General features: G+C 60.6%; 49 protein-coding genes, 8 pseudogenes and 1 riboswitch (1 of these 58 running past the window's edge). Of the genes and pseudogenes, 19 read left to right on the top strand and 38 right to left on the bottom strand.

Annotated features, from left to right (window positions below; genetic code table 11):
- On the bottom strand, positions 1–138 hold the start of the coding sequence (locus tag NKJ81_RS26085; RefSeq protein ID WP_352542150.1) for a B3/B4 domain-containing protein. It extends 570 nt beyond the left edge of the window; 138 of the gene's 708 nt are visible here — the first part of the coding sequence; its start codon is at positions 136–138; the stop codon falls past the left edge of the window.
- Between the two features lie 459 nt (positions 139–597).
- Positions 598–2,094, bottom strand: a complete 1,497-nt coding sequence (pdxR, locus tag NKJ81_RS26080) for a MocR-like pyridoxine biosynthesis transcription factor PdxR (protein WP_502904329.1) — start codon at positions 2,092–2,094, stop codon at positions 598–600.
- Positions 2,095–2,177: 83 nt separating this feature from the next.
- On the opposite strand from pdxR, the gene NKJ81_RS26075 reads away from it, so the two are divergent.
- From NKJ81_RS26075 to NKJ81_RS26065, 3 genes are read left to right on the top strand one after another with little or no spacing between them, the layout of a single operon-like run.
- A complete protein-coding gene (locus tag NKJ81_RS26075) occupies positions 2,178–3,410 on the top strand; it encodes a trans-sulfuration enzyme family protein (protein ID WP_352542149.1) in 1,233 nt (410 codons plus the stop codon).
- Between the two features lie 52 nt (positions 3,411–3,462).
- On the top strand, positions 3,463–4,365 hold the full coding sequence (locus NKJ81_RS26070; RefSeq protein ID WP_352542148.1) for a dihydrodipicolinate synthase family protein: 903 nt from the start codon (positions 3,463–3,465) through the stop codon (positions 4,363–4,365).
- A gap of 34 nt (positions 4,366–4,399) precedes the next feature.
- A complete protein-coding gene (locus NKJ81_RS26065) occupies positions 4,400–4,618 on the top strand; it encodes an FMN-binding negative transcriptional regulator (protein WP_352542147.1) in 219 nt (72 codons plus the stop codon).
- Between the two features lie 106 nt (positions 4,619–4,724).
- Here NKJ81_RS26065 and metE read toward each other — a convergent pair whose 3' ends face one another.
- The 4 genes from metE to NKJ81_RS32720 all read right to left on the bottom strand — a co-directional run bounded on the left by metE (position 4,725) and on the right by NKJ81_RS32720 (position 9,670).
- On the bottom strand, positions 4,725–7,061 hold the full coding sequence (gene metE, locus NKJ81_RS26060) for a 5-methyltetrahydropteroyltriglutamate--homocysteine S-methyltransferase (protein WP_352542146.1): 2,337 nt from the start codon (positions 7,059–7,061) through the stop codon (positions 4,725–4,727).
- A gap of 95 nt (positions 7,062–7,156) precedes the next feature.
- Positions 7,157–7,357: riboswitch (cobalamin riboswitch) on the bottom strand.
- 218 nt (positions 7,358–7,575) lie between these two features.
- Positions 7,576–7,854: a hypothetical protein gene (locus NKJ81_RS26055; RefSeq protein ID WP_352542145.1), complete on the bottom strand. Its 279-nt coding sequence runs from the start codon at positions 7,852–7,854 to the stop codon at positions 7,576–7,578.
- Between the two features lie 620 nt (positions 7,855–8,474).
- A complete protein-coding gene (locus tag NKJ81_RS26050) occupies positions 8,475–9,308 on the bottom strand; it encodes a helix-turn-helix transcriptional regulator (protein ID WP_352542144.1) in 834 nt (277 codons plus the stop codon).
- A gap of 62 nt (positions 9,309–9,370) precedes the next feature.
- Entirely contained in the window at positions 9,371–9,670 is a 300-nt protein-coding gene (locus NKJ81_RS32720) for an MFS transporter (protein WP_502904328.1), read from the bottom strand.
- A gap of 236 nt (positions 9,671–9,906) precedes the next feature.
- Between NKJ81_RS32720 and NKJ81_RS26040 the strand changes: the two genes are divergently transcribed.
- Positions 9,907–10,569, top strand: a complete 663-nt coding sequence (locus tag NKJ81_RS26040) for a transposase (protein WP_352542143.1) — start codon at positions 9,907–9,909, stop codon at positions 10,567–10,569.
- A gap of 32 nt (positions 10,570–10,601) precedes the next feature.
- On the opposite strand, the gene NKJ81_RS26035 is transcribed toward NKJ81_RS26040, so the two are convergent.
- From NKJ81_RS26035 to NKJ81_RS26000, 8 genes and pseudogenes are all read right to left on the bottom strand, one after another.
- On the bottom strand, positions 10,602–11,594 hold the full coding sequence (locus NKJ81_RS26035; protein WP_352542142.1) for an adenosine kinase: 993 nt from the start codon (positions 11,592–11,594) through the stop codon (positions 10,602–10,604).
- 109 nt (positions 11,595–11,703) lie between these two features.
- A complete protein-coding gene (metK, locus tag NKJ81_RS26030) occupies positions 11,704–12,879 on the bottom strand; it encodes a methionine adenosyltransferase (protein WP_352542141.1) in 1,176 nt (391 codons plus the stop codon).
- Positions 12,880–12,933: 54 nt separating this feature from the next.
- A pseudogene (gene glyA, locus NKJ81_RS26025) lies at positions 12,934–14,272 on the bottom strand (serine hydroxymethyltransferase).
- 917 nt (positions 14,273–15,189) lie between these two features.
- A complete protein-coding gene (locus NKJ81_RS26020; protein ID WP_352542140.1) occupies positions 15,190–16,014 on the bottom strand; it encodes a hypothetical protein in 825 nt (274 codons plus the stop codon).
- A 229-nt stretch (positions 16,015–16,243) separates the two neighbouring features.
- On the bottom strand, positions 16,244–16,600 hold the full coding sequence (locus NKJ81_RS26015) for a hypothetical protein (RefSeq protein ID WP_352542139.1): 357 nt from the start codon (positions 16,598–16,600) through the stop codon (positions 16,244–16,246).
- 560 nt (positions 16,601–17,160) lie between these two features.
- The gene (locus NKJ81_RS26010; RefSeq protein ID WP_352542138.1) at positions 17,161–18,693 is read right to left on the bottom strand and encodes a Fic family protein; all 1,533 of its coding nucleotides are present in this window, start codon (positions 18,691–18,693) and stop codon (positions 17,161–17,163) included.
- A gap of 402 nt (positions 18,694–19,095) precedes the next feature.
- Positions 19,096–19,305, bottom strand: a pseudogene (locus NKJ81_RS26005) (bifunctional hydroxymethylpyrimidine kinase/phosphomethylpyrimidine kinase); the annotation flags it as partial.
- Between the two features lie 14 nt (positions 19,306–19,319).
- Positions 19,320–20,477, bottom strand: a complete 1,158-nt coding sequence (locus tag NKJ81_RS26000; RefSeq protein WP_352542137.1) for a porin — start codon at positions 20,475–20,477, stop codon at positions 19,320–19,322.
- A 1,045-nt stretch (positions 20,478–21,522) separates the two neighbouring features.
- Here NKJ81_RS26000 and hemN point away from each other — a divergent pair.
- Positions 21,523–22,863 carry an oxygen-independent coproporphyrinogen III oxidase gene (gene hemN / locus NKJ81_RS25995; protein ID WP_352542136.1) on the top strand — a complete coding sequence of 447 codons (1,341 nt, stop codon included), beginning with the start codon at positions 21,523–21,525 and terminating at the stop codon, positions 22,861–22,863.
- A 227-nt stretch (positions 22,864–23,090) separates the two neighbouring features.
- On the opposite strand, the pseudogene NKJ81_RS25990 reads toward hemN, so the two are convergent.
- Positions 23,091–23,430 (bottom strand): annotated as a pseudogene (locus tag NKJ81_RS25990) (PIN domain-containing protein); the annotation flags it as partial.
- Positions 23,431–23,899: 469 nt separating this feature from the next.
- On the opposite strand from NKJ81_RS25990, the gene NKJ81_RS25985 reads away from it, so the two are divergent.
- Positions 23,900–24,412, top strand: coding sequence for an isopentenyl transferase family protein (locus tag NKJ81_RS25985; protein WP_352542190.1), 513 nt, complete (start codon positions 23,900–23,902; stop codon positions 24,410–24,412).
- 166 nt (positions 24,413–24,578) lie between these two features.
- Here the strand turns inward: NKJ81_RS25985 and NKJ81_RS25980 are convergent, their stop codons facing one another.
- Together NKJ81_RS25980 and NKJ81_RS25975 are read right to left on the bottom strand one after the other, a co-directional pair.
- Positions 24,579–24,863 carry a hypothetical protein gene (locus NKJ81_RS25980; protein ID WP_352452632.1) on the bottom strand — a complete coding sequence of 95 codons (285 nt, stop codon included), beginning with the start codon at positions 24,861–24,863 and terminating at the stop codon, positions 24,579–24,581.
- Between the two features lie 491 nt (positions 24,864–25,354).
- A complete protein-coding gene (locus NKJ81_RS25975) occupies positions 25,355–26,317 on the bottom strand; it encodes an NUDIX hydrolase (protein ID WP_352452634.1) in 963 nt (320 codons plus the stop codon).
- Positions 26,318–26,464: 147 nt separating this feature from the next.
- Between NKJ81_RS25975 and NKJ81_RS25970 the strand changes: the two are divergent.
- Together NKJ81_RS25970 and NKJ81_RS25965 are read left to right on the top strand one after the other, a co-directional pair.
- A pseudogene (locus NKJ81_RS25970) lies at positions 26,465–26,681 on the top strand (3-methyl-2-oxobutanoate hydroxymethyltransferase); the annotation flags it as partial.
- Positions 26,682–26,960: 279 nt separating this feature from the next.
- The gene (locus NKJ81_RS25965; RefSeq protein WP_352542135.1) at positions 26,961–27,560 is read left to right on the top strand and encodes a cold-shock protein; all 600 of its coding nucleotides are present in this window, start codon (positions 26,961–26,963) and stop codon (positions 27,558–27,560) included.
- A 26-nt stretch (positions 27,561–27,586) separates the two neighbouring features.
- On the opposite strand, the pseudogene NKJ81_RS25960 reads toward NKJ81_RS25965, so the two are convergent.
- Both NKJ81_RS25960 and NKJ81_RS25955 read right to left on the bottom strand, forming a co-directional pair.
- Positions 27,587–28,082 (bottom strand): annotated as a pseudogene (locus NKJ81_RS25960) (ABC transporter transmembrane domain-containing protein); the annotation flags it as partial.
- Positions 28,083–28,114: 32 nt separating this feature from the next.
- A complete protein-coding gene (locus NKJ81_RS25955) occupies positions 28,115–29,770 on the bottom strand; it encodes an MFS transporter (RefSeq protein WP_352542134.1) in 1,656 nt (551 codons plus the stop codon).
- 854 nt (positions 29,771–30,624) lie between these two features.
- Here NKJ81_RS25955 and NKJ81_RS25950 point away from each other — a divergent pair.
- Positions 30,625–30,909 carry a hypothetical protein gene (locus tag NKJ81_RS25950; protein ID WP_352542133.1) on the top strand — a complete coding sequence of 95 codons (285 nt, stop codon included), beginning with the start codon at positions 30,625–30,627 and terminating at the stop codon, positions 30,907–30,909.
- Positions 30,910–31,358: 449 nt separating this feature from the next.
- Here NKJ81_RS25950 and NKJ81_RS25945 read toward each other — a convergent pair whose 3' ends face one another.
- The 6 genes and pseudogenes from NKJ81_RS25945 to NKJ81_RS25920 form a co-directional block, all read right to left on the bottom strand.
- A complete protein-coding gene (locus tag NKJ81_RS25945; protein ID WP_352542132.1) occupies positions 31,359–32,441 on the bottom strand; it encodes an HPP family protein in 1,083 nt (360 codons plus the stop codon).
- A 677-nt stretch (positions 32,442–33,118) separates the two neighbouring features.
- A complete protein-coding gene (locus NKJ81_RS25940; protein ID WP_352542131.1) occupies positions 33,119–33,412 on the bottom strand; it encodes an ABC transporter permease family protein in 294 nt (97 codons plus the stop codon).
- 6 nt (positions 33,413–33,418) lie between these two features.
- A pseudogene (locus tag NKJ81_RS25935) lies at positions 33,419–33,715 on the bottom strand (ABC transporter permease); the annotation flags it as partial.
- A 164-nt stretch (positions 33,716–33,879) separates the two neighbouring features.
- Positions 33,880–35,535 carry a chaperonin GroEL gene (gene groL / locus NKJ81_RS25930; RefSeq protein ID WP_352542130.1) on the bottom strand — a complete coding sequence of 552 codons (1,656 nt, stop codon included), beginning with the start codon at positions 35,533–35,535 and terminating at the stop codon, positions 33,880–33,882.
- 62 nt (positions 35,536–35,597) lie between these two features.
- Positions 35,598–35,894 (bottom strand): co-chaperone GroES, encoded by a 297-nt coding sequence (gene groES, locus NKJ81_RS25925; protein ID WP_352453535.1) that lies wholly within the window; start codon positions 35,892–35,894, stop codon positions 35,598–35,600.
- A 236-nt stretch (positions 35,895–36,130) separates the two neighbouring features.
- Positions 36,131–36,331 carry a hypothetical protein gene (locus NKJ81_RS25920; protein WP_352542129.1) on the bottom strand — a complete coding sequence of 67 codons (201 nt, stop codon included), beginning with the start codon at positions 36,329–36,331 and terminating at the stop codon, positions 36,131–36,133.
- Between NKJ81_RS25920 and NKJ81_RS25915 the strand changes: the two genes are divergently transcribed.
- Complete coding sequence (locus tag NKJ81_RS25915) at positions 36,241–36,516, top strand: S46 family peptidase (RefSeq protein ID WP_352542189.1); 276 nt, start codon at positions 36,241–36,243, stop codon at positions 36,514–36,516. The two genes, NKJ81_RS25920 and NKJ81_RS25915, sit on opposite strands and share 91 nt — an antisense overlap.
- A 34-nt stretch (positions 36,517–36,550) precedes the next feature.
- On the top strand, positions 36,551–37,210 hold the full coding sequence (locus NKJ81_RS25910) for a S46 family peptidase (protein WP_352542128.1): 660 nt from the start codon (positions 36,551–36,553) through the stop codon (positions 37,208–37,210).
- Between the two features lie 726 nt (positions 37,211–37,936).
- On the opposite strand, the pseudogene NKJ81_RS32715 reads toward NKJ81_RS25910, so the two are convergent.
- The 11 genes and pseudogenes from NKJ81_RS32715 to NKJ81_RS25855 all read right to left on the bottom strand — a co-directional run.
- A pseudogene (locus NKJ81_RS32715) lies at positions 37,937–38,101 on the bottom strand (NrtR DNA-binding winged helix domain-containing protein); the annotation flags it as partial.
- 103 nt (positions 38,102–38,204) lie between these two features.
- Positions 38,205–38,447, bottom strand: a complete 243-nt coding sequence (locus NKJ81_RS25900) for an aspartate 1-decarboxylase (protein WP_352496597.1) — start codon at positions 38,445–38,447, stop codon at positions 38,205–38,207.
- A 92-nt stretch (positions 38,448–38,539) separates the two neighbouring features.
- Positions 38,540–39,523 (bottom strand): 3-oxopimeloyl-[acyl-carrier-protein] synthase BioZ, encoded by a 984-nt coding sequence (gene bioZ, locus NKJ81_RS25895; protein ID WP_352542127.1) that lies wholly within the window; start codon positions 39,521–39,523, stop codon positions 38,540–38,542.
- Positions 39,520–40,785, bottom strand: a complete 1,266-nt coding sequence (locus NKJ81_RS25890) for an adenosylmethionine--8-amino-7-oxononanoate transaminase (protein ID WP_352542126.1) — start codon at positions 40,783–40,785, stop codon at positions 39,520–39,522. The genes bioZ and NKJ81_RS25890 overlap by 4 nt, the downstream gene beginning before the upstream one ends.
- Entirely contained in the window at positions 40,785–41,435 is a 651-nt protein-coding gene (gene bioD, locus NKJ81_RS25885; RefSeq protein ID WP_352542125.1) for a dethiobiotin synthase, read from the bottom strand. Before bioD ends, NKJ81_RS25890 begins: the two co-directional genes overlap by 1 nt.
- On the bottom strand, positions 41,432–42,571 hold the full coding sequence (locus NKJ81_RS25880; protein ID WP_352542124.1) for an 8-amino-7-oxononanoate synthase: 1,140 nt from the start codon (positions 42,569–42,571) through the stop codon (positions 41,432–41,434). Before NKJ81_RS25880 ends, bioD begins: the two co-directional genes overlap by 4 nt.
- On the bottom strand, positions 42,568–43,566 hold the full coding sequence (gene bioB / locus NKJ81_RS25875; protein ID WP_352542188.1) for a biotin synthase BioB: 999 nt from the start codon (positions 43,564–43,566) through the stop codon (positions 42,568–42,570). Before bioB ends, NKJ81_RS25880 begins: the two co-directional genes overlap by 4 nt.
- 95 nt (positions 43,567–43,661) lie before the next feature.
- The gene (gene nadC / locus NKJ81_RS25870) at positions 43,662–44,516 is read right to left on the bottom strand and encodes a carboxylating nicotinate-nucleotide diphosphorylase (protein WP_352542123.1); all 855 of its coding nucleotides are present in this window, start codon (positions 44,514–44,516) and stop codon (positions 43,662–43,664) included.
- On the bottom strand, positions 44,516–46,057 hold the full coding sequence (locus NKJ81_RS25865) for an L-aspartate oxidase (RefSeq protein WP_352542122.1): 1,542 nt from the start codon (positions 46,055–46,057) through the stop codon (positions 44,516–44,518). The genes nadC and NKJ81_RS25865 overlap by 1 nt, the downstream gene beginning before the upstream one ends.
- On the bottom strand, positions 46,054–47,028 hold the full coding sequence (gene nadA, locus NKJ81_RS25860; RefSeq protein WP_352508058.1) for a quinolinate synthase NadA: 975 nt from the start codon (positions 47,026–47,028) through the stop codon (positions 46,054–46,056). The genes NKJ81_RS25865 and nadA overlap by 4 nt, the downstream gene beginning before the upstream one ends.
- 67 nt (positions 47,029–47,095) lie before the next feature.
- On the bottom strand, positions 47,096–48,064 hold the full coding sequence (locus NKJ81_RS25855) for an NUDIX hydrolase (protein ID WP_352542187.1): 969 nt from the start codon (positions 48,062–48,064) through the stop codon (positions 47,096–47,098).
- 173 nt (positions 48,065–48,237) lie between these two features.
- Between NKJ81_RS25855 and panB the strand changes: the two genes are divergently transcribed.
- From panB to NKJ81_RS25825, 6 genes are all read left to right on the top strand, one after another.
- Positions 48,238–49,098, top strand: coding sequence for a 3-methyl-2-oxobutanoate hydroxymethyltransferase (gene panB / locus NKJ81_RS25850; protein WP_352542121.1), 861 nt, complete (start codon positions 48,238–48,240; stop codon positions 49,096–49,098).
- Positions 49,095–49,955 carry a pantoate--beta-alanine ligase gene (gene panC / locus NKJ81_RS25845; RefSeq protein WP_352542120.1) on the top strand — a complete coding sequence of 287 codons (861 nt, stop codon included), beginning with the start codon at positions 49,095–49,097 and terminating at the stop codon, positions 49,953–49,955. Before panB ends, panC begins: the two co-directional genes overlap by 4 nt.
- A 94-nt stretch (positions 49,956–50,049) precedes the next feature.
- On the top strand, positions 50,050–50,775 hold the full coding sequence (locus NKJ81_RS25840) for a LuxR family transcriptional regulator (RefSeq protein ID WP_352474702.1): 726 nt from the start codon (positions 50,050–50,052) through the stop codon (positions 50,773–50,775).
- 94 nt (positions 50,776–50,869) lie between these two features.
- Positions 50,870–51,520 (top strand): acyl-homoserine-lactone synthase, encoded by a 651-nt coding sequence (locus NKJ81_RS25835; RefSeq protein WP_352542119.1) that lies wholly within the window; start codon positions 50,870–50,872, stop codon positions 51,518–51,520.
- A complete protein-coding gene (locus NKJ81_RS25830) occupies positions 51,517–51,891 on the top strand; it encodes a transcriptional regulator domain-containing protein (protein WP_352484151.1) in 375 nt (124 codons plus the stop codon). Before NKJ81_RS25835 ends, NKJ81_RS25830 begins: the two co-directional genes overlap by 4 nt.
- Before the next feature lie 58 nt (positions 51,892–51,949).
- The gene (locus tag NKJ81_RS25825; RefSeq protein WP_084643024.1) at positions 51,950–52,360 is read left to right on the top strand and encodes a DNA -binding domain-containing protein; all 411 of its coding nucleotides are present in this window, start codon (positions 51,950–51,952) and stop codon (positions 52,358–52,360) included.
- 46 nt (positions 52,361–52,406) lie between these two features.
- Here the strand turns inward: NKJ81_RS25825 and NKJ81_RS25820 are convergent, their stop codons facing one another.
- Positions 52,407–52,826 (bottom strand): hypothetical protein, encoded by a 420-nt coding sequence (locus NKJ81_RS25820; protein ID WP_352474704.1) that lies wholly within the window; start codon positions 52,824–52,826, stop codon positions 52,407–52,409.
- A 320-nt stretch (positions 52,827–53,146) separates the two neighbouring features.
- Between NKJ81_RS25820 and glmS the strand changes: the two genes are divergently transcribed.
- Both glmS and NKJ81_RS25810 read left to right on the top strand, forming a co-directional pair.
- Positions 53,147–54,970 (top strand): glutamine--fructose-6-phosphate transaminase (isomerizing), encoded by a 1,824-nt coding sequence (gene glmS, locus NKJ81_RS25815; protein ID WP_352503068.1) that lies wholly within the window; start codon positions 53,147–53,149, stop codon positions 54,968–54,970.
- A gap of 415 nt (positions 54,971–55,385) precedes the next feature.
- A complete protein-coding gene (locus NKJ81_RS25810) occupies positions 55,386–55,646 on the top strand; it encodes a helix-turn-helix domain-containing protein (RefSeq protein WP_352496595.1) in 261 nt (86 codons plus the stop codon).
- 694 nt (positions 55,647–56,340) lie between these two features.
- Here the strand turns inward: NKJ81_RS25810 and NKJ81_RS25805 are convergent.
- A pseudogene (locus NKJ81_RS25805) lies at positions 56,341–57,236 on the bottom strand (IS1380 family transposase); the annotation flags it as partial.

Below are 57,236 nucleotides of genomic sequence, written 5' to 3'. Positions count from 1 at the left end.
TTCCGCCGCCGCAATCGTGTCGTTCAACGCCTGTGCATCCGGCACGTCGATTTCAGCGTTCCGCACCACAATGCTGATCAGATGAAAATCCGGGTAGCGGGCCTTGATCTCGGGGGCAACCAATGGCGTGAAAGACATGGGATGCTCTTTTCTCATGGGGAGGCTTTGCGCTGGGGGTCGTTCGGGAAATGTTTGAAGAAAGGTGCTTGTCGATCGTCCAGATCTTCTGGCATCGGCATGGTGCATGCCGCACCATGCGCCGCATAATTCCATCATTCGGCCGTGGACAAGGCCTGGTAGAGATCGTCGATTATCTCTTGCGGGTGCTCGAGCCCGCCTCGGCCGGCAACAAGCTGCGCCTCCGCCAGTTCCTCCATTTCATTAGGAGGCAGCGGGCGCGATATGGATGTGAAGCAGCTTTCCTTGCCGGGTCATGCATCGCTCTCGGAAATTCGTCTCGCACGAAAATCTGAGCCAAACTGGCCTGATCAACAGCACCAGTTGCATGGCGTTTTCCCAGTCCAGTTGGCTTGCAAACGAAATACGGTTCAGCCCAAGGGTCGGTTTCCTCGCCAGCACGCCACGTCCCCGCCGTTTTTAGCCACCATGTCCCGGCAACGCATCTTGCACCTGCTTGACAACCGCTCGCAGGATCTCAACGCCCTTCTCGATCTGCCGAATGCTCAAGGCGGCATAGCCCATGACAAGCCCCATGCGATCGATGTGGCCTTCGTCCGACTGCCGCTCGTAAAGGGGCGAGATCAGGTGTAGGCCCAGGCCCGCGCCTCGGGCGGCTTCGACCAGGGTCGCTTCCCGCGATCGCGGCAGTTCGTCGAACCAAACGACGACGTGCAGACCGGCCTCTGCTCCCTGGACAGCGATGCGATCTCCGAAGCTGCGCCGCAAGGCGCCCAGCAACGTCCCCCGACGCTCGCCGTTCAGCCTGCGCACGCGCCGCACATGGCTTTCGTAGCCGCCACTCTCGATCAAAGAGGCCAGAGCCTCCTGTTCAGCCACCGGCGAATGCCGGTCCGCGAATTGTTTGGCGGTTGCGAAGACCTCCTGCAATTCCGTCGGGACGACGAGATAGCCGATACGCAGCATCGGCGAGAGCGTTTTGGAGATCGTGCCGAGGTAGATGACAGCCCCGTGGTCCTCAAGACTGTGCAGCGGAGGGACCGGATTGATATCGTAGCGATATTCGCTGTCGTAGTCGTCCTCGATCACATAGGCGTTGTTGTGCCGCGCCCATTCCAGAAGCTGATGGCGGCGCGCGATCGGCATGACGCCGCCCAGCGGAAACTGATGCGATGGCGTGACATAGGCCAGTCGCGCCCCGATCCCCGCCAGCAACTCCGTCTTCATCCCGTCCTCGTCGACGGTGACCGGGATGGGCGAGGCACCCGTACTGGCAAAGACCTGACGCGCCATCCTATAGCACGGGTCCTCGATGACAAAGCGGTCGGGGGGATCGAGAAGCAGGCGCGCGCATAGGTCGAGGCCCTGCTGCGAACCGTTGACGATGATGATCTGCTCGAGGTCGCAGCTCAGGGTTCGGGCGCGCCAGAGATAGCCCTGGAGCGCCTGGCGCAGCCGGCGCGAGCCGCGCGGATCCTCATAGGCAAGACGCAACGGGCGCTGCCCCATCGCCTCGTTCATCGCACGTTTCCAGACCAATGCGGGGAAGTCTGACGGCGCCAGGTCGCCATAGCGGAAATCGACCTTCAGCCCAGTCGGCAGATAATCCGGCCAGGGCGGCGTAACGCGCAGTCGGCCCCCATAGGCGGACAGAAGAACCGGGCCGACCCGTTTCGCAGGCGTGCGGCTTGTCCCAGGACCGATCAACGAAGATGCAACGCGGGGTCGTGCGCCTTGACGGACGTCGATGAAACCTTCCGCAGCCAGTTGCTCATAGGCGACCGTCACCGTCGTTCGCGAAACCCCAAGGTCATTTGCGAGGCCTCGGGAGGACGGCAGCTGACTGCCGGTTTCGTAGACACTTCCGAGGATCTGCTCGCGAAGAGCCTCGTAGATCTGGCGTGCACCCATCGCGTGCGTGCGACCTGCAGAACCGGCACTTGAAGACTGGACCATTTCATTCATCGCCAACTGGATATTTCACATTGGCCAGTTTGCCGTCAATCTTTCGGAAACCCAAGAAAGATCTTAGAGGCCGAATGACCCGTTCCTATCAATCCGAAACCGATGCTCTCACGCGGTCGCTCAACGACACCGGTCCCGGATTCGCCACTCGGGCGATCCATCATGGCTACGATCCGGCCGGCTTTTCCAATGCCGTTCAGCCGCCAGTCTTCTTGACCTCGACCTATGGATTCGAAAGCGTGGCAGCGAACGAGGCCGCCGCCGCGCTTGGCGGAAGGCTCTATGCGCGCGAATACAATCCCACGACGGAGATCCTCGAGCAACGGCTCGCCAATCTGGAAGGAGCCGAGGCAGGTTTGGTCGTTGCCTCGGGGATGGCGGCTTTCGGCACACTGATCTTGTCGCTCCTGTCCCAAGGCGATGAACTCATCGTCCACAAGACGCTTTATGCCAACACGCTTGCCATGGTCGAACAGGCGGTCCCACGCTTCGGCATCAAGGTCGTCGCGGTCGACCTGTCCGATCCTCACAATCTCGATGCCGCGATCACCGAGCGGACCCGGCTTGTTTTCTTCGAGACCCCGGTCAATCCGCTGAGCCGCATCCTCGACATCGCTGCCATTGCCGAGCGCGCCCACGCGCGCGGTGTAAAGGTTGCAGTCGACAGCACCTTCGCCTCCCCCGCGCTCCAGCGGCCGCTCGAACATGGGGCAGACCTCGTGCTCCACTCGCTGACCAAATACATCAATGGGCACGGCGATGCCCTTGGGGGCGCGCTTCTGGGCGACGCGCCAACGCTCCGCACGCTGCACGAAACGGGCCTGCGCTACATCACCGGCGCAGCGCTCTCGCCCATGTCAGCCTTCCTGATCCTGCGCGGTCTGAAGACGCTCACGCTGCGCATGGAACGGCACAGCGCCACGGCCCTTGCGGTGGCTCAGGCGCTCGAGGCGCACCCGGCGGTGGCATGGGTGAGTTATCCCTTCCTCGACTCGCACCCTGATCAGGTGACGGCGCGAAAGCAGATGTCCCAAGGGTCGGGCATGTTGGCCTTTGGCCTCCACGCTGGGTTCGAGGGCGCGCGGCGGATGATGGACCGGCTCAACCTGATCACCCGGGCTGTCAGCCTCGGCGATGCCGACAGCCTCATCTATCATCCAGCAAGCCTCACACGTGCTCGGCAGCCGATCCGCAAGGATGCGCATTTGGCCGACGGAGTCGGCGAGGACCTCATGCGTCTCTCGGTGGGGCTCGAAGACGCCGATGACCTGATCGCCGATCTGCGGCGGGCTTTGGACGTCTTGTGATGACTTGGCGTGCGGCCACCTCTGCGCTCACACATAGATCTGGAGCCTTGCCATGGCATTCCTGAGCGGTCTTTCCGCGTTCCCCATCACCCCGAGCAATCGTGACGGCCGCGTTGATACCGTTGCCCTGCGCAGGCTGATTGCTCGGCTTTGCGCCGCTCAGGTCGATTCCATCGGTCTTCTCGGCAGCACCGGCACCTACATGTATCTGTCGCGCGAGGAACGGCGACGGACGCTCGCCGAGACCTTGGACGAAACCGCAGGGCAAATGCCGGTCGTGGTGGGTGTAGGCGCGCTGCGCACCGACGAAGCCGTGAGGCTCGCGCAGGACGCCAAGGCCCTTGGAGCTGCCGCGGGGCTGCTTGCGGCCGCTTCCTACACCCCGCTCACTGATGACGAGGTGTTCGAACATTTCTCCACTGTGGCGCGCGAAAGTGGCCTGCCGATCGTCGTCTATGACAATCCAGGAACGACGCATTTCCATTTCAGCCCAGCCCTTGTCAGCCGCCTGGCAAAGGTGGGTGGGGTCGTCGCTATCAAGAATCCGACAGACAGGAGCGACGCGATCAAGAACCATCTGGCCGACCAGAGGCGCACGCTGCCGGAAGGGTTCTCGATTGGCTACAGCGGCGACTGGAACGCTGCCGAGGCCATGATCGCCGGCGCCGACACATGGTACAGCGTGCTCGCGGGCATCTTGCCCGAGGTCTGCATGAAGATCGTCGCGGCGGCGCAGCAGGGCGATGCGACCGAAGCGCGACGGATCGATGCCACGCTTGCGCCGCTCTGGAGCCTCTTCAAGGAGTTCTCGAGCCTTCGCGTCGTCTATGCACTTGCCGAATTGCTCGACATTTGCCGTGCCGACCCCCCGCGTCCCATCCTGCCTCTGCCCTCAGCAGCGAAGCGCCAGATCGCCGCCGCGTTGGAACGCTTGCCATCGGATGTCAACCGGTGAACAGCGAACCCGGCGGCCAGTGAAGGAACCTGTCATGTATGTACCCGCGCATTTCGATGAACCGAGCCGAGAAGTCCTTTACGAACTGATCGAGAACAGCGCACTTGGCATGCTGATAACCCATGGCCGGAGCGGTCTCGACGCCAATCACATCCCCTTCGAACTCGACACGTCACAGGGAGAAAACGGTACCCTTTACTCCTGCGCGATTAATACACGTGCCGAAGGAAAGTGCACATTCTCGCTCGCGTGACTTATTTCAAAAGATGTGATCGCGTTTTGGACATTCACGGCCGACATGCGGCAGCCGGTCACTCACCACATGGTGAGCAACCAGGAAACCCTCCGGCCTACACTTTCTACCGGAGCGCACGTGCTGCATCGACCATGTTCATCAGGGCAGGGCGGACCTCCTCCCATTTGCGTGTTTTGAGGCCACAGTCCGGGTTTACCCACAGTTGGGAATCCGACAGTCGCTCGCGGGCAAGCATGACGAGATCCGAAATTTCGCCGACTTCCGGGACGCGTGGTGAGTGAATGTCGTAGACTCCGGGACCGATTTCGTTCGGATATTTGGAGCTCGTGAAGGCGTCCAGCAGTTCCATCTTCGAGCGCGACGTCTCAATCGAAATGACATCCGCATCCATTTCAGCGATCGCGTCGATGATCTCGTTGAACTCCGAGTAGCACATGTGGGTATGGATTTGAGTCGCGTCCTTTACACCCGTTGAAGCGATCCGGAAGCATTCGACAGCCCAGTCGAGATAGTCGTTCCAATCAGACTGGCGCAGTGGCAATCCTTCGCGAAACGCGGCCTCATCGATCTGGATCATCCTTGCGCCGGACCATTCGAGATCCGTCACCTCGTCGCGGATGGCGAGCGCGATCTGGCGGCATGCTTCGGAGCGGGGTACGTCGTCGCGAACAAAAGACCAGTTGAGAATGGTCACCGGGCCTGTGAGCATTCCCTTCACAGGGTTTTCCGTAAGCGACTGGGCGAATTGCCACCAGCGCAGCGTCATCGGCTTGGGCCTCGATACGTCGCCGAAGATGATGGGGGGGCGCACGTAACGCGACCCATAGCTCTGCACCCAGGCATGCTGGGTGAAGGCAAAGCCGGACAGCTGCTCGCCGAAATGCTGTACCATGTCGTTTCGTTCGAACTCACCGTGCACCAGCACGTCCAGCCCGATCTCTTCCTGCCAGCGAATTGCAGCCTCGATCTCCTTCTTCAGGAAGGTCTCGTAGTCGACATAGCTCAGCTGGCCCTTCGCATGAGCGGCCCGCGCCCTGCGTACCTGCGGCGTCTGCGGGAAGGACCCGATGGTCGTCGTCGGGAACGGCGGCAGCCCGAGCGTGCCGGCCTGGACTCTGGAGCGCTCGGCAAAAGCGCTCTCTCGTCGCTTCATGCTGTCGTCAATGCTGGCGATCCGCCCCTCAACCAGCGGGTCATGGATCTTCGTGGATCTCACGCGAGTGGCGGCAGCCTCGGCAGACGCTTTCAACGCGCCTGCCACCGCATCCCTGCCTTGGGACAGGGCCCGGGCAAGCAACACCAACTCGTCGGTCTTCTGGGCCGCGAAGGCGAGCCACGACCTGATGTCCGCGTCGAGTTCCGTCTCCATGCGGAGGTCGATCGGCACATGCAGCATCGAGCAAGAAGGCGCGATCTCGACGCGGTCCAAGGGCCAGCCGGCGACGATCGGTTTGATGCGGTCGAGAATGGCGGGCAGGTTCGCACGCCAGACGTTGCGGCCATCGATCAAGCCAAGCGAGAGCACCAGATCCTTCGGTGCGAGCCGACCCACCGTTTCCAGCTGCTCGGGAGCGCGCACGAGATCAATATGCAGCCCGGCCAGGGGCAGAGAAACCGCGGTTTCGAGATTGTCTCCCAGCGGCCCGAAATAGGTAGCCAGCATGATCTTCAGCTCGGGCGCGGCTTTCGACAGCTGGCCATAGGCGAATTCGAACGCAGCTCGTTCGTTCGGGTTCAGATCGAGGACAAGCGCTGGCTCATCGATCTGCACCCAGTCGGCTCCAGACAGCTTCAGCCTCTGCAGGAGTTGCTCGTAGACGGGCAGCAGCCGCGGCAGGAGCGCGATGGGATCGAATCCTTCGGCAGGCGATTTCGCCAGCTTGAGGAAGGTGATCGGTCCAAGGATGACTGGGCGTGTGTGAACGCCGAGAGCTTTAGCCTCGATGAAGTAATCGACCGGTTTCGTCGACGACAGGGCGAACGTCTGATCATCGTTGAGTTCCGGCACAATGTAGTGATAGTTGGTGTCAAACCACTTGGTCATTTCCATCGCGGTTACATCAGACCGATGAGCCGCCTGCTGGTGACCAGCGTGTCGACAATCCTCCGTCTGACCCTGGTTGCCCCGCGCCATTGCGAAGTAGATGTCAAGTGGAACCTCGCCGCTATTCCAGCCGTAACGGGATGGAACGGCGCCGACCATGGCTGCGGTGTCGAGCACATGGTCGTAGAGCGAGAAGTCGTTCGACGGGATTTTCGACACGCCGCGATCGTGCTGCTCCTCCCAGCTAGCGGCACGGAGCGCCTTCGCGGTCGTGAGAAGGTCGGCAGCGGACGATTTTCCGGACCAGTAGCTTTCAAGCGCGAATTTCAGTTCTCGCCGACGACCGAAGCGCGGCACGCCGAGCGTTGCTACAGGAATTTGCTGAGAGACAGTCATGCCAGACCCCGATGGTTGGGGCGTCGGTGACAAGGAAGGCGCTAGCAGGCCGGCACGAACGCCAGGCTGCAGCGGCCACCGAGACACCCCGCCCGTGGACGTAATTCGCCGTGGCAGGTCTCCTGGCTCGCGGGGTCATAGCCTCTACCCGTCTTCCCAAGGCTATTCGCCTCAGTGACATGAGTGGGGTTGGCTCGCCGCTAACAGTTGCGGGGGCAGCGCCGGCATCGCACCGGCTTCCCTCTTAGCTCCGCTGCGGCAGCGCCGTACGGAGAACCACGACGCGGGAGACAATTACAGCAGTTCGCTTCTTTGTCAACGCCGCATAAAGAAATGTTTATGTCGTTATGTTAAATTTCCGTTGGCATGTTCCAAAGGTCGCCTCGAAAGCGAAAACTGTGGAAGCCTTGAGCGGCCGGTAAATCAAAGCAATGACGCACGGCGCCCTTGTCCAGGAGGATAGGAGTTCGTCGGCTGCCGGCAGCAAACATACCGGCAAGCGCCGTGGTGCTGCTTAGCGCATCATGCGAACCACCTCGGCGTCGAACTTCGGCTCCGAGGTTCCGACCGCTTCGTCGCTCGCGACCATATTCGGCTCAATGGCGAGGCTGTTGCCCATGTGGAAGCTGTTGGCCGTGATGCCCTCGGTGATATGACACAACGATTTCGGGGGGAGCACACCGAGGCCAGGCGCAGCGGCGTGTTGCGAAGTGATCGACGCCAATGTCTCGAACTGCTTGTTCGCAGCCCACCGGCTCAAGGTAACCCGGCTCAAACCACCGGGCCAGCTCAAGTCCTGTCCAAATGAGGCCTGAGCGGCAAATCGTCGTGCACGCGCACGGTTTGGCGTTCGATCTTGTGATGCGTCTTGGGCGGACAATCGCCACGGTGCAGCGCGCAGAAGCGGTCCCCAATTGGGAAGCCGAGGGCGGTGAGGGCAAGCCAGCGCCACAGGCGGAAGGGGACTTGGACCTGTTTGCCCTGCTGGACCACAAGTCGCGCCACAGGGCCTCAAGGAGAAGACCAAGAGTGATTATCGCGGGACCTCGCCAAATTCATCAAAAGCAGCGGGCAGTCAAAGTTCGGCGCCGATTGACATGGAGATAGCCATCGCGGCGGACCGCCCAGGCGGACCGCAAGCCGGAATACAACCGGGTGCAGGCGGCCAAGCTCGTCCACAAGATGGCGTCGGGCACACACCGGCGATGGGAGAGCGGACCGTGGAGTGCAGGAACTTCACGCCTATCCACGCTCCCGTGGACGTGTCCTGCGGCACATCGGCAGCGATATTGAGGAGGCAGTTGAGCTTCTGGTCGAGCACTCTTACCTGCCACTACCTACGCTTAACGTCATCTCGTACTGAAAACGCACCACGCAAGGTCGAGATGTAACATGCGCCCTTCGTGGATGGTTCTAAGCTTCCTCGGGCGCGGTCAATCTGTGATAACGGTCGCTTGGAACCTCCATCACCGCGACGCGATCAAGGTTGGCGTATCGCGCTCGGTAGTAACCTTCTTCCTCCACTTCGGCGAAACTACACTGGGGAACGTCAAAGGTCGCAGCTTCCAATCCGAAGAAAGTCGTAGCGGTTTCTTCATCCAAGAAGTTCCACTCATCTTCTCCGTCGTCATATGTGACGCGAACATAGGAGGCCATGCGCACGGCTTCCTGATCACCCATCTCTGCGATGATGGCATCGCATTCTTTCTTCAGCTTTCCTGAAACCTCACCCTTATCCCAGTCATCCAAAGCCCGATAGATTTCTGGATGATAATGCTCTGGCATCTCCTCTACATCGTCACCGATAAGCTCAATGGTGCGGACATATTGCGGATTTATCAAGAGTATTTTGTTGTCAAGGCTCCAACAATACAGCCATGGCCTGCTTGTGTTATTTCTACGCAGATTATGAAGTTCCTTCAACTGACGTAAAATCGATTCACGCCCCTTTTCATCGATAGGATATTGGCGGCTGCCAACAGTCGTCTTGATTCTGAGCGTGCCGTATCGCGTTTCGGCATCGGCAATTGCAAACGGGCTCGTGCGCCACTCCTCGACATCAATCTTCCAGCCCAGCAGCTCCTCGACCGTGCATTTCAACGTGAGACAAAGGTCCTTGATCTGCTCGACGTTCAACTGCGTTTTGCCTGTTTCCCAACGGGCCACAGTCTGTTGCGTCGTTGCCATCTGCTCTGCCAAATCTTTTTGAGTCATGCCCAGTCGAACCCTAAGCTCTTTCATGTTCATAACTCACCTCGCGTGTTCAACACACGCATCGTGGATGAATTAATCTAACACGTCAAGCGTGTTCAAAAATCGCAGCATGTGTTTTTAGGGCGTCTTCGAGGCTCCGGCAGCCGTTCGTGACCACTTGCGCAAGACACAGGGCTGGTACACAGCACGAATGGGCGATCAAAAATTACTGCTGCGATGCTCGTCATCAGCCAAGCTGCCGCCGCACCTTCCACTAGGGTGCCAAGGTTCGAAATGAGTGCAGCCGACCATAGCGAACGGAAGGTCTTGTGCTCAAAAGGAACGAGTGAAGATCTTCGCCATTGTGGGAAGCCTCGGGATTGACCGCGGGGCTGGATTTGTTTCGCCTCACTCAACCATGGCCTCGCCGTACAAGCCAAGCTGCCACAGTGCGCGCCTGCTAACCCAGAAAACTTGGCGGCCTTACAGGCATGCGCAGGACGTGCGAAGCCGCTCAAATCTCCCCAGATGGTCAGCCATCGAAGACCGGCATCACTTGCCCGTTGAGCGGCTATACGATAATGCTCCGCGCTAAGCAGGAAGCGCCAAAAAATTCGAGCGGCGACTTCATTCTCCTATTCAGGAAGGAACTATGAGGCGGCAGACGCGACCATTCACCGTGGAAATCAAACAAAAGCGCAATTATCAAAAATCCGCACGTTCCATCTGGGGCAATTTCGACATCGCCGCGGCGATGGCCGAGACAACAAAGGAAGTCGAGCCGTTAAATCGTCAGCTTGTTGACTCTACTGTAGTGGCCCTTGATGCTGAACCTTTGCACAAACCGCGAGTGGAGCATTTCATGGCCAATCCCCTGGAGACCGAGTCAGCAGTAGTTCATAGCGAACCGGCAGACAAAACGGAAACGCCAAAACCGAAGACGAGAGCGCGGCGGTCGAGGAAGCCAGAAGCTGAGGCGAGCGCGCCTGCCAAGCCGATATCCGCGACCACTGAAGCACCGCCGTCAGCGCGAACGGGCCGAAAGAGCTACTCCGCGAAGGATCGTGCCCAGAAGCTGGCGCAGATCGAGACCTCGATCGGCGGCGGCGCTACTCTCAAGAGCGCGGTGAAGCAAGCCGGCATCTCGGAACAGACATACTATCTTTGGAAGAAGGCGGCGGCGCCTGCGGCGGACAGTGACGGGCTGAAGGATCTCGTCGCGCTCGAGGAAGAAAACAAGCGGCTAAAGAGCCTGCTTGCCGATCGTCTCCGCAAGGAGAATGCGGAACTGAAGAAAAGGCTCGGGCTGGATTAAGGAGGGTGGGCAGCTGGTTCTTGGCTCGCCACCTACAGCAGCCCCGCCTGCTCGGCCTCTCTGCGCAAATTCTGGCGTGGCCTTGGGCCGATCTGCTGGATGACCAGGCCGGCCGCTAGCGAGCCGAGATCGCCGCACTGGTTCAGGCTGCGGCCTTGCGTGTAGCCGTAGAGGAAGCCGGCGGCGTAGAGGTCGCCGGCGCCTGTGGTGTCGACCAGCTCGCGGATCCTGGTCGCATTGATGGTCACGGTCTCGTCGCCGCGCACGATCACCGAGCCCTTTTCCGAGCGGGTGACGGCGGCGATCTTGCAATCCTTGCGGATCTGCGCCAGCGCCTCGTCGAACGACGCGGTCTGGTAGAGCGACTTGATCTCGTGGCTGTTGGCAAAGACGATGTCGACGGTGCCGGAGCGCATCAACTCTAGGAATTCGTCGCGGTAGCGGTCGACGCAGAACGAGTCTGACAATGTCATCGACACTTCGCGCCCGGCGGCATGGGCGAGCTTCGCCGTCTGCCGGATCGCCTCCTTGGCGCGCGGCGGGTCCCACAGATAGCCCTCGAAATAGGTGACCGCGGCGCCCGACGCCTTGTCGGCCTCAACGTCCTCCGGGCCGAGCTCGACGCAAGCGCCGAGATAGGTGTTCATCGAGCGCTCGCCGTCCGGCGTGACGAAGATCATCGAGCGCGCCGTCGGTGGCTCGCCGCTGAGCGGCCTGGTGTCGAAGGCGACGCCCTGGGCATGGATGTCGTGCGCGTAGATTTCGCCGAGCGCGTCGTTCGAGACCTTGCCGAAGAAGGCGGCGCGGCCGCCGAAGGAGGCGACGCCCGCCGCCGTGTTGCCGGCGCTGCCGCCCGAGGCTTCGATGGCCGGGCCCATGCGGCTGTAGAGCAGTTCGGCGCGCCTCGTGTCGATCAAATTCATCGCGCCCTTGATGATGCCGTTCGTCTCCAGGAACGCCTCGTCGCACTGGGCGATGATGTCGACGATGGCATTCCCGATACAAAGCACGTCATAGTCCGGCATCAATTCATGTCTCCGCCAAAAGCCCACCGGCTTTCTGGCATGCCGGCCGCCGGCGGGTCTGGCCAGTGGGAATGGGCTTTCCGCTTGCCAATCGGTTCGGCGCCAGCCCTCACGGGGCGGCAAGTCCTGCCTCGCGACGCAATTCGTCGGCCCTGTCTGTCTTCTCCCAGGTGAAATCAGGCTCTTCACGGCCGAAATGGCCATAGGTCGCGGTCTTGCGGTAGATAGGGCGTAAGAGATCAAGCATCTTGATAATGCCCTTCGGTCTGAGATCGAACAACTCAAGAATGAGGCGCTCGATCCTTCTTTCCTCAACCCTCGCTGTTCCGAACGTGTTGACCATGACAGAAACCGGACTGGCCACGCCGATTGCGTAAGCAAGCTGCACCTCGCAGACGTCCGCAAGTCCGCTAGCGACGATATTCTTTGCGACATACCGGGCCGCATAGGCAGCTGAGCGGTCAACCTTGGACGGGTCCTTGCCCGAAAAGGCGCCGCCGCCGTGACGACCCATCCCACCATAGGAATCGACGATGATCTTGCGTCCAGTGAGACCGCAGTCGCCGCGCGGCCCGCCGACTACGAACCTCCCCGTCGGGTTGACCAGAATTCTGATGCCTTCCGTCTCCAGGTGGGTCGGCAGGACAGGCTTTATGATTTCCTCAATGACGCCCTCGCGGACCGTCTCTTGCGAGACCTGCTCGTCATGTTGGGTCGATACGACGATGGTATCCAGGGCGACGGGGCGCAACCCCTCATAGCGCACTGAGACTTGGGATTTCATGTCAGGACGCAACCAGCCAAGCTGTCGTGCTTTCCGGACATCTGCCTGTTGTTTCGTCAAGCGATGAGCGAGCTGGATCGGCAAAGGCATCAGAGTATCGGTTTCGCGGCATGCGTAGCCGAACATGAGGCCCTGATCTCCCGCTCCCTGTTGGAGGTCCTGCCCTCGTCCCTCGTCAACGCCCTGGCTGATGTCGGGCGACTGCTCGGTGAGTGCATGAACGACGGAGCAACGCCGGCCGTCAAAGCCGACGGCCTCGTTGTCGTATCCAATATCGAGAATCGTATCGCGCGCAACTTGGCTATAATCCACCTGCGCATCGCTGGTAATCTCGCCAGCCAGAACGACCATCCCTGATTTTACCAACGCTTCACAGGCGACGCGCGCCTTGGGATCGGTGCGGAGGATGGCATCGAGGATGGCATCCGAGATGTTGTCGGCCAACTTATCCGGGTGTCCCGCGCCAACCGATTCGGAAGAGAACACGAACTGCCTAGCCATGAAATGCCTCGCTTCGGGTGTTGGAGTTGTATGGGGCATTTTGCTTAGCCCACCTTACCTGTCGGTGAGGCCCGGGACCTCGAACGCAGCGCACAAGTCGGCAACGTCTCTTCGCACGCAGGCATGGAGATCTTCGTCTTCTGGCTCGCCGGAGGACGGAGTCCATGAAGCCAGCAATTTGCACGGTTTCCACATCGCGCAAGCCCATTGACGTCACTGCTGGCGCCCCCAGGCGAATTCCGCTTGTGACCGCAGGATGGCGCGGGTCGCCCGGCACCATATTAAAGCTCGTAATGATGCCTGCCTTCGCTAACCGCTTGGCATAGGCCTTGCCTGATAGTGGTCGATCGCGAAGATCAAGGATCAGCATGTGATTGTCAGTGCCCCCGGTGACCAGGTCATAACCTCGGTCCAGAAGCGCCTGGGCCAGAGCCTTGGCATTTTTGACAATCTGTTGGCCGTAACTGCGGAAGGACGGGTCCGCGGCTTCCCGCAAAGCGACAGCTAGCGCCGCGATAACATTCATATGGGGGCCGCCTTGCAGTTGAGGGAAGACAGCGCGATCTATTCGTCTGGCGAGATTGTATTTGCCCTTCGAATGATACAGCGCTTGATAGCGATCTTCATTCCTTGACAAAATGAAGCCACCGCGGGGACCGCGGATCGACTTGTGAGACGTGCTGCTGACGACGTCGCAATGGGGTACGGGATTCGGATGCACTCCAGCGACAATCAGGCCACTGATGTGCGCGATGTCGGCCACGAGGTAGGAGTTCGCCTCCAGAGCGATTTCTGCCATTGCCGCGTAGTCGAAGATACGGGGATAAGCAGTACCGCCAGCCCAAATGAGCCGAGGCCGTTCGCGTTTTGCTGTTTCGCGCAAACGGTCATAGTCAATTTGCTGCGTCTTTTCGTGCAGCCCATAGGGGACGCGCTTATAGTCTGTTCCGGAAAAATTGATGGCCCAACCATGAGTGAGGTGGCCCCCTTCCGGAATTGGCAAACCCATCACCTTGTCACCGGGGCTTAAAAGCGCTCGATAGACAGCCTGATTGGCCGGCGAGCCGGAATAAGGCTGGACGTTGGCGTGTTCGCTGCCGAATAACGTGTTCAAGCGCTCAATGGCGAGGTTCTCAAGCTCATCGACGATCTCGTTTCCCGCGTAGTAGCGCGCAGCGGGGTACCTCTCGGCGTACTTGTTCATGAAAATCGAACCGGTTGCTTCCAGCACGGCCGAGGAGGCAAAGTTCACAGATGCGATCAGTTTGAGCGTCGTCCGCTCCTGCCGCTCCTGTCTTAGAAGCAGTTCGTGAACGCGGCAATCAACCGTCGCCAAGCGAGACCGTCCGTAAGTGTCGGGCTGCGCGATGGCGCTGTCGGCGGAGTTGTCCATGGTAGCTTCGCGCTCCAATTGGATTGATCTATTTCACGGTCAAGCATGCGGTCCCCTTCGGCCGCGTGTCTCGTACCGCTTCGAGCCGTTGAAGGTCTCGTTTGTGATAGCCATCGCCGTGGGGCAGGAGATCAACCAACAATTGAACCAGCCCGCCGTCCTTACCTCCTGCTTTGAGATTGTACGAGCACCACGGACGTTGTTCGTTGCAGTAAAGAAAGTCGGCTCTGGCCAGCAGCCGGACGTGTCGTACAACGTGCTCACGACGCAGACCCAGAATCTCCGCTAGCTGGCAGACAGTTAGGTCCGCGTGCGCGCAAAGGCCTAGGATTCGAAGGCGATCTAAATGCGCTGCCGTCCGTAGGCGACTGACCAGTGTCAGCATTGGTCAGGACCAAGCCACTTGGAAAGCCTGGGCACTCGTCCTACTGAATTTGTCATTTCGCGTTCTCCACAGATGTTGCAGCTTTCGAACCAAATAATATGGTTGCTTGTCCACCGACCGGACAATCTCGGTGGCCGTGAAGATACTGTTTTGAGCCGATATGGCTGTGTCGAACAAACAAGATGGGCGCTCTTCTTGCCATTGCCTTTAGCCGAAATTGCACGCAGTTCGGCGGGTCGGAGAATAAGCCACGGTTCGGACCCCACTGACTCAAACGTTGCAATAAGCCTACCATTCACAGCGAACCGGAGTTGCTAAGAGTCTATGAATTTCCTTGAAGGATCTGTTGCAACGTTTGCGCAGCCCGGTCTTGCTCCCGGCTTGCAGCGGTCAATCTCGTGCAGACTGACCGTGATGCAAAGATGACAAGGAAGGTTCGCTTTCAATCCGATCTTCTTCCTGGCCAAGTAGTTCGTAGTCTCATAACTGTGGCCTAGACAAAAGCTGGGCTAATCAGCGAGGTATGATGTCGTTAGCGTGGTTGGGCCACCAGCAGGTCGACGCCAAGATCGACACGCGCAATTTCCCGCGCTCCGAGAATGTCAGTGACTGCGCGCTCTTCCTCGGGCGGTCTGGCTGCGCCGTCTAGAATCTGAATGCGTCTCGCGCCGACCCGTTCAGCAATGAGCTGTTCGGCTTGCCGCATTGACGGCGAAGCAAGCTCAAGTACGTTTTCGCGCATCTCACGCGCCGCCTCGCCGACTTCCGCAAAACGCTTCTCGGCGAACTGCTCCTTAAAGAGCGCAGCGAGATCATCAAATGTTTGAACTTTGGTGGGCTTGGGTTTCGAGCAAAAATATCCAGTTGCCAGTCCAGGTTTATAGGCAAGGCTGTACGCTTTGTCGTCTGGCAAGGGCCCAATATCCCCTGGTGAGACGAAAATGGACTGCCGTGCTACGGTTGCTCCATTATAAGAGCGGTCGAAATCGCTGATGTTTGCAATACAAGGAGCCGCATAGAAGACGTTTGACGGATAGCGCGCCTCAAGCCGAAGAAGCAGTTCATGCTGACGCGACACATCCCTGCGCATCATCGCAATCCGAAAAAATGGTATCGACAAACCGGGACAATGTCCGCTCGCAATCTCAAACGCAGTTCCTCGCTTCATCAGCTCCGGAAGCTTGTACTGGAAAAACAGCGGAACCCCTGGGAAATTGATGCGGATGTCAACGCCAGAATGCCCCTCCTGTATGAGGTTTGGAAAGACCGGCGCGCCTACAGGTGCGGCTGACGATGACCGGATAAGGTTTTCGGTGAAGGCATACCCAAATGAGAACTCCGTGTAGCCCACCTTCATTCAATTCTGCTTTCGTGCTGAAGTTTATCCGGGGCTCTTTGCCTGCAGCCGAGCAGACCATATAACAGAAAAAACTATGCATACTTGCGATAGTCTGAGCTTATCGATTCCTCGGATAGATATTTAAAGAGCTCACCCACTCTTCTGGCTGCTAGAATGGGAATGGGAAGCTTCTGATTGATCTGGGTCGAGTTCCAGTTGATTTTGGTAAGCGACAAAACCTCCTGCGCTATCTCAGCGATTCCCGGCGCAGATCGCCGATAAGTTTCGGGCTTCGCGAACAGCGCCAGAGTGCGTAGCCGATATCTTCAACCGGGGCGGCGGCTTCTCCCTCGCCAGTGCCGAGCGCGATCATATGCGTTGCGCATTCGGCCAGCGCGCCGTCAAGGCGCCCCGCTTCCGTCGCGCTGCCGTAAAGGTCCAGGAACCACGCCAGCGAATAAGACCAGTCGGCAGGCAAGTCCTGCCCATTGTGATCCCTTGCGACGACGGCCACGACGGCGTTGCGGCCTTCGGGCGTGCGGGGCTCTATCCCAAGGATCGGGTATAATTCGGGTGTGGGCTGCTGAAGGATACGCGCCGGCACGAGCGACAGTGCTTTCTCCAGCGAGGGAGGAAAATCCTCCAGTTCTTCGGCCAGTTCGGCAGCTTCTCTCCTTCGTCCCTCGCGGCGCTTCTACATATTCTGCCGCAACCACGGCAACGGTGCGCTGCGCCCGTTCAGCGGTGCTGGTGGCAATCAGCTCGGCCGGAATGTCACCATCCTTGATCGCCCAGTGCGTACGGTGCTGTTCGAACTGTTGAATGCCCAGCCGGTCCGCAATTCTCAACACCGCTGACCGGTCGAGAAAGGCATGTTTCGGATCGGGCTCGAAGGTGAAGGCCAGTTCGTGTCCGCGCCGAACGATATTGCGTATGCGGCTGTGCCGGACCACGCGCGCGTGCGGGCCTCCCGCCCCGACTTCGTACATCAAAAGCGCCGGGATTTCCTCCAGCCGGCGCAATGTTTCAGGGCGCGAGGTCGATAGCCTCGGCCTCGGCGCCGCTAGATTCCTTGAACCGGTCAATGGTTGACGTGAACGGCGGCGTTTCCCACCACTCGCCGTGGCCCGAGACAAGCAAGTTAAACATGGCACACCACCGACCTCACGCCGCCTTCTCCATAGACCACTTCACCCGTTCGGCGAGAAAGGCGGCGAACGTTTTCACATTCATATTGCCGCTCGCCTCCTCCAGCCCTGCGAGGTAGGCCTTCCGGTCATCGACTCTGACGACTGTCCAGGGGTAACCGCCTGAAGCCAGCATCGCGTTCATGAGGAACCGCGCCATTCGTCCGTTGCCGTCCGGATAGGGGTGCACATAGCCCACAAGCCAATGCCCCAGCACGGCACGCACGGAGGCCTCCTTCTCCGCCTCCAGCAGGTCGAACAGCTCATTCATACCATCGGCCACCTCTTCGGTACGCGGCGGCACGTGCTGCGAGCCGCGCAGGTACACAGGGTGATTGCGATATCCCGCAAGCGCGCTGGCTTTGAGGATGCCGGCGGTCACTGACGGCGCGAACAGCTCCCGGTACCACTCCCGGTGAGTGTCCCGCGTCAACGCGCCGGCTGGCTTGCCGTTGATGATCGCGGCAACAGAGTCTTTGACCTTCTGGAATGCGAGGTAGTAGCCACGCGCGGCAAGCGCATCTCGGTTCTTGCGGTCCTCTTCATCAATCTCCGGATTCCAGCTCCCCTCGCGCACCCGGTCGATGAGTTCCGGGGTGACGCTGTACCCTTCTATCGACAGCGAATGGTAGGCGTCGCTTTCGTAGATATCCTCGACGAACTTCATATAGGCGTCTTTGTCGGACGGCAGTCCGGGTGCCTTCGGGAATATCTCGATGATGGCTTCGCGCTGCGATTGCCAGATCGCGCGCAGGCGGGCGACCAACGGCGGTACGCCCGCCGCAATAGTTGTCACTCCAATTTGTCCCGCGAACGGATCGGATTCGCGCACGTCATAGCCGGCGGCTTTGAAGGCGGCCACGATTTCATCGGCAAAAGAGTCGCGTCCTACGCGACGGAAGGCCCCCGCAAGCCGTCCCGCCACGGCGGAATGGCCGCCATCAAGCAGCAGGGCCAGAACGGTTGATACGTCGCGCACCGACGCCATGGCGATCTGCATCTCGATAGGGGCGCGCTGGAAGAACGCTTCCGGCACCCGGGTAAGGGCGGCCTCGACAGTGAACACGCGCTGGCCGTTTTTCTCTGTCAGTTCGGCCGGCATCTCCTTGACCTTGAGGTCATAGAGCGAAGTGCCGAACAGCAGGTCGATTTTGTTATTCGTGCCTTTGGGGGTGTTCACCACCACCTGAGGCGGAATAGTGGGCGCTTCCGCGTGCAGAAGCAGCGACTGCTTCGGTGAGAGGAACCAGTCCTTGCCGAACCGGTCATTGCAGTAAAGGGAGCAGAACTCCCAGAAGCTCGCGTACCAAGGGGTGGTGTCTTGCTGCCGTGCCTGCGGGCCGGTCGACATGAGCCAGCCTTTGATAACATCGCGCAGGAACCCGTTCTGCAGCAGCCGCTCCCGGTGGACGCGGGTCAGCTCATCTGATTTGAATATGCGCCGCCCACCCTCCTGCAGCTCTTTGAGGCCGGCCAGTGATACAGCGAGTTTTTCATGGGGCTTGGCCATGGCCGTGCCTTTGCAACTTTTTTAGAGCTGTGCGATTACAAGTATATAGTGCTGATAAGCGACAAGTCAATGATGCTGTGGAGTTGCAAGTTTTTTAAGTCGTGCGATAACAAGTTTTTTATGCGATAATCGGGAAATGCGATCGTTTCCATAGCCGCGCGAAGGATCGTTACCCGGATGGGCCGAGACCCAGCTCCCCCGCAGGCTACGCAGGGGCTCGGGGCGAGCCTAGAGCCTGGCCCTCCGAAGCGCTTCGAAGGAGGACGCGCCTCTTTGAAAAACTCGCCCGTTGTGCATCGTGGGTAACCGTAAACGCGAATTCTCAAGGAAAGACGCTCCTTACCTCTCCCTCCCGCCACGATCATCACGGCCGCGCCCGCGCTCACTACGCCGCGACGCCCGCGAGATCGCTGCACGCATCTGATCGGCCACCAGACCGGGTTGCAGATGAAGGATGTCCGTGACGCTGTCGTGTGTTTGCACCGTCACCGCAGTGACGGCAAGGCAGCTGCGCACGCCCATGGAGGAGAGCGTCTCGATATCGCGCGCGATTCCGGCACCCCCACTGGAGTCCGATCCGCCGACGACAAGTACATGCGATGCCTGCCTCAGCGCCCTTTCATCCGTTAAAATGAGCGTTCGAAACGCAGGATTCCGCCGACACTGCTCTTCTCGTTGGCGTTGGTCCAGTTCACGTTGGAAGCGTCCACCTTGCCGACGGCGAAGTTGCCGTAGCGGCCATAGTCGAGTTCCGCCGTAACTGTGAAATCTGGAAGAAACGCATAGGCGACGTTTGCAGCGACACCATGGTTCTTGAGCTGATCACCGGAGAGCTGAAGGTTGAACGAAGTTATCTCGTTGAGCTTGTAAGTGGCGCCAGCCCAGAAAGCCCAGTTCCCGCCCCAACTCTTATAGAAGCCGCGACCATGAGCGTCGATGGCGTTCGTGGAGTCGTCGTTGAGCTTGCCGTTGGAACCGTAGCCGAGCATTCCGAACAGCAACAGTTCGTTGGTGACATTGATGTCGACACGGACCTTGGCGGCCACCGATTCGTAGTTGCTATCATAAGCGGCAACGCCGGTGATCGCGCCCCAGCCATGTGTGTATTTCAAGCCGCCGACTACGTGCGGTGCGTAGCTGTCGATTGTGCCGACCACGCCCGAGCCTTCTTCGAGCGAAACCACGGCCGAAAAGCCGTTCCCGGCGTCGAAGTAGTACTGAACCACATTGGTATCGAAAGCGCCGTACGGAACCGGCGTCTGGTTGAGTACGTCACCCGCGCCGCCAATAAACATGTCGAAGGCCGACCAGTCCTTACCAACTCGGAGGCCACCAAGCTGAATCCAGGCGAAAGTCAAGGTGCTGTCTCCGTTGAAGGCATAGGACCGAGCACTGTCCGAAACCGAAGTGTGGCGGTTGCCGAAGTTCATGCGGGTTTCGGTGTAGGTCTTCAACGTGCCGAGTTCGGTCTCCTGGCCGGTCCAAGTTTTCAATGTGAAGCGCGTGTTGTTTTGCCATGTGCCCTGATGCTCACCAGTCCTCACATCCGAGGTTCTGGCGTGATCAACCAATCCGACATGGCCCAAGCCGACGTCGTAACGGACATAGCCGCCGATGCGCACGCAGGTCTCAGTGCCTGAAATGTAGACGTAGCCCGAGCCGTAGACGTCGCAGACTTTAACGTACTCAGTCGGGTCAGGCTCGGCAACGGCGGTCACGGCGCGAGCGTCGGAAACGGCAATCAGTGCCGCAGTTGAGCCGAGGAGGAGGCTCCTAATGTTCATTGTTGATCTCCGTTCAAAGAGTAAAAGGAATGGACGTCAGTGATGAACTCTTGATAAGGAAACAGTCGATAACGATGCGCATTGAGTTGAATTTGAGCAGTTTTGGTGCGCTCGTCACGCCAGATATTCATCAGAAATTGAGAATATGATTGGGTGTTATTGTTACAAATATGCGATTGTTATTACAAATATAATAATCGCCGAAACGACGCCATCCAACATTTCTGTACAAATCATCCCCGTCATCTCCGCTAGTTGTGGGCGGCCGTCACAAAGGCTTCTACTGCAAATGACGTGCCATCCTGACGACGCAGCTGCGGCTTGAAGCTCAAGTGTGCCGGCGGACCTTGGTTCGCTCTTCCTTCCTTTTTGCCTTGCGGATCAACCCAAGCACGAACGGCAAACGTTTCGGCTACGGTTCGTCTGTTCGCTTCGCGACAGTTTCGTTCAATGGCGACAGCTTTGTTTGCTGTGAGCCCCGACGTTGAGACATCATGCGGCGGCACCGCTCGGTACGACGCCGTCATTTTGGCGAGCGCGATGATCGGTAATCACGCGCTGAACGCGCAGCCTTGCCTCCACCACGGAGTCAGTAGGCGCGCCGGCCTTGGCATTGCGGCCGACCTGACGGTCGCGTCGAGCAGCCTCTCGTCCTGATAGACGGCGCGCCACAGCTAATGCTTCTTGCCAGCAATTCACACAACGAGCTCATCGAGATGCCAGAGATCACTATGGGGCTGCGCTAGCTGGCGAGCAAAGTCTGGTCCCAACGCCGTGTTATCTCGTTGGATGCGGCAGCCGCGCTCAGCAGAATCTACTCGACCAGGCGCAGGCTGAAGGGAAGGGATGGTGGAACCAAACGGTGCGCGTGAGGGTCGCGGCGGGAACAGCCATGGCCAGTCGCTGACCGTCCAGCCAAGACTGAACGGCCGCTATTGCTGAGAAATACAAGTTTCGAGACCAAAGCGGAACGGACTGACATAGCGCAAAGACACAGGCGAGCGCAGCGGTAAGGTTGGTGGTTATCAGCATGGGACGGTAACTGTTGCAGACCACAAAATATCGCGAGGCCGGCCTGCCTTGGTACACTATCTATCCGACTGTGTCGGAGTTCTCTGGGGCGGTCGGCGCCGAGGCTTATGAGGAATGGCTCAGGAACCTGCCGGCTGACGATCCGGTGTCGCTCTATTTCCACGTTCCGTTCTGCCGATCAGCTTGCTGGTATTGTGGCTTCCCCACCACCATCACCCGCCATGATGCGCCGATCCTCAACTATCTGGCGGCCCTGCGTGACGAGATCCGTTTGGTCTCGGAGCGAGCGCCGCAGACGCTGCCCGTGAGCGACATGCATTTCGGCGGCGGAACGCCGTCTCTCATAGGACCAGCCGAGTTCCTGGCTCTGATGGAGTTCCTGCGACGCCGCTTCGCTCTCACGAAAACAGCTACGGTTGCCGTCGAGATTGATCCGCGCACGTTCACGGCCGAGATGGCCGAGGCCTTAGGAGCAGCCGGCGTGAACCGTGTGAGTCTCGGCGTGCAGAGCTTCGATCCCATTGTTCAAAAAGCAATCAACCGGGTTCAGAGTGAGGCGCAGACGTCGGCTGCCGTGGAAATGCTGCGCCGGCATGGAGTAAGCCGCATCAACTTCGACCTCATCTTCGGTCTCCCGCATCAAACGGTGCAGTCCTGCGTCGAGACCGCGAGGGCGGCGGTCGCAATGCGCCCCGACCGGCTTGCGGTGTTCGGCTATGCGCACATCCCGTCGCTTGTAAAGAATCAGCGCCTCATCGAGGAGGCAGTTCTTCCGGGCAGCGCTGCCCGCGCCGAACAGTATGCGGCCGTGGCCGCGACGCTGATTGCCGCCGGCTACCGCGAGATCGGGCTCGACCATTTCGCCTTGCCGGACGACGAGCTCGCGCTGGCACAGAAAACGGGTCGCCTGCGGCGTAACTCGCTGGGCTACTCGGCCACCACCTGCAGAACCCTGATCGGTTTCGGCGCGTCGGCTATCGGCCGCGTCGGCGAGGGGTACGTCCAAAACGAAGTTACACGGGATTCCTACATCCAGCACATCGCAGCTGGCCGTCTGGCGACGTCAAAGGGCTATCGCCTCACCGACGACGACCGCGTGCGAGCCGCAATTATCGAGCGACTAATGTGCGATCTCGAGGCCAATGTGCAGGCAATCTGTGCCGCCCACGGATCTGATCCGATCCGTCTTCTCGATTCAGCTGAACGCTTGGCGATGCTGGCCGAGGACGGGATAGTGGACTTCGAAAACGGTTTTGTCCGCCTACGGCGGGAGCATCGCTTTGTAATTCGCGCTGTCGCTGCCGCGTTCGATGCTTTTCTCGATCGGGATGGCCGTAAGCATAGCCACAGGTGAGGGCAAGCATCCAACCGGAAGCTAAACTCGACGCCCTTGGCCGAGGCCTGTCATGAAGCGCGCGTCAAGGATGCGAAAAGCAGAGCTGATCCGCCTATTTCATCTCATCTTCAATGACATCGACCTCGTGGCTGCCACCGAGGCGTTTCCATATTGATCGTGGTAGGTGCGGGACATCTGGGTGTTTCGCCGTCAGCGCATGAATATCCCCGCCATGTGGTGGGTCAGGAAATCGCGGTGGCTGCAATCAGCCCGTCCATCGATGACAGACCGCGGCCACGCCGCTTCGCGAGGCCCGTCAGGTCGCCCCAGGCCAGGGCAACCAGTTCGTCCACGGGCAGGACTCTCGGCTCGAAGCGCTGCGGCAGGTCCCGGGCGAGCCATCCGGCCAGTGCGTCACGTTTCCGACCTTTGTCTATGAGGGCAGCGCCGCGCCGGATCTCGGCGATCGACACAACCTGATAAATGAGCGGTCTTCATCGAGCCCGTGATCCATTCCAGCACGCGCGCGTCAGGGCTCGGCCTCGTCACCTCGGAGAGGCCATTAGTGTCGAGCAAGAGCCTCACAATGGCAGACCATGCGGTTCATCGCGTAGCCGCTCGATGTCCAGTTCGGCGTTGCGCAGCGGCGATGCGCAGCGAGTGCCCAGAAAACAGCAGCCAGCTGCCCTTCCGGGGAATCGGAGCGGACGCCACGCAAAAAGCGCCAAATCCTTCCGCCGGCGGTCTGTGTGTTTGCGCGCTGGCGGCTTTGGTGTACTCCTGTGCCGTTTCGACGAGGCTTCCAGCCGGACCGGCAGGGGAGGAGGCTTTGGCGGCGCTGCCGGCACACGGCCCACCTCGAGGACGAGATCGATGATGTCGGGCAGATCCTCGGTCGCCTCACAAATCGGTGAGGTCGTCGGGACACCGTCTTCCACTTTTGTTGATCAGCCGCCTTCCTGGCCATGTTCCGAGACAATAAGGCGCCCGTGCGCCGCCGCCTCGATTAACCCAAGACGCGCAAGGATCTTTTGCCGGAGACAACGAGGTCACCATCCTGCGGTGCCGCGTTGCGTCACGGTCGGGCATAATCGACGCCGAGACCGCCCATCGTAAGCTGATAATGCAAGTGGATGAGCGTAGTTCCCAGCCGGGGCTCATCCTCGAAGGCGGTTCGATCTCCCTTCTCAATTTAATGGCGCGAAGTCAGCATTGGGATGGCGCTTTTCGGTGGCATGTAAGGCGGTTGCGGCTCGGCAACTCGGACGCCTTTCTGGAGAGAGCCAAGCGTCGGGTCACAGACATGTTTGTCACAAGAGAAGGACAACCTTCATTGCTGCAGGAACTTGCGGATCAGTGGAAGGAAGATGCAGTCCGTCCCACTTTGGAAGACGTTGACGGATATCGTTGCGCCATTCGTTTTGCGAGAGAGCACAGCTTGGCAATCAGCGAAATGCCGTGCCTTCGCAAAGAGCTCCAACAAGATCTTGTAGAGGCGATTGCGAGAGAATATCTCGAATATGCGCGTTGGCAAGAACGCGACTTTCCAGAATGGCAAACTGAGTGAGCAAGCCTCCCCGGACCTCGCCTGCGGTGCGGGCACGGTAGCTCCTGAGAATTGCGCTAAGTGGTTTGCTGAAGCAAGCTAGTGCCAGGCGACATTAGGTCCGTGTGGCAGCGGAAGGATTGCTTTCGCCACGGTGACTGCGGAGGAGGCGACATGGCTGCACTGCTCATTTCAGGCATGGGACGGAATGTACCGATGACAAAGTGCTGCGCGCTTCGTAGCGACCGCTACCGTGGCTGACTCGCGAACTACTATCCGCCAGCCCAGTCTGTGGCGTCGTCTCGGCTTTCATCGCCACCGCCTTCGCCCAGGAAACGCCCGAGGCCGCAAGCGTCGCCGTGGCAGTGCGGCACCCGGCAAGATGGGTGGTCATCGGCCCTATCTGATCGACGGGGAGCACCGTGCTTTCGTCCTGGGCGAGGTTGAGCGAGATGCCAACATGACGCTTCATCAATTGACGGCGGCACTGGCTGAACGTGGTCTCCTGCGAGCGTCGGTCGCTTCCTGCACCGCGAGGGCAAGAGCTTCAAAAAAACCGTTCTGCCGGCCGAGCAGCTCAAGCCAAAGCTGATGCGCGGGTGTGCGCAATGGATGCGCTATCAGACCCGCATTGACCCTACGCGCCTGGTCTCCCTGGATGAAACATGGGTCAAGACCAACATGGCGCCGTTGCGCGGCTGGGGTGTGCGCGGCAAGCGGCTGATGGCCCACGCACCATATGGCCATTGGAAGACGATGACCTTCATCACCGCGCTGCGGCATGTCGGGTGGAGGCGCCTTGGGTCATTGACGGACCCATCAATACGCAGGCCTTTCGCGTCTATGTCGAAACCGAACTCAACAAAACACTGAAGCCGGGCGACATCGTCATTCTCGACAATCCCGGTTCTCACAAGGGCCAAGCCGTCCGCGACATCGTCAGGGCTGCTGGCGCAAGGCGGGTCAAGCCCGCGAGAGCGGCAATTTTGTTCCGGCTATCACCCTCTCGTCGAGAACGGCGTGACGGAAGCGATAAAGTTGCGCCGGCCGGCCGCCGGTTTCCGCGGTTGTCTCACCGGTCTCCTCGACCAGCTCCTGCTGCTCGATCAGCCGGCGAAAGTTCGGCTTACGCACGAGCCTGCCGGCAAGCGCCTCCACGGTGCGCTGCAGCTGCAAAAGCGTGAAGACCGGCGGCATCAGTTCGAATACGACCGGCCGATATTTGATCTTGGAGCGCAGCCGCGCAATGCCGGTCGCCAGGATGCGACGATGATCGGCGATCATCGATCTGCCCGAGACCCAGGTGGGCGCAGCGGAATGTCCGGCGCGTATTGCTTCCTCCACCAGGGCGGCTTCGTAGAGCAGCTCATAACGTTGAAGCGCGAGTTCCTCGTTCCAATGGCGGTCGTCAAAGCCGAAGGCGATCGCCGCCCGCCGTCGTCGGTCGAGGCGTGTCGTACTGTCGTCAGTGCCATCCGCCCATTCCATCAGGCGCGGCCGCAATTCGTCCAACACGACCGCCGGTGTGCCGGAGCGGTGATCCTCCCACGGGAAATAGTCGTACCAGCTTCCCCAGTGTCGCCCGGCCGGGTCGCCAGCTTCGTCTTGGTGGGTGAGCGCCAGATAGCTGATAGAGACCACGCGGTCGTCAGCGCCAACCCTGTCGCGATCGGCGAAGGTGTAGAGCTGTTCGATATAGCCGAGCGGCTGGCCGGTCTGTTGTTCCACCCATCCCCTGAGGCCCGACTGCAGCGAACGGTGAGCAAGCTCGAACGGGCCCGAGGGCAGGGCGTTTGCCTGCGGGATGGTCAGAACGCAGGGGGCGCTGCTGTCCATGGCGACCACAACGGCGATTAAGTCCGCATTGACGTCGTTGGCCTTGCCTCCAGCTCCGCCTTTCCTAATCCCTTTTGCGCGTTCGTCCATGGTCCCCGAGGTTGTTGAGCAGAGCCCTGCCGCGTAGGCCGCTGAACCGATTGAATTCCGTTTTTGTCTGATAATTGTCGGCGCGTCAACACCACCCGTCGTGGCGATTTTAGCTCTTCGCAGCTGCACAAAAAGTGCCAACGCGACATCCGTGCTTGGGGAAGGAGGCCCATTGAGTGCGCCGATTCAAAGCTCGTCGATCGACATTGCGACGTTGTTCTCGTCGGCGACAGCGCGGCATGGTTCTCCACGGCTTGGCGTCGACGCTGGGCGTGACGCTGGAGATGATGATCATGCACGGTCAGACCTGCGCCGTAGCCTGGAGCCGGCGCAAATGGTCGTCGACCCGCCGTTCGGTTCCTTTTGAAGAAACCCGGAGCAGGCTTTCCGCAATGCCTGATAAAGCCCTTCCAGTGCGCCCGCGCCAGCATCATAGCACTCTCGCTCCAACACAACCTATGCGAGTCAGTAAATCGACTCGCCGGCACTATTGTTTCAGGGGAAATGAATCTAGTTTCAGAGGGTTCGGCCGACAGGCCGGGCACAGCTGCGGTCTTCACGGCCTTTTTGACATAAACGCGTCGCCCGATTGAGATTATCTTGACGGTAGCGCAGTGCGCCATCCATGCCAGTCGAGATGATCATGGGCAAATATCGAGACCATCGCGAGCCACGCCGGCATCGCTATGACGATGACCCCGTTTCCTTTTCGGAACGGACTTCCGAGCCAAGCTATTTTCAGCGCCCGCCGACCGTGACGGCAGATCCTGTCGATGCGGAGGTATTGTGGTTCACAGTCAGCAAGGGTTTTGGCTTCGTCAAACTGTCGGACGGCACGGAGGCCTATCTGCACGTGCGAGTGTTAGAGGCGGCCGGAAGCCGGGATGTTGCCGCGGGAACGCCTCTCAAGATCACGGTCGAAAAAAGTCCAAAAGGTCATCAAGTCGCGCAGGTGCTGGAGATCGGCGATCTCCGCGCGAAAACTCCGTCACATACGCGCGTCGCTGGAGGGACCTTCGTTGAAACCGGTGCGCAGCTGGAGAGCGGGGGCACGGTCAAGTGGTACAAACCCGAAAAGGGCTTCGGCTTCATTGCTCCTGACAACGGTGAGAAGGACGTCTTCGTTCATGCCAGCGCCCTGACGCGCTCAGGGCTCAGCGTGCTGGTGGCGGGACAGAAGGTGTTTGTCGAATGCGGGCAAGGCAAGAAAGGCTGGGAAGTCCGGAGCATTCGCCTTGCCTAGACGGCGATGCATTGCTCGCCTCGAAGGATGCCGGAGAGCGTCGGGCGGCCGCTCGAGCCCGCGTAGCAGAAACCGACATTGTCGAAGCGCAGCACGCCGTCGGTGACGACGAGATCCCTGGCGCCCGCTGCGTCCTCGATGTCAAGTTCGGCGTCGAGCAACTCGAACAGCCGCGTGCCGCAGGTCGAGGCGCGCGCGAACGAGTTGACCATCAATCCGAGCTGGCGCACCGGCATCTGCAGAATGGTCATGAGGGTGAGCAACAGGGCCAGCGTGCCGACGCTGATTTGACCTGCGACCAATTTCTGGCCACCGAACCAGAGCACCAGGCCCATGGCGGTCAGGAACGAGAAATTCATGGCGCTGGTGTTGCCGACACGGATGTCAACGCGCTCATTGGCGAGATCAAGGCGCGTCCTGCTTGGCGCGGTCGAACTTTTCCAACTCGTGCGGCTGCGCGGCGAAGGCACGCACGACACGGATGCCGCCGAGATTCTCATCCATCACCCGGATCTTTAACGATCGCTGATGCCCAGATATGGGAAGGTCAGGCTTCAATGACGGGGAAGGTGAAGGATTGACTGGTCGGGTTTCCGGGCCGAGCTTGTCGGCCGCTCAATCGAAAGCGTCATTTGAGGCGCTTTCTCTCCCGCGTGTAACTGGAAGACACGCTCGTCCAGTTCCTTGTCTACTTCCGTGAGACGATGATTGAGGCGAAGGTAGTCGGTCCAGGTCGGCGTTCGGAACGTTTCTGTCCACTGCATAGGCTTCTGAAGGTTGCGCTGGAGCGTCCAGTTCCGAGCACCGACGCGGCTGTGTACATGGCGCCGCTGCCGCATGAGGTCGAGGAAGGCCTCGACATTTCTCTCGGCTATCAGATATTCGACCTTGACCACGATCGGCCCGCTTCTCGGCTTCAAATTGAGAGCGACAGCTGGGGCGTCGAATTCCTCCAAAGGATCGGGCTCGGACTCGCGGCGCTCACGAAGAGGAAACAGAACGCCGGCTGCAGCGACGATCAGCAGGGCTGCAGCGGAACCCGCGAGGGCCCAGGTCAGCGAATGGTTCTGGGAAACCGTGCCCCACACCCAGCTGCCGGCCGCGATGCCGCCGTCTATCAATGCATAGTAGATGGAGATCGTGCGCCCCACGACCCAGCGCGGGCTTGCCAGCTGCACGCTCACGCCAACCCCGGACCAGGCAGTGACCCAGCCTGCGCCGCCCAAAGCAAGTGCAATTGCTGCGACTGCGATCGAAGAGGTCAGCGCAAGGGAGAGGGAGCACGCCGCGCAGGCGACGCAGGAGAGCCTCATCAGCTGTTCTTGCGACAAGCTCCGTCTGAATAGGCTGTTGGAGAGGCCGGCGAAGACCGCGCCTGTTCCGAAACCTGCCATGAGCGTGCCATAGGCGAGCGGGCCTCCTCCCAACTGGTCGCGGACAATCAGCGGCAGCAGCGCGAGTATGGCGATGCTCGCCAGGCCAAAGAGGGTTCCGCGTGCGATCGCCGCTTTGATTTCCGATGACATCGCCGTGAAGCGCAGCCCGTCATAGATGGCCCTCCTCATCGACTCGCGCGGAAGAGGCGACGAGCGGACCTTCCACTTGCAGCGCCATATGGTGGCCAAGGGTACCAAATAGGTGAGGGTGGTCACGGTAAAAGCGGCCAAAAGCCCGAAGGAGGCAACCACGATGCCGCCGAGCGCCGGGCCCACGGTCCGTACGGTGTTGAAGCCAACGGAAAGCAGGGTAACGGCAGCGGGAACATCGCGCCGGTCCACCATATCGCCAACCGACGCCTGCCAGGCGGGATCGTTGAGAGCGCCGCCGCATGCGATTAAAAAGCTGAAGCCGAGAATCATCCATGGGTCGACAAAGCCCAGCGCTACAACAGCGGTCAGCATCGCAGATGCTATCACCATAAGGCAGCGGCCGGCGAACATAACCCTGCGACGGCTGAAATTGTCAGCGAGAACCCCGGCGAACACGGACAAAATGAAAGCGGGCAGGTTCGATGAAGCCTGCACCAGCGCAACCATCAGATCGGAAGTCGAGATGGTAGCCATCAGCCAACTGATGGCAACAGTCTGCATCAACCAGCCGAGGCTCGAGACTTGCGTGGCGAGCCAGATCGACCGAAAGGTGGGCTGCAAAAGTGGCGCAAAGGTCGTTGGTGCAGCCAAATCTTCATTTGATCCAGCCACCCTACTCATTTTGCCAACCTTTGCTTTCCGTTATTGCCGTTTCCCATGTAATCTAGGCTGAACCGTGGCGGCTAGAAGAATAGAGAGAAACTGTTTCCCTTGCGGCACAGTTTCTCGTGATTAAGGGTTGCGGCCGAGACGCATGCCCGAGCCGGCTCACCCCGCCTTCGAAGACATCACTGGGTGGAGCCCGGATTCTTGCTTGTCGTTTGACGCAGCATGCTTCATCAACGGGCACTTTGCCGAGCGATGCCTTTTCGCGAAACGCGACGATGTTCTTTCGTCGGAAACTCTCTCCAACGGCGTTCGATGCGCTGAGTCTGGTTTTGGGGCGAGGTGAGGGCTTGCAGATCTTAGACAGGATTGATTCCTGATAAACGCAGACGGTTGCCGGGCCGCGATCGAAGAGGCGCGCGCCTTGCTGCTTCAGCTTGAACAAAAGTCTGACGCGCTCACACATGCCATCGACGACTTTCTGCTCGATCTGATGAGGCTGGCTTTCATTGTTGAATGTTATGGACGCGGCTTTGAACTTTTGGCGCGAACGCTTGCCCGTAGAAGACTGGCAAAGGTCAGGCTTTTGTCGGGGGCGGTGGACTCCGCCAGGGGAGAAATGACACCCAAAGCCGGATGGCTGAAGCGACGGTCGCCCCGCGTTCCGCACAGTGACGAAGGTAACGGTACGGCTCTTCGGCAGATGGCGCATCCTCATGGTAGCGTCTGGCCGTTCCCTCTGATGCCTCGGCCTCCCACACCTATCCGAACAGGCCCGATCCTGGAGGGTCCTCGAAGCGGGCATGAGGGCGATAGGCCGCGTGGTTGGGGTACCAAGCGTAGGCGCGGTATTGGGCTGGAAATTGGCGATGCGCGACGAAGAAGTCCGAGATCAACTCGTGCAATGGCAATTCCTAACACCGTGGACGTGTTGGAGCAGCCTCATCCTCCTAGGCAGGAACGTCATCAAGGTTATAGGATTGATGCGCGGCGAACCCTCGGAACTCAGGATCATGTTGACATCGCTGTTCGACAGAGCCGACTTGGCGCAAGGAAGCCACATCGTTTCGGAATTGCTTATCGGATGGTCTATCGTCGGCCTAGTCAAACCCTTGGCGCGGCGAGGAAGCGGCGGTCGTCGGCGTGATGCATGACGGGAGTCGGCCGCGCCTCACCATAGGCGAAATGCAGGAACCAAAGGAAAGGACCACCTGCATGGAATTGCGAACCGCGTCCTCGGCGTCTGAGCCGCGACCCTTGCCAAGGATCATTCAACCCGCGACGTAGAGCTTCAAGCCAGCCTTGGACATGCGAACCGCGCTACCATCGTTGCAGAGGAGCCGTCCACCAGATGGTTCCATTTGTAGTCCGCACGCCTTTAGTCGACATAGCGGACTGGCTCTGGCCACCGGCAAGGTTGAAGAGTGTTCCGTTGTTGCAGTCGTACTTGGCCTACGTGAACCAGATGCCTGAGCACGCGGTCGCGTTTCAGGGTTGATCTACTCGTAAAAAGGAATTGTCTTAGGCGGAAGGCTGCACTTAATACCACTATCCTATTGGCGCCCCATCGGGTTCCCGGATTGAGCAAGTCCGGATCACTATTTTATGCCGCTGCCAGCGTTGTGTCCGCCATGTGCACGCGCGCTGCCGCTGCCAGCAGGTCGGTCTGGGTGATCAGCCCAATAATGCGTCGCTCGGCATCGACGATGACCACGGCATGGCTGCGGCCGTCGGTGAGGACCGGCAGCAGGCTCATCGCCGGCGTATCGGGAGAGGCGGTGCCAGCCTTCGACATCACAGCCCTCACCGCGTCGGTCGCCTTCGTCAGCTCGCGCAGGCCAACTACACCGACCAGCCCGCCGTCGGCGTCGGTCACCGGCAGCGTCCGGATGTTGTGATCGAGCAGCAAATGACGCGCCTGGTCGGCAGGCGCATGTTCATCGACCGAAATCACATCGCGCGACATGATGTCCTCGCACAGCAGGGTGCGGTGGGAGCGCACCATCGCCTGCAACTCGACCTGCCGCAGCAGCCGCTCAAGATCGTTGCGGTCGATATCGAAGGTTTCCTCCAGCGCGCCGAGCGCGGCATCGATATCCTCGGGCTGGAAGCCGACCCGCTCCCGCGCCGGCGGATCGATGGTTCCATGCGCGCTTTTAAGGGCGGGGGCCGCCACATGTGGATAGTTGCGCCGCGACAGTTTATGGATGCCGTAGCCGAGTGCGACCAGCACGATCGAGTTCAGCGCTACCGGAACGAAGGGAAACAGCAAGCCGGAACTGAAGACGGCCGGTCCGCCGAACACCGCAGTTAAGGCGGCGGCGCCGCCCGGCGGATGCAGGCAGCGCGTGAATGACATAGCGGCGATGGCCAGCGCCACCGCAACGCCGGTAGCAAGGACGGGTTCATGCACGAAATGCGCCACGATCACCCCGACCAGCGCCGAAACCGTATTGCCACCGATAATCGACCAAGGTTGCGCCAGCGGGCTTGAAGGCACGGCAAAGAGCAGCACGGCCGATGCTCCCATTGGAGCAACCAGCAGTGCGACATGTGGGCCAGACCCGTTCGCCAGCGCACTGATCACGCCAGTCAATGCGATGCCGATCATGGCCCCGATGCAGGCGAGCAGCCGCTCGCGCAGCGTTGCACCGGCAAGGATCGGAACAAAGAGACGAAACGCCATGGCATACCCTTGGGCGAGTGGTCGGAACTCCGCGGTCCGCAATGCCGGCAAAGCCACAGATTTGGAAGTTAAGCCAATTCGGAAAGTCGGCTCACGGGGGAATACTTTTGCGCGAAGCGGCCATTCCCAAATGGGTGCAGACATTTTGATCAGCCAGAGGAGGCGGACGGCACGCTGATCCGCTCGAGCGCAGCAAGAGGCCAAGGGCTACCGTGCCGCGGGCAGCCGGAAATGGGGATGGTCGGAAGTCGAGCTGGGATGGACACTAAGGAATTCAGAGGCTTCGAAAAGCGTGCTGACAATGTCGGCACGGCAAGACAAATCAGGCCGTTGTCGCTCCACTTCCGAGGCGCACTCCAGCGGAGTACGGCTTCTACGCGGTGCTTGGTCTGCCTGTCCTTGCCACCATCGGATTCGTTGGCGTCATGGTGAAACGTCCACCTGTGGCCGCTGAGAAGACGACTGCCGCCAGTGTCGTCGTGGAACCGCCATATGACGGCGGCTTGGTTACAGAGCCGGCTCGTGTCGATCGGGCGGGGGAGCCTGATGTGACGTACATGGTCCAGAAAGTGGCCAATGAAGGTGCTGGCATCGTCAACGTGATCAAGTCACGTAATAGCGGTAACACAACCGCGACCACGAGCCTCTCAGGCGTTCGATGAGGCGAGAAAATCCGATCACCAGACCAAGCGCGATTCCGCCACACTGCCACACACGAAACCGATCAGGTCACGTTCCAGGCTCACCAGAATATTGGAGCCGAGGCCACCTCGGCTGAACTCTGCCATGCCGCGGGCCGCCACCTTTTCCAGCCGCGGTAGAAAACGTGGGTCAGCAGCGCCGGCATGGGCGAGCAACTCCCAAATCGCGAGCAGCGCCATCAGCACCGCAAGCGGCCGCAGATGTCGGCCGATGAAGCGGAAGGCCAGCGGTGCGATGGAAGCGCCGCGACAGCCTATCCCGACCTGCAATCGTGATCAGGCTGATCGTGGGGTCTCCGGACGCCAGCGTTGCAGATAGTTTTCGGCAAGCGTGAGCAGGCCGTGGATCGCCAATTCGGTCAGGCCGACCACGATCATGGCCGAAAAGACGAGTTCCAATTGAAAGAGCTGACGACCATAGGCCATCAGGTATCGGAGCCCTTCGAATGATGCGATGAGTTCTACCGCAACCAGGGTCTGCCAGCCGTTAGCAAGGCCTTCTCGCAGCCCTGTAAAGATCGACGGCACGGCGGAAGGCAGCACGATCATCGTGAGTTTCGACCAGCGGCTGAACGAAAGGACACGGCCAGACCCCGTCTCACGACGACGCCGTTGCGCTTCGCCGCCATCAGGCTGGGTAGAGGACTTGCACGTCTAAAGCTGTCGATCATGCTCGGCACACAAAAAAGGGCGGCATTGCTGCCGCCCTTTCCGCTGTAGGTTGATAGGGGGCTGGATTAGAAATCCATACCGCCCATGCCGCCCATGCCACCGCCGGGCATACCAGCCGGCATGCCGCCGCCAACCGACTCCTTCTTCGGAGCCTCCGCGATCATGGCTTCGGTGGTGACCAGCAGGCCGGCGACCGAGGCCGCGTCCTGCAGGGCCGTGCGCACAACCTTGACCGGATCGACGATACCCATGGCGATCATGTCGCCATATTCGCCGGTCTGGGCGTTGTAGCCGAAGGTTGCCCCCTTGTTCTCAAGGATCTTGCCGGCAACGATCGATGCTTCCGCACCGGCGTTGGCCGCGATCTGACGGGCCGGAGCCTGCAGCGCGCGACGCACGATGCTGATGCCCGCGGTCTGGTCGGAGTTGGCGCCGGTTGCCTTGATGCTCAGCGAAGCGCGCAGCAGTGCGACGCCGCCGCCGGGAACGATGCCTTCTTCGACGGCCGCGCGGGTCGCGTTGAGGGCGTCATCGACGCGGTCCTTCTTTTCCTTGACTTCCACTTCGGTCGCACCGCCGACGCGGATGACGGCAACGCCGCCCGCCAGCTTGGCGAGACGTTCCTGCAGCTTCTCCTTGTCGTAGTCCGAGGTGGTCTCCTCGATCTGCTGCTTGATCTGGGCGACGCGGCCCTGGATTTCTTCCTTCTTGCCGGCGCCGTCGACGATGGTGGTGTTCTCCTTGGAGATCGACACCTTCTTGGCGCGGCCGAGCATGTTCAGGCCGACATTCTCGAGCTTGATGCCGAGGTCTTCGGAAATGACCTGGCCACCGGTGAGGATGGCGATGTCTTCCAGCATGGCCTTGCGGCGATCACCAAAGCCCGGCGCCTTGACGGCGGCGATTTTCAGGCCGCCACGCAGCTTGTTGACGACCAGCGTGGCCAGGGCCTCGCCTTCGACATCTTCCGAGATGATGACCAGCGGCTTCGAGGTCTGCACGACAGCCTCGAGGATCGGCAGCATGGCCTGCAGGTTGGAGAGCTTCTTCTCGTGGAGAAGAATGTAGGCGTCTTCCAGATCCGCAACCATCTTTTCGGCGTTGGTGACGAAGTAGGGCGAGAGATAGCCGCGGTCGAACTGCATGCCTTCGACGACTTCGAGCTCGGTCTCGGCGGTCTTGGCTTCCTCGACCGTGATGACGCCCTCATTGCCGACCTTCTGCATCGCTTCCGCGATCATCGAGCCGACCGAAACGTCGCCATTGCCGGCGATAGTGCCGACCTGGGCAACCTCTTCCGAGGTCTTGATCTTCTTGGCGTTCTTGATCAGCGTTGCGACGACGTCGGCGACGGCGAGGTCGATGCCGCGCTTGAGGTCCATCGGGTTCATGCCGGCGGCAACCGCCTTGTGGCCTTCCTGGACGATCGACTGTGCCAGAACGGTCGCGGTCGTGGTGCCGTCGCCGGCGATGTCGTTGGTCTTCGAAGCAACTTCGCGAACCATCTGCGCGCCCATGTTCTCGAACTTGTCTTCAAGCTCGATTTCCTTGGCGACGGTGACGCCGTCCTTGGTGATGCGCGGTGCGCCGAACGACTTGTCGATGACGACGTTGCGGCCCTTTGGGCCGAGCGTGACCTTCACCGCGTCGGCGAGGATGTTGACGCCGCGCAGCATGCGCTCGCGAGCGTCGCGGGAGAATTTTACGTCTTTGGCAGCCATTTTTAGCTCCTGGCAGGGGCTTGGATTGAGCCCGAAGATTTAAATGAGGGTGAGGCCGATATTCAGCCGATGACGCCCATGATGTCCGCTTCCTTCATGATCAGAAGGTCTTCGCCATTGAGCTTGACTTCGGTGCCCGACCACTTGCCGAACAGGATGCGGTCGCCGGCCTTGACGTCCAGCGGGACGAGCTTGCCGACCTCGTCACGGGCGCCGGAACCGATGGCGATGATCTCGCCTTCCTGCGGCTTTTCCTTAGCCGTATCGGGGATGATGATCCCGCCGGCGGTCTTCGCTTCGGACTCGACGCGGCGAACGACCACGCGGTCATGCAGCGGCCGGAAATTCGACTTTGCCATTTTTGGATTTCCCTGGTGCGGATGTTGAACGGTTCTCCGTTGCCGGAGCGTGGTTAGCACTCACCAGAAGCGAGTGCTAACGCGGCAGTGAGATAGGCCGTAGGCTCCTGCTAGTCAAGACGGAAGAGGGACGGGCGAAGAGCAAACGAGCATGGAAGCACCGAGCCCTTTACGTGAAAGACGTCGGAGATCGGACATGGATGGGGCGGCTCACCATTTGTAACTGAAGGCTTTATTCATTTGGCACGATTCGTGCAGCGGATGATCCGCAAACGTTGCGCGCGACAAATATGAGAGGTGAACGCCATCAGCATGAACTCGAATTTGAAATGTTTGGCCAAAGCAACTGCCATCGCCTTGCTCTGGACGGTCACGGCTACCTCGGCGGACGAAGGTATGTGGATGCCGGGCCAGACTGCGGAAGTGGGCGCGGCCATGCGGCCGTCTGGACGCTGACCCGCTCAACGCGATCGTATCACTGGGCGGATGCTCCGCCTCCTTCGTCAGTCCACAAGGGCTGGTCGCAACCAATCATCACTGCGTGTTCGAATCCATCCAATACCACAGCAAAGAAGGCCAGGACTATCTCACAGACGGCTTTCTGGCGAAGAGCCCTGGGTGAAGAATTGCCCGCGGCGCCAGGCAGCCGAATCCATGTGATCGAGGACATGCGGGATGTGACCGCCGAAATACTCAAGGGCGTCTCGGACAAGCTGAATGGGTTTGCCCGATATGAGCGGCTCGCCACGAACCGCAAGGCCCTGATCGCCGCATGTGAAGGACAGCCCAATCGCCGGTGCGACGTAGGGGCCTATTATGGCGGCGCCTCCTACTATCTCCAGCAGAAGCTCGAAATCGAGGACGTGCGCCTTGTCTATGCGCCCGCGCTCGGCATCGGCAACTTCGGCGGCGAAACGTACAATTGGATGTGGCCGCGCCGCACAGGCGACTTCGGCTTTTATCGCGCCTATGTCGCTCCTGATGGTTCCTCCCGGCCATATGCGCGCGACAATGTGCCTTACCGGCCGAAGAGTTGGCTACCCATAGCCTGTGCAGGCGTCAAGGAAGGCGACCTTGTGATGGTCGCCGGCTTTCCCGGCGCAACCCACCAGTTCCTGACGGCGGATGAAGTCCGGTTCAACTTCGCGCAATTCGAACCGCGGTTGCAGCGTTCGCTCTCGGATTATGCCGCCCAGATCAAAAGGCAACGGCAGGCAATCGCGAGGCGCAGATCCATTGACCGCCCGCTTCACAAATTGGCTCGGCGTAAAACGCATGGGAAAAGCAGAAAAGGCAACAGATCGGCACCAGAATGAATATGGCCGCGCGAACTGACAGACGCGCCAACAATCGGCATCTCGCATGGTCGGTGGCACTGGACGTGGCTCCCACCCTGCTGGCGCGACTCCCCATCAGGTCGTCGGGGTTTCGCTGGCGAAAAAAACTTCCGCGTGTCTCTGCGCGATCCATCCCGCTTGCGCGTGCCTAGTCAACCAAAAAACTGACCATCTGCAGGATCAGGATCAGCAAAAAAAAGCCAAAGGCAGACGCCAAAACAGCTGCCAGCAGGACGATGCGTTGTTTCTTCACCCACAGTTCCCCCGGGAGAGAGTCTAATGATAATCCTTAAAAAAGGCGCCATGGAACAGGGCGCCCTACGCTAATTTGTGCAAGTTTAAAGTTTAGCTTGCCTGCTTTATGTAATTAAACGTTTCCTTTATGCGACACTTCTCCAAGTGTTACTTGCAAATCGAACGTATCCCACATTTAGACGAACTGTACATTCGGTAGCGACTTTGACGCATGCGTTTACTGGCGGTATACATCCTTCACCGTTGCCGCAAGGCATTGGCCCACTCGCGCGGCACCTCCTTCACGACAAAGGTTGAAAGCCCGTCCTCTGGCGTTTCATTTCCAAGATCACTTCGATCCACTCATACGGGCTTCCCGAGCGAGACCGTGGGTTCGGACGGTGCGAATGAATTTCTCGTTATAATCGAATTGATTATAAGGGTATATTTCTACGTTGAGTATAAAGGATGTCAAGCCCGCGCCAGCGGCAATTTTGTCCGGGCGACCGCCGTTTCGTCGAGGACATGGTGGCGGAAGCGATAAAGCTTCGCCGGCCGACCGCCGGTATCAAAAGCACTTTCGCCGGTCTCCTCCACCAGTTCCTGCTGCTCCATCAACCGGCGAAAGTTCTGCTGAAGCGCCCCTGCCGATGTAATCGTCAACGCCGTCCGCGTCAGCGCATTGCCATCGGCGAGAAGCCGACGACATTGTTGATGACGAACGTAACGATCCGCGGCTTCAGACAGGAATGTGCGCTTCGTCCAGATGGATGGAGTGGGCTGGCAGGTTCCGGGCGGCCGCGCCGTTGAGGATGCAGCATCGAGAGCCGCGCTCGCCGAGGATGACATAGGTCGAGATTCGTGCGCCGGAAGTCTTGCTCCATGTCTCCACGAATCCATTGGCAGGATCCCGGGTTCTTCGCGTGGTCAGGGTCGAGCAGTATCGAACCGTGGTAGTTGAGCTTTGCTCGGTGACGTGGATGCCGTGCAGCTTGCCGGCGACTATTTTCGCATTGGTCCCGTTGTCCTATTCATCTCACAAAGTCAGTCCTGATATTGAGCAGCTTCGCTGGGCTAAATCCCGACGACGAGCGCCCCGCCGCTGAGTCCCGCACCTGCCGCCGCCAGGAGTATTTTCTTGCCCGGCCGAAACGGCTCCGCTTGATTGGCGAGCGACAGTGAGAGCGGGATCGTCGCGGCCGAAGAGTTGCCGTATTCGGCAATCGTCTTGACAATTGCTTGATCCGCTATGCCGAGGTTACTCCCGACAGCATCGAAAATGCGAGCATTGGCCTGATGCGGCACGAACCGGTCGACATCCTGTGGTCGCACTCCGGCAGCGGCTAGCGCGCTTATCGAGCAATCGGTCATCATCTCGACGGCCTTTGCGAACACTTCGCGGCCGTCGGTCATCGTCATTCGGGTTTGCGCGAGGTCGAGGTCACCGTGGAACGGGATGTTGCTTCCTCCTGCGGGAATCTGGATCAGGCCGTATCGCGAGCCGTCCGAATCCACGGAGGCACCGAGAATCCCCCGACCAGTATCCTCGCACGGACCGATCACGACGGCGCCGGCGGCATCGGCAAACAGCACGGCGCTGGCGCGCTCAGAGGGATTGATGCGGCGGCTGAGGATATTGGCCGCGATAACAAGGCTCGCTTTGCCGTGCAGGCGGGTAAATCCGTCCGCAAACATCAGCGCATAGATGAAGCCGGCGCAGGCACCGGTCAGATCGACCGCGCCTGCGCGGCCAAGGCCGAGCTTGTGTGCGACCAGGGGTGCACTGGGCGGCAGAAGATGGTCGGGCGTCGAGGTGGCAAGCAACAGCAGACCGATGTCGTGGCGCGCAATGCCGGCGCTGGCCAGCGCCATGGCGCCGGCCTGCGCAGCAAGACCAGACAGCGTGTCTTCGTCCGTTGCCCAGAAGCGCGACCGGATTCCAGTACGCCGCTCGATCCAGCCCGGTTCGAGGCCAAGATTGTTCTCAATTTCGGCATTCGCCACCTTTCGGCCAGGCGCATGATGGCCAAACCCGAGAAGGCGCGACAACCTGCTCATGGCTTTGAGCCGAAGCGTTCGCCGGCCTCCTCGATCGCGTCATGGAGCCGATCGAGCTCGTCGCCGGTGACGCAATAGGGCGGCAGGAGATAAAGGACATTGCCGAGCGGGCGCACAAGCAGGCCGAGCTCGAGGAAAAAGGCCCGCAGCTTAGGTCCGATCTCGGCCAGATAGCCGGCAGAGCCGGCGCGCAGGTCGAGAGCCAGGATCGTGCCGATCGCGCGGCTGTCGGTGAAGTTGGCATTGTCGCGAAAGCGTCGAAACCCGGCGGCCTGTCTCTCGCTCAAGGCCGCGATCCGCTCGGCCACCGGCTCGTCACGCCAGATCTCGACATTGGCGAGTGCTGCCGCGCAGGCAATCGGATTGGCCGTGTAGGAACTCGAGTGGAAAAACGTCTTCTTGCGATCCGCTGAATAATGAGCCTGGAAGATCGCATCGGTGGCAAGCGTGGCCGCCAGCGGGATCACGCCGCCGGTCAAGCCTTTGGAGGTGCACAGGATATCTGGAGAAATCGATGCCTGCTCGCAGGCGAACATGCTCCCGGTGCGGCCCCAGCCGGTCATCACCTCGTCGGCAATCAGCAGCGTGCCGGAGGCTTCGGCAATCTTCTTCAATCCGGTCAGAACCGAGGCCGGATACATCAGCATGCCGCCGGCGCCAAGCACGAGCGGTTCGACGATCAGCGCGGCGGCGCGCCGGTCGCGGGAGACTGCCTGGAATCTATCCAGCGTTTCCTGCTCGAGGCCGGCGGCCGGGAAGGGAATGGTGTCGACCTCGAACAGCAAGGGTTCGTAGGCGGCGTTGAACACGCCACGCGCACCGACGCTCATCGTGCCGATCGTGTCGCCGTGATAGCTGTGCTCCATGACGACGATGCGCGAGCGGGGCGCGCCGATGTTGCGGAAATAACCGAGCGCCATCTTCAACGCGACTTCGACGCAGGTCGAGCCGCTGTCGGAATAGAACACCCGGTCGAGGCCGGGAGGAGCGAGGGCGATGAGCGCCTCGGCCAAGCATTCGGCAGGCTCGTGCGTGAAACCTGCGAAGATGATCTGGTCGAGGCTCGAGGCGGTCGTCTCGATTGCCTTTATAATGCGGGGATGGCGGTGGCCATGCGTGACGACCCACCAGGAGGAAATGGCGTCCAGAATGCGCACGCCATTGGCTTTGTGGAGGTACGCGCCTTCAGTCAGGACGATTTCAGGGATCGCCAGCTCGAGCGCGTGCTGGGTGAAGGGATGCCACACACGGGATTGCGTCATCATTCGCCTCCGGCAATCAAAGCGAGGTCGAAGCCGGCAATCATCGCTTGTCTCAGCGTTTTGTCCGTCAGCGGATCGAGGTGCGGCAGCCTGCCGAGTTGCGGCACGTCGCCGAATTCCACGATCGTCCGTTGCGTATCGGTCATCTCATCGCCGATGAAGGCGATGCCAGCCAGCGGGATAGCGCGCGCCCGCAGGGCTTCGATCGACAGCAGGGTGTGATTGATTGTTCCGAGCGCGGTGCGGGCGCACAGAATGACCGGCAACTGCCATTGCTCGAATATGTCGATGAACCTTGTCCGGCGGTTCAGCGGCACCATCAGCCCGCCGGCGCCTTCGATGACGAGCGGTGTCGGCAGAACCGGAAACGAAAGATCGGCAGCCTCGATCGAAACGTCGTCGATTTCGGCCGAACGATGCGGCGAAAGCGGGCTCTTCAAGCGGTAGGCTTCCGGCAGCACGCGCCCCGACGGAAGCCCGGCAAGCCGTGCAACTGCCTCGCTGTCGGTCTCGCCGTCGAGGCCCGATTGCACCGGCTTCCAGTAGAAACCGTCAAGCAGGCCGGCAAGCCCGGCCGAAAACACCGTCTTGCCAATTCCGGTGTCTGTTCCGGTGATGACGATGCGCTTGGTCGTGTCGCCTCCGGTCATGTCTGAGCCAACACCTCGACGAGCGCCTCGACCATGGCGGAAATGTCGGCTTCGCCGATATTGAGCGTCAGTGAGATGCGCAGCCGCGACGTGCCCTCGGGCACGGTCGGCGGACGAATGCCGCGTATGTCGAAGCCGCGGGCCTGCAGGCGCGCCGCCACTGCCATGGTGCGCCTGACATCGCCGATCACCAAGGGCTGGATCTGAGAGCCACTTGGTATCACGCCGCAGCGATCGACCAATTGGCGGCCTGCGAGGGCGACGCGTTCATGCAGCTGAAAACGCCGCATAGGCTCGTCGGCGAGCATTGCGAGCGCTTCGCGCGCCGCGACCGCCATCAGCGGCGAGGGCGCGGTGGCGTAGATGAATGGCCGGCAACGGTTGATCAGATACTCGCACAGTGTCCTCGGCCCGGTCACGAGCCCACCAGAAGCGCCGAGCGCCTTGCCGCAGGTGTGGAGCGCGACGATGTTGTCGCGGCCCTCGAAAGCGGCGGCCAGCCCCCGGCCGTCCGGTCCCCAGACGCCGGTCGCGTGCGCCTCGTCAATGACGATGAATGCGTTGTGCCGATCGGCAAGCGCGGCCAGGCTCTCCAAAGGCGCGCAGTCGCCATCCATGCTGTATAGGCTTTCCACCGCAATCCAGACGCATCCCATGCCGCCTTCGGCGCGCCAACGCTTGATCGCGTCCTCGACAGCATCGACGTCGTTGTGCGCGGCCAGCTTGAACTCGGCACGTCCGGCCTGTGCCCCCTCATGCATGCTGGCATGGGCGAGCTCATCGAGGACCAAAAGGTCGCCCTTCTGCGGCAGCGCAGTCAGCAAAGCGAAGTTGGCGATGTAGCCGCTGCCGAAGAACAGCGCGCGGTCGGCTCCAAAGAATGCCGCCGCGTCTGCCTCGAGCTGCTCGTGTTCCGGTGCATTGCCGCGCAACAGCCGCGACCCGGTGGCGCCAACCGACGTGCCCCGCGCAATCGCCGCCGCAACCGCTTCGCCAAGTCTTTTGGAGGCGGCAAGCCCGAGATAGTCGTTCGACGAGAAGTCGCGCCCGGCGCGCGGCTTCAGCGTCCGCAGCCGGTCCTTGCGCGCCAGTCCCTGCAAGGTCGCCTCATAGCGGGCAAGCGGTGCCCCGTTCATTGCGCCTCGAGTTCCATCGGCTCGATGCCAAGGCGCCGGAACAGCAGGGTATCCTTGTCCTCACCGGGATTGTCCGCCGTCAGCAGCGTGTCGCCGACGAAGATCGAGTTGGCGCCGGCAAAAAAGCACAGCGCCTGCATCTCGTCGGTCATGGCGGTGCGGCCGGCGGAAAGACGGATATGCGATTTCGGCATCATGATGCGCGCCAGCGCGATCACGCGCACGAATTCGATCGGCTCGATGGGCTTGGCGTCGGCAAGCGGGGTGCCGGCGATCGGGATCAGCATGTTGATCGGAACGCTTTGCGGATGTTCCGGCAGGTTGGCCAGCGTCACCAGCATGCCGATCCGGTCCACCGGCTCCTCGCCCATGCCGACAATGCCGCCGCAGCAGACCTTGATGCCGGATTGGCGAACGTGCTCGAGCGTCTCGAGCCGCTCGGCAAAGCTCCGCGTGCTGATGATCTCGCTATAGTAGCGTTCCGACGTATCGATGTTGTGGTTGTAGTAGTCGAGGCCCGCCTGTTTCAGACGAGAGGCTTGCTCAAGATCGAGCATGCCGAGCGTCATGCAGGTCTCCATACCGAGCGCCTTGACGCCTTCGACCATGGCCACCACCGCATCCATGTCGCGCGCTTTGGGGTTTCGCCAGGCCGCGCCCATGCAATAGCGGGTGGCGCGGGCGTCACGCGCTTTCTTCGCCTCGGCGATGACGCGCCGGACCTCCATCAGCTTCGACGCCTTCAGGCCGGTTTCGTGCTGCGCCGACTGGCTGCAATAGCCACAATCCTCCGGACATCCGCCTGTCTTGATGCTGAGAAGCCGGCTGAGCTGGACCTTGTTGGGATCGAAATTCTGGCGGTGCACGGTTTGCGCGAGGAAGAGGAGATTGTTGAAGGGGGCATCGTGAAGTGCCCGAGCCTTCTCCAGGGTCCACGCTCCAGGGTCAGGGGATTGAGCCTGTGGCGATGTCTGCGTTGGACTGGCTGTTTGCATGTCCATGCTGTTCCTCCGGTTCTGCCTTGCTTTGCTGTCTGATTGATGACGATCGGAAAGGACAATTGATTCGATCCTGTCCGTTCCTCAGGCAATCATGAGCCCCAATAGTCGAGGCCGATATCCAGGATCGGCGCGCTGTGGGTCAGTCGGCCGACTGAAATCAGATCAACGCCGGTCGCGGCAATCGCTCGCGCTGTATCGGATGCGATCCCGCCAGAAGCCTCGGTGATAGCACGGCCGCCAACGATTGCGACGGCGCGGCGAAGATCGGCGAGGGACATGTTGTCGAGCAGAACCGCATCGGGAGCGAAGCCAAGTACCTCCTCCAACTGGGCCAGCGTATCGACCTCGACTTCGATCTTGACGAGATGACCGGCCCGTCTTCGTGCTCGCTCGAGCGCCGGGCGAACGCCGCCTGCGATGGCGATGTGGTTGTCCTTGATCAGAATTGCGTCGTCGAGGCCGAAGCGGTGATTGGATCCGCCACCTGCGCGCACGGCGTATTTTTCGACTGCCCGCAATCCGGGCGTCGTCTTGCGCGTGCAGACGATCTTCGCGCCATATCCACGAACCGCAGCGACGATCGATGCCGTTGCTGTAGCGATGCCGCTCAGATGGCACAAAAAATTGAGTGCCGTCCGTTCGGCTGTGAGAATGGCCCGGGCAGGGCCAACCACTGATGCAATGACCTCTCCATCCATGACATTGCAGCCGTCTGCCCGCTCCACCGAAATTTCGACATCAGGATCAATCAAGCGGAAAGCGAGCATCGCCAGATCGAGGCCGGCGACAACTCCGGACTGGCGCGCCGCCAGCACGGTTCCCGCTTGGTGTTCCTTCGGGACGATGGCCTCCGTGGTCAAGTCGCCGGCTCTGCCAAGGTCTTCAAGAAGAGCTGCCCTTACAAGCGGCTCAAGCATGATCGTGGGAAGCGGTGAGAGCGTCATCACTTTGCCCTTTCGAGGCTTGGCGAGTGTCCGAGTTCCCGCGCAGCGGCCAAGGCGGCTTCGAGGGTGATTTCGGACCGTCGGGCGACAGTCGCATGATGAGGAAAGTCTGTCCGGTAATGAGCGCCGCGGCTTTCTTGGCGCAACAGGGCGGCAACCGCGATCATTAGCCCGACAGCCGCCGGATCCGAGGCCGCGTCCTTGCTTTCGGCGAGCGGCAATAAGGCACGTGCGGCTGCTTTCAAACCTTCACCATCCCGGACGATGCCGAGTGCGCGCGACAGGAAAACACGCACGGGTGCCGGCGCGGGCGATGGGTAAACGTCCGCAAACGCAGGCTTTGTTCTGCGAGCAGGCGTTCCGGCGACACTTTCAGCGACCCAGCGCGCGCACACGACGGCCTCGGTCAAGGAATTGCTGGCGAGCCTGTTGGCGCCATGCAGTCCTGTCGAAGCGACTTCGCCGCAGGCCCACAGCCCCTTGACGGAGGTCCTACCGGAGCCGTCCACGGCAACGCCACCCATGTGGTAGTGTTGGGCCGGACGAATGGGGATGAGATCGCGCGCGGGATTGATGCCGGCTCCACGACAGGCTGATGCGATTGTCGGGAAGTGTCGAGCAAATTCCGGGCCAGGCCGTTGCCGCGCGTCGAGAAAAACACGGTGGCCGTTGGCAAGATGGTTCCAGACGGCGCGCGCCAAGACATCACGAGGCGCGAGTTCCGCCCCTGGCACGCTCTGGAGAAAAGCTTGGCCGGTTTCGTCGATCAGGGCAGCACCTTCGCCGCGGACGGCCTCGCTGAGCAGCACCATAGGGCGTTCCGGGCCGTCAAGCGCGGTCGGGTGGAACTGGATGAACTCGAGGTCGGCAAGGACAGCTCCAGCGCGGGCCGCAAGCGCCAGGCCCTGTCCACAACTGCCCGAAGGATTCGTGGTGTCGAGAAACAGTCCCCCGATCCCACCGGTGGCGAGGACGACCCGCCGTGAGCCGAAGAAGACAGGTCCTATCGAACCGCTCGCCCAGACGCCTCGGATCGCATTCTCTCGCACCGCCAGCCGGCGCGCTTCCGCGCCCTCCACGACAACAATCGACGGAGTGGAACGCACAGCCGCGATCAGGGCACGCATGATCTCACGCCCGGTGCCGTCACCATGCGCATGAACGATGCGACGTCGGCTGTGTGCGGCCTCCAATCCGAGGCACAGTGATCCTTGCGGCGTACGGTCGAAGGGAACCCCAAAGCCCGCAAGCCCCTCTATCGCCTTGGGCGCGGCTTGGAGGATGCGGCTCGCCACGTCTGTGTCGCAGAGACCATCCCCGGCGGCAAGCGTATCGGCCAGGTGCAGTTCCGGATCGTCGTCTTCGCCGAAACTTGCAGCCAGACCACCCTGTGCCCACGTGCTCGAATTGTCAGCTCCCAGCAGCGTCCTGGACAGAAGCAGCACCGGCTCCGGCGCCAGTTGAAGCGCGGTCATCAGTCCGGCGATGCCGCCGCCGATGATGATGGGCCGCCCGAAGAAGCTGCGGACATCGGCGCTCAAATTGCCAGCATCCGTTCGACCGCAAGCCGCGCGCGCCCGGCGATCCCGGGTTCGATGGTTACGATATGGTGGTTCTGCTCGAGCGCCATGCGGATGTTGGCAAGCGTGATCCGCTTCATGTGCGGGCACAAATTGCAGGGCCGGATGAACTCGACCTCTGGGTGCGCTAACGCGACGTTGTCGCTCATCGAACATTCCGTCATCAGCACGACACGTGCCGGCCTTTGCCTTTCGACATAGTCGGACATGGCAGCGGTCGAGCCGGAAAAATCTGCTTCAGCGACGACGTCGGGCGGGCATTCGGGATGCGCGAGCACGATTACGCCGGGATGGCTTTCGCGCAACTCGCGGATGTCGGCCGGTGTAAAGCGCTCATGCACCTCGCAATGCCCTTTCCAGGCGATGATCTGCACATCGGTCTGGGCGGCGATATTCTGGGCCAGATATTCGTCCGGCAACATGATCACCTGGGGAACGCCAAGGGATTGGACGACCGCCTTGGCGTTGCCGGATGTACAGCAGATATCCGACTCGGCTTTCACTTCGGCCGACGTGTTGACATAAGTGATGATCGGCACGCCGGGATAACGCTGGCGCATCAAGCGCACGTCTTCTGCCGTGATCGATTCCGCCAACGAACAGCCTGCCCGCAGGTCGGGAATGAGCACCGTCTTTTGCGGATTGAGCAGCTTGGCCGTTTCGGCCATGAAATGTACGCCGGCCAGCACGATGACTTGCGCCTCGATCGTCGCAGCCGTGCGGGCCAGTGCCAAGCTGTCGCCGACGATGTCGGCCACGCAATGGAAGATCTCGGGGGTCTGATAGTTGTGCGCCAGGATGATGGCGTTGCGCTCGCGCTTCAGTGCAAGGATCGCCTCGATATCCTCGACGAAAGCCGGCCATTCGATCGGCGGGATCACTCGTCGGACGCGCTCGTAGAGAAACGCGGTCGCAGGCAGCATGGCGCTCATCGACCCCTCCCAGCTTATACTCTAGGTGAAAATAACCAGCATATACTTGCTGTGAGTATAAGCGATGTCAACCCCGCGCCAGCGGCAATTTTGTCCCGGCGATGACCCTCTCGTCGAGAACGGCGTGGCGGAACCGGTAAAGCTTCGCTGGCCGGCCGCCGGTCTCCGCGGTTGCCTCTCCGGTCTCTTCGACCAGCTCCTGCTGCTCGATCAGCCGGCGAAAGTTCGGCTTACGCACGAGCCTGCCGGCAAGCGCCTCCACGGTTCGCTGCAGCTGCAAAAGCGTGAAGACCGGCGGCATCAGCTCAAAGACGACCGGCCGGTATTTGATCTTGGAGCGCAGCCGCGCAATGCCGGTCGCCGCGATGCGGCGATGATCGGCGACCATAGACTTGCTGGGCACCAGCGGAGGCAGCGTCGCGTCCCGTCCGCTTCCGGCCTCTTGGACCAGGCCTGCTTCGTAGACTAACTCATAGCGTTGAAGCGTGAGTTCCTCGTTCCAAAGGCGGTCGTCGAAGCCGAAGGCTATCGTCGCCCGCTGCCAGCGTTCACGTCGCGTGGCCGCGTCGCTGACGCCGTCTGCCCATTCAATCAGGCGCGGTCGCAGAACGTCCAGCACGACCGGAGGCGTGCCGGAGCGGTGGTCCTCCCATGGAAAATATTCATACCAGCTCTGCCAGCCGCACTTGGGCGAGCCAGCTGCCTGTTCCTTGCGGGTCAATGCGAGATAGCTGATGGAGATGACGCGCTGCTGGCGCTCGGCGCCGATGCGATCCCGATCCGCGAAGGTGTAGAGTTGCTCAATATACCCCAGCGGATGGCCGGTCTGCTGCTCGACCCACCCCCTCAAACCGGATTGCAGCGATCGGTGCTCAAGCGCAAATGGTCCGGAGGGCAGGGTGTCCGCCTGGCCGATGGTGAGGACACAGGGTTCACTGTCGTTTACGGCGACGACAAAGGCGATCAGGTCCACTTTGACTTCGTCGGCCTTGACGGCGGCTCTGTCTTTCCTGGGTCCTTTTGCCTGCTCGTCCATGTTCGCCAAAGTGGTTGGCCAGCTCGGGGGCGCCTGAATCGATTTAAGTGTAAGCGCGCCTGTCCGCACGTCAACACCGCACAGCTGCACGACCATTTTTAGCTCTTCGCACTTGCACAAAAATGTGGCAAACGCGACACCCGCGGTTGGTAACGTAGGGGAAGGAGGGTCCATTGAGTGCGTTTGGTGACACCAAGGCGATCACACCGCCGGATATTCGTTCGCGCAAAGGTGGGACGCCGCTCGTCTGCCTTACCGCCTACACGACGCCAGTCGCCCGGCTTGTCGATCCCCATTGCGATGTGGTGCTGGTCGGCGACAGCGTCGGCATGGTTCTCCACGGCCTGCCCTCGACGCTCGGTGTGACGCTGGAGATGATGATCATTCACGGCCAGGCCGTGCGCCGTGGCCTCGAGCAGGCGCTGATGGTCGTCGACCTGCCGTTCGGTTCCTTCGAGGAAAGCCCCGAGCAGGCTTTCCGCAATGCCGCGCGCGTCGTGGCCGAGACCGGCTGCGCGGCCGTCAAGCTCGAAGGCGGCGAAACGATGGCAGAGACGATCCGCTTCCTCGCCGCGCGCGGCGTGCCGGTCATGGCCCATGTCGGCTTGACGCCGCAGTCGATCAACACCATCGGTGGCTACCGCGTGCAGGGCAGAGGCGGGGATGCCGAGCGCATCAGGCGCGACGCGCTTGCGGTGAGCGAAGCGGGCGCCTTTGCGGTCGTGCTGGAGAAGGTTCCCGAGGCGCTCGCCCGCCGGATCACCGGGGAGGTGGCGACCCCGACCATTGGCATCGGTGCCTCGGCCGCCTGTGACGGCCAGATTCTCGTCGTCGACGACATGCTGGGCCTCTTCGGCGACTTCCGGCCCAAATTCGTCAAGCGCTATGCTGAACTGGGGGAGGCTGCTGCGGCTGCGATCGCGGCCTATGCGCGGGAAGTGAAGGAGCGCCAGTTTCCGGCCGCCGAGCACGTGTTTGCCGATGCGCCCAAGCCCGCCGACGGGGACGCCACCAAGAGCGGAGAAGCAGCGTGAGCGTGCCGATTGTCAGGAGCGTTGCCCAGCTTCGCCAAATCGTCGCCGCATGGCGCCGCGAGGGCGTGAGGATTGCCGTCGTGCCAACGATGGGCGTCCTCCATGAGGGCCATCTCAGCCTGGTGCGCGCGGCACTCGTGAAGGCCGACCGGGTGATCGTGACGCTCTTCGTCAACCCGAAGCAATTCAACAGCCAGGCCGATCTCGCCGCGTATCCGAGCACCGAGGACGAGGATGCCGCCAAGCTGGCACCGCTTGGCGCGCACCTGCTTTATGCGCCGGACGCAGAGGAGATGTATCCGGCGGCCTTCGCCACGACCGTTTCGGTGTCCGGTGTCAGCGAGGGCCTGTGCGGTGCCTTCCGGCCGGGACATTTCGATGGCGTGGCGACCGTCGTCGCCAAGCTCTTCCTGCAGACCAGCGCTGACTTCGGCTTCTTTGGCGAAAAGGACTTTCAGCAGCTTCAGCTAGTCAGGCGTATGGCCCGGGACCTGGATATTCCAATCACCATTGTTCCTTGTCCGACAGTCCGCGAAGCCGACGGTCTTGCACTATCATCGCGCAATGTCCGGCTCTCGCCAGCAGAGCGTGCTGTTGCCCACAAGCTACCATCGGTCTTGCTCGAGACGGCTGAGCGGCTTGCCCGCGGCTCGCCCGTCCTGCCAACGCTTGCCGAAGCGCGCGCAGCAATTCTGGCTGCAGGCTATCGCGAGATCGAATACCTGGAACTTCGCGACGAGGCAGATCTGCGACCCATGACAAGCCTTGACCGACCTGCACGCTTGCTTGTCGCGGCCTGGCTCGGCGGCACACGGCTCATAGACAACGTCAGAATATCACGGGTTTCAACAGATTAACGGGGTTCTCGGCACGCGCTGTATCCGTCCGGGATCGTTTAAAACAAGGTCTCTGCCTGGCATCGAGCGATCACGGAGGTTACGCAAAGCGCAAATGCATCGCGTGTTTGAGAACTTCGTCGAGCAACTGTCTGCAAGTGTTGATGCTGCCGATCTCCGTGAGGCAATGGCATCCGCTGCAGCCGGCTTCGATTTTCCGCTATTCGCCTATTTCACTTACCCGTCGGCCCCCGGCGACGCCCCGCAATTGATCTCAAACTATCCTTCATCCTGGACATCACGTTATCTGCAACAGCGGTACCACAGTCTTGATCCGGTCATCCTGCGCGGGCTGCAAGGCTGGGATACCTTCGATTGGGGTGTGGATCGCGCTCGGCACTGTCTGCCGAATTCGCAGCAACAAATTCTGGAGAGTGCGGCTGAGTTTGGCATCCGCGGCGGCCTGACGATATCCATGCATGATCATCGCGGCCGGTTTGCTGCCCTGACCTTTGCTTCCGACGAGTCCCGCCCGCCTCTGTTGCGGTCACTGACACGTTACGAAAAAGCATTGCAGCTGGTGGCCATCAACTTTCATATCCATGTCCGGCGCAGGCTCGCCGACGATCGCGTGGTGGATGGTGTAACGCTCACCCCGCGGGAGTTCGAGTGCCTGAAATGGGCGGCGCGCGGCAAGTCGGCTTGGGTTATCAGCCAGCTTCTCGGCGTCTCAAAGCGCACCGTGACCTTTCATCTGGAAAACGCCAAGGCAAAGCTTGGCGTTCGAACGATCAACCAGGCCGTTGCACGACTGGCTGCCTCCGGCCAGGCGAGATCCTGATTCGTCGGCCACGATAGCTGTAAACCTCTACAGGCTGCATCGCTGCCGGCTTTGCCCTTCGATGGCGGGAACACATTCCCGCACGGAGGCGACCATGATGCAGCTGATAACACCAGACCTTTACGACGAGTTCGCAAGCGAGCTCAAAGAGATGCACGGGCTGAGGTTTCGGGTGTTCAAGGAAAGGCTCGATTGGGAAGTTGATACCGAAGACCAGATGGAAACAGACCCGTTTGATGATCTGAAGCCTGTCTATCTGCTCCTCAAGGGATCCGACTGGCGAATTCGCGGTTGCGTGCGTCTTTTGCCCAGCACCGGACCCACAATGTTGCGCGACACGTTCCCGGTGCTGCTGGGTGCTGACGTCGTGCCCTCGACCTCCGACATATGGGAGAGCAGTCGTTTCGCGCTCGATCTTCCTCCGTCGGCGCCCAAGGCAGCGGGCGGACTGGCCCAGGCAACCTACGAGCTCTTCGCGGGCATGATCGAGTTCGGCTTGGCCAAGGATCTGACCCGGATAGTAACGGTGACGGACACGCGCATGGAACGGATCCTTCGCCTCGCGACGTGGCCATTGTCGCGCATCGGACAACCCAAGTCCGTCGGCAAAACGGAGGCGGTGGCCGGGTTTCTCGAGATTTCCCGCGCGAGCCTTTTGCGCATCCGCAGCAGGGGACGTCTGAGCGGACCGGTACTGTGGCAACCGGTTCTAGGCCCGTCGGCATTGTGGACACCTGAGCCGTGAAGGATGCTGGTCTGCCCAAGGAAGCGACGGTCGGTCTTGTATGCTGGCCGGACTGGCGTCGTCACGAAGCTTACCACTACGCCAGACGATTGCCACGCACTGCCTGGGCCTGGGAGTTTCTTCGGCGCAATCCACAATTTCAGCGCGACCACGCCAAAATGGCACCGTCCGCCTGCATTGTCGGAGCCCAGGCCGACATGAAGATAATCGAGTTGACGACAGGATCATCTTTCCTAAGACAATGGAGCCTCCTTTTTCGCGGACGCGCCACAGTCGGACGCTACGTCGGCAAGGGTCTTTTGGGATCCGCGCGACTGCGCCCGTATTCTACGAGCGGCCGCGGAGCCGGTTGGGCTCGACCACGATTTTGAACCGCTTGATCTCCCTTCGCTCTCATGCTGCAAGGACATCCTGCTGACACCTGCCGGCGTGCAGCACGTGCTGCTGAGGGAGGACTGCCGGAGTCTGCAGATCGCCCTTTCCGGTGCATCCGTTCTCCGCCCGTTGCGGCTATATGTCGACGCGATCGTGCAGCCGCAGCACCTGAAGTTCCATGTCGCTGCCCTTCAGTTCCTGAACGACATCAATGGTTGCGGCCGCCTGGCAGCTGCTTGCTTTCCGCCGGAACCCCGCGGAGCGCGTCTGCGTATCGTGCTCCAGGCTTTGGATGGCTCGCTTGCGGGAGCATCTCATCAGGAGATCGCCATTGCCCTGTTCGGGAGACGCCGTGTCGAAGAAGATTGGTCTCATCCCGGTAGCCATCTTCGCGATCAGGTGCGTCGCGCCATCCAACGTGGCCGCTACCTGATGGGCGGCGGCTATAGACAGTTCCTGATGTAATTCGGGTGACAGCTTGGTGATTGTCTTATTCGAAAACGCGCAGGCATCAATCTCCATTTCTCACTGCTATTGTGCCTTGTACAAGACGTGACACGCGCCTAGTTCTTCCGCTGCGGGAATCGGTTTTGAGTAATACGGACGAAGCACTGAGAACCAACGTTTTCGTGATAGTGCATTCATGCCCCGAGAATCCTGATGACGTTACGAACCCCGACAAAGCCGGCGCTGACTGAAACGGTCGCTGAACGTGCTCTGTGGCCTGCGCCGCCTGACTCTCGGTTTCGGCCATGCCGACCAACAGCCTATTGATAGGCCATCGCGGGCTAAACTCTACCGGCGAGAGCCGCGTCAACAGCGGCAGGCAATCAGAAACTAGATCGGCGGCGACGATGATTATGATCAACGTGACGAACACGTGAATCATGCCGACGGCGCCGACGCTGCCGATGATGATGATGCCGATCATGCGTCACAGTGCTTGTGATCATGCCGATCACCGCGTGATCACGAGCGGCGGCGCTTCGTGTCAGGTGCGTAGCCGGGATGGTCGCGCATGGCCGATTGGTCCTTCGTGCCGCGGGGTGTGGGCTTGCGCTCGGTCATGAGGGCGTCAGGCGCAACGAGAAGTTTTTAGATCAGGGGCTCATCCATGGGGTGGATGATAGTTATCCCTACAATCAATTGTACCAATATTACCGGATACTACTACAAGATCCCCAATGAAAGCGGCCGGATGGGTATCCGTCTCGCGTGGGCTGAAGCTGCCGGCAAGAATGGAAGACGAACATGTGCGGGATTGTTGGCATCGTTGGGCAACAGCCGGTGTCGGATCGGTTGGTCGACGCATTGAAGCGTTTGGAATATCGCGGCTATGATTCCGCCGGCGTTGCGACGATCACCGAAGGTGCCTTGCACCGCCGGCGCGCCGAGGGCAAGCTCGTCAATCTCGAGAGGAGACTGAAGGAAGAGCCGCTGAGCGGCAACATCGGCATCGGCCACACGCGTTGGGCAACCCATGGGGCCTCGACGGAACGCAATGCGCACCCGCACTTTACCGACGGTGTCGCCGTCGTCCATAACGGGATCATCGAGAATTTCACCGAGCTGAAGGACGAATTGGCGGCGGCTGGCGCCGAGTTCCAGACCGATACCGACACCGAGGTCGTCGCGCATCTCTTGGCAAGACACCGCCGGGAGGGCATGAGGCGGCAAGAGGCGATGCGTGCCATGCTGAAACGCGTCAGGGGCGCCTATGCGCTTGCCGTCCTCTTCGAAGATGATCCGTCGACCATCATGGCGGCGCGCAACGGACCACCGCTGGCGATCGGTCACGGCGACGGCGAGATGTTCCTGGGCTCCGACGCGATCGCGCTCGCTCCCTTCACCAATGAAATTACCTATCTCATCGAGGGCGACTGGGCCGTTGTCGGCAATTCGGGCGCCCATATCTTCGATTTCGACGGCCATCCCGTCGAGCGTCCGCGCCATACCTCCACGGCCGCGGCCGATCTGGCCAACAAGGGCACTCATCGCCACTTCATGGAGAAGGAAATCTACGAGCAGCCCGAAGTCATCGCCCATGCTCTCCGTCACTATAGCAACATCATAGAGAATCGCGCCGACACGGTTTCTGGCATCGATTTCGCCAGGATCCCGAGCTTGGCGATCTCGGCCTGCGGGACCGCCTATCTCGCCGGACTGATCGGAAAATACTGGTTCGAGCGCTATGCGCGCCTGACAGTTGAAATCGACGTTGCGTCCGAATTCCGTTACCGCGAGATCCCGTTGTCGCCGCAGTCGGCGGCTCTTTTCATTTCGCAGTCCGGCGAAACCGCTGATACGCTCGCATCGTTGAGGTACTGCAAGGAGCGTGGGCTGAAAATTGGCGCTATCGTCAATGCCTGCGAATCGACCATCGCTCGGGAGGCCGATGCGGTCTTCCCGATCCTTGCCGGACCGGAGATCGGCGTCGCCTCCACCAAGGCGTTTACCTGCCAGCTTGCCGTTCTAGCCGCACTCGCCATCGGCGCCGCCAGAGCCCGCGGGACCGTAACCGAAGACGAGCTGCAGGCGCTCGTCAGGAGCCTCGCCGAAGTGCCGCGCGTCATGGGCCAGGTACTCAACTGCATCCAGCCGGAGATCGAGTTCCTGTCGCGCGAACTGTCAAAGTGTCGTGACGTCCTGTATCTCGGCCGTGGCACCAGTTTCCCGCTAGCGATGGAAGGTGCGCTGAAGCTCAAGGAGATTTCCTACATCCATGCCGAGGGCTATGCGGCGGGTGAATTGAAGCACGGTCCGATCGCATTGATAGACGACAACATGCCAGTGATCGTCATCGCGCCCCATGATCGCTTTTTCGACAAGACCGTCTCCAACATGCAGGAAGTGGCTGCCCGTGGAGGGCGGATTATCCTCATCACCGATGAAAAAGGGGCAGCCGCATCGAAACTCGACACCATGCACACGCTCGTGCTGCCGGCTGTCGACGAGATTATCGCGCCGATGATCTTCTCGCTGCCGATACAGCTTCTTGCCTACCACACGGCGCTCTTCATGGGCACAGATGTAGACCAGCCGCGCAATCTCGCAAAATCGGTCACGGTCGAATGATTGTGAACCTTTATAGGTGGCGATGCTTGTCCATCTTCGCTGCATCGGCGGTGGAAATTGGTCGAAGGTATCAGCGTCCGCGAGGCTGGGTGGACGGTGCCGCGAATAGCCACTGGAGGCGTCAGTGAGAGTTCGAGTTGCTGTTCAAGAAAGCCATCGGGGAGAATGAGTCGTGTAGGATCGCAGGTCGAATGCGCTACAGCCGATCAGGCCATCTCATGGCGGGCAGGTTCTTAGAACTTGATCAGAAGCAGGTGAGCCGCCATATTCCGACCCGGCTGCCAATTTCAAGTGGCCCATTCCATGGATGAGGCCGGTCCGGCCGAATGGACGTCCATTTTTTTGATTTGCTGGGTGTGCGCCAGGGTCGGGGAGGAAATCTCCCGATTTGTCAGGCGCTCCCATCTTCTTGGAGATGTTTATGAAGGATTCGCGCATTCCCGAGCCAGTCTTGACGGCTATGTCGCAGGGGACCCACATCATCCGCGCTTATCGTGAGCACCTTGGGTATTCAATCGAGGACCTCGCGGTCGCGTGCGGGCTTGCCGCTCAGGAAATCCAAAACATCGAGCGGGGTCTAAAGTACAATAAGGGCTATCGGAATCGGATAGCGAGATCGCTGTCCATACCTGTGGGAATTCTTGAGGCAGAGTCGGACATATCGGACGCCGCCTGATCAGTCGGATAATCTGCAATGGGTGGAAGACCGCTCTTGTGATGTGACGTTTGCGGCTGATAGTCGTCGCTTGATTCCGTTGGACGCGAATGCCTTCTGGCGCAGTACCGCCAAGAGAATTCTCGTCCACTGTCCGAGTCAGGAACTGCACACGGGCTCGCCGAACAGGAAGTTGGAACGCTTCGTCATGCTGTCTTAGGCGATATAGCCGCCCGGAGTGCTGCGACACGTGCACGATAGCATTGGCTCGCGAGGATGGATTGCTAACGGCGAACCCATGCTGGTCGGCAAGGCGATACTGGCTGGAGCATCAACTCGGCCGACGAGAGTGGCCCCCCATCCTAGGCAGGATCGGCCGACATGGCCGGCATCGCGAGCCGCTCTGAAAAGAGCACAGCGGGCATCCAGACGCTGCCGGGTTGACTATGGGTGTCGGAACCGCAAAAAGGGGCCGCTCTTCATGAGTGGCGTGCGCCGGCAGTCTAACCCCAAGCCCCCCGCCAGGCTGCCGGCGCGCTTCTAGCCGCCTTGATGCACGGCGATAAGCTTTTGACGGCCTGAAGCGACATTGTGGTCGCCGTTGCGGTGCTTTTCCACGCGCCTCGTCAGGCGCCGGGATTGCTTCGTCGTGATGGCAGGCGAGGGTTTGCAGGTTGCGGTCGACGGGTTCGTTTCGGGGCGTCTGCCCCCATCGTTATGTCGCGAGTTGGGGGATGCGATCGAGGACGATGCGCAGGATGCGCTGGTCGGGGCACCGATGTCGGCAGGTGCAGGCGGATTTGCGATTTCATCTCGACCACCCGCGCAGCGATTTTGATGAGGCGCAATCGCAGCGTGTCGAATTGGGCGACGGCAAAGCTCGAGCGCCTCGGCATCGCGGCCCGCAAGCCCCACATCAACCAGTAAGCACCGGCATGCAGGAATAGCCGGAACTGGTTGGCCGTCGCTCTGGTGCAGGATGTGCGGTCGGCGGCAAGATGCGTCTTCCACGACTTGATGTGGTTCTCGGCCGCGCCGCGCCGGCAGTAGACATCCTCGTAGAGCGCCTTGGCCTTCCCACCGGCAAGGTTGGTGACGACGAAGCGGATATCGCCACCTTGGGCGCCGACCTCGACCCGCGCGATGATGCGCTCGACGCGGCTCCAACTAGCGGCGCCGTCAACGAACTCCTTGAACCTGCGGACCTTGCCTGTCTTGGCCGACGCTTCGAAGCGCGCCGTCGTGCTGGCCTCCAGATCCGCGACATGCTTGCGCAGGGTCGTGGTGGGCGCGAGGCCAAAGATGAAGTCGACGTCGTTGGCGCGGCACCAGTCGATGACCTGCGGGTTGCAATAATGGCTATCGCCGCGGAGCAGGATTCGAATGTTCGGCCAGTTGATCCGGATCGCCCGCACCAGACGGCGCAGGTGGGGGCGGATCTCAGGCCCACTCGGCCGCTTGGCCGGTCGCAGGATCGCGCTGACGAACCGTCCCGCACCATCGAACACGACGATCGGCTGGAAGCCGTACTCGTCATGGTGGGCATTGAACAGGCGAAGCTGTTGGCCTCCGTGCACAGCGTCGAAGGTGTCGTCAATGTCGAGTACGATC

The organism is Mesorhizobium sp. M0018 (assembly GCF_040323955.1).
Classification (GTDB): Bacteria; Pseudomonadota; Alphaproteobacteria; order Rhizobiales; family Rhizobiaceae; genus Mesorhizobium.
The sequence above is the reverse complement of the archived record's forward strand: the minus strand, read 5'-3'. Positions and strand labels throughout refer to the sequence as shown.

What these genes read in the sequence shown, in the direction of transcription:
- pdxR (WP_502904329.1), bottom strand. Translation starts at nt 2,094, where the DNA reads ATGGTCCAGTCTTCAAGTGCCGGTTCTGCAGGTCGCACGCACGCGATG.
- NKJ81_RS26075 (WP_352542149.1), top strand. Translation starts at nt 2,178, where the DNA reads ATGACCCGTTCCTATCAATCCGAAACCGATGCTCTCACGCGGTCGCTC.
- NKJ81_RS26070 (WP_352542148.1), top strand. Translation starts at nt 3,463, where the DNA reads ATGGCATTCCTGAGCGGTCTTTCCGCGTTCCCCATCACCCCGAGCAAT.
- NKJ81_RS26065 (WP_352542147.1), top strand. Translation starts at nt 4,400, where the DNA reads ATGTATGTACCCGCGCATTTCGATGAACCGAGCCGAGAAGTCCTTTAC.
- metE (WP_352542146.1), bottom strand. Translation starts at nt 7,061, where the DNA reads ATGACTGTCTCTCAGCAAATTCCTGTAGCAACGCTCGGCGTGCCGCGC.
- NKJ81_RS26050 (WP_352542144.1), bottom strand. Translation starts at nt 9,308, where the DNA reads ATGAACATGAAAGAGCTTAGGGTTCGACTGGGCATGACTCAAAAAGAT.
- NKJ81_RS26040 (WP_352542143.1), top strand. Translation starts at nt 9,907, where the DNA reads ATGAGGCGGCAGACGCGACCATTCACCGTGGAAATCAAACAAAAGCGC.
- NKJ81_RS26035 (WP_352542142.1), bottom strand. Translation starts at nt 11,594, where the DNA reads ATGCCGGACTATGACGTGCTTTGTATCGGGAATGCCATCGTCGACATC.
- metK (WP_352542141.1), bottom strand. Translation starts at nt 12,879, where the DNA reads ATGGCTAGGCAGTTCGTGTTCTCTTCCGAATCGGTTGGCGCGGGACAC.
- NKJ81_RS26020 (WP_352542140.1), bottom strand. Translation starts at nt 16,014, where the DNA reads ATGAAGGTGGGCTACACGGAGTTCTCATTTGGGTATGCCTTCACCGAA.
- NKJ81_RS26010 (WP_352542138.1), bottom strand. Translation starts at nt 18,693, where the DNA reads ATGGCCAAGCCCCATGAAAAACTCGCTGTATCACTGGCCGGCCTCAAA.
- NKJ81_RS26000 (WP_352542137.1), bottom strand. Translation starts at nt 20,477, where the DNA reads ATGAACATTAGGAGCCTCCTCCTCGGCTCAACTGCGGCACTGATTGCC.
- NKJ81_RS25980 (WP_352452632.1), bottom strand. Translation starts at nt 24,863, where the DNA reads ATGAAGCGTCATGTTGGCATCTCGCTCAACCTCGCCCAGGACGAAAGC.
- NKJ81_RS25975 (WP_352452634.1), bottom strand. Translation starts at nt 26,317, where the DNA reads ATGGACGAACGCGCAAAAGGGATTAGGAAAGGCGGAGCTGGAGGCAAG.
- NKJ81_RS25965 (WP_352542135.1), top strand. Translation starts at nt 26,961, where the DNA reads ATGGGCAAATATCGAGACCATCGCGAGCCACGCCGGCATCGCTATGAC.
- NKJ81_RS25955 (WP_352542134.1), bottom strand. Translation starts at nt 29,770, where the DNA reads ATGAGTAGGGTGGCTGGATCAAATGAAGATTTGGCTGCACCAACGACC.
- NKJ81_RS25950 (WP_352542133.1), top strand. Translation starts at nt 30,625, where the DNA reads ATGCGCGACGAAGAAGTCCGAGATCAACTCGTGCAATGGCAATTCCTA.
- NKJ81_RS25945 (WP_352542132.1), bottom strand. Translation starts at nt 32,441, where the DNA reads ATGGCGTTTCGTCTCTTTGTTCCGATCCTTGCCGGTGCAACGCTGCGC.
- groL (WP_352542130.1), bottom strand. Translation starts at nt 35,535, where the DNA reads ATGGCTGCCAAAGACGTAAAATTCTCCCGCGACGCTCGCGAGCGCATG.
- groES (WP_352453535.1), bottom strand. Translation starts at nt 35,894, where the DNA reads ATGGCAAAGTCGAATTTCCGGCCGCTGCATGACCGCGTGGTCGTTCGC.
- NKJ81_RS25920 (WP_352542129.1), bottom strand. Translation starts at nt 36,331, where the DNA reads ATGGCCGCGCCCACTTCCGCAGTCTGGCCCGGCATCCACATACCTTCG.
- bioZ (WP_352542127.1), bottom strand. Translation starts at nt 39,523, where the DNA reads ATGAGCAGGTTGTCGCGCCTTCTCGGGTTTGGCCATCATGCGCCTGGC.
- NKJ81_RS25890 (WP_352542126.1), bottom strand. Translation starts at nt 40,785, where the DNA reads ATGACGCAATCCCGTGTGTGGCATCCCTTCACCCAGCACGCGCTCGAG.
- bioD (WP_352542125.1), bottom strand. Translation starts at nt 41,435, where the DNA reads ATGACCGGAGGCGACACGACCAAGCGCATCGTCATCACCGGAACAGAC.
- NKJ81_RS25880 (WP_352542124.1), bottom strand. Translation starts at nt 42,571, where the DNA reads ATGAACGGGGCACCGCTTGCCCGCTATGAGGCGACCTTGCAGGGACTG.
- bioB (WP_352542188.1), bottom strand. Translation starts at nt 43,566, where the DNA reads ATGCAAACAGCCAGTCCAACGCAGACATCGCCACAGGCTCAATCCCCT.
- nadC (WP_352542123.1), bottom strand. Translation starts at nt 44,516, where the DNA reads ATGACGCTCTCACCGCTTCCCACGATCATGCTTGAGCCGCTTGTAAGG.
- nadA (WP_352508058.1), bottom strand. Translation starts at nt 47,028, where the DNA reads ATGAGCGCCATGCTGCCTGCGACCGCGTTTCTCTACGAGCGCGTCCGA.
- NKJ81_RS25855 (WP_352542187.1), bottom strand. Translation starts at nt 48,064, where the DNA reads ATGGACGAGCAGGCAAAAGGACCCAGGAAAGACAGAGCCGCCGTCAAG.
- NKJ81_RS25840 (WP_352474702.1), top strand. Translation starts at nt 50,050, where the DNA reads ATGCATCGCGTGTTTGAGAACTTCGTCGAGCAACTGTCTGCAAGTGTT.
- NKJ81_RS25835 (WP_352542119.1), top strand. Translation starts at nt 50,870, where the DNA reads ATGATGCAGCTGATAACACCAGACCTTTACGACGAGTTCGCAAGCGAG.
- NKJ81_RS25820 (WP_352474704.1), bottom strand. Translation starts at nt 52,826, where the DNA reads ATGATCGGCATCATCATCATCGGCAGCGTCGGCGCCGTCGGCATGATT.
- glmS (WP_352503068.1), top strand. Translation starts at nt 53,147, where the DNA reads ATGTGCGGGATTGTTGGCATCGTTGGGCAACAGCCGGTGTCGGATCGG.
- NKJ81_RS25810 (WP_352496595.1), top strand. Translation starts at nt 55,386, where the DNA reads ATGTTTATGAAGGATTCGCGCATTCCCGAGCCAGTCTTGACGGCTATG.